The 57,671-nt window shown below is 35.6% G+C and carries 49 protein-coding genes, 1 riboswitch and 1 other annotated feature (2 of these 51 cut by a window edge); of the genes, 39 read left to right on the top strand and 10 right to left on the bottom strand.

Features of this window, described 5'->3' with window-relative positions:
* Window positions 1–1,325 carry the 3' portion of an MFS transporter gene (locus tag JNUCC51_RS24535; RefSeq protein WP_337990201.1) on the top strand. 19 nt of this gene lie to the left of the window's left edge, so the window shows 1,325 of its 1,344 coding nt (coding positions 20–1,344); its start codon lies off the left edge, out of view; its stop codon occupies window positions 1,323–1,325.
* Window positions 1,326–1,431: 106 nt separating this feature from the next.
* Here JNUCC51_RS24535 and JNUCC51_RS24530 read toward each other — a convergent pair whose 3' ends face one another.
* A complete protein-coding gene (locus JNUCC51_RS24530) occupies window positions 1,432–3,036 on the bottom strand; it encodes an ABC-F family ATP-binding cassette domain-containing protein (RefSeq protein WP_337990200.1) in 1,605 nt (534 codons plus the stop codon).
* Window positions 3,037–3,693: 657 nt separating this feature from the next.
* On the opposite strand from JNUCC51_RS24530, the gene JNUCC51_RS24525 reads away from it, so the two are divergent.
* The 7 genes from JNUCC51_RS24525 to recQ all read left to right on the top strand — a co-directional run bounded on the left by JNUCC51_RS24525 (window position 3,694) and on the right by recQ (window position 15,686).
* The gene (locus tag JNUCC51_RS24525) at window positions 3,694–4,590 is read left to right on the top strand and encodes a hypothetical protein (RefSeq protein WP_337990199.1); all 897 of its coding nucleotides are present in this window, start codon (window positions 3,694–3,696) and stop codon (window positions 4,588–4,590) included.
* Between the two features lie 278 nt (window positions 4,591–4,868).
* Window positions 4,869–5,089 (top strand) — a binding site (T-box leader).
* A 294-nt stretch (window positions 5,090–5,383) separates the two neighbouring features.
* Entirely contained in the window at window positions 5,384–7,057 is a 1,674-nt protein-coding gene (gene argS / locus JNUCC51_RS24520; protein WP_337990198.1) for an arginine--tRNA ligase, read from the top strand.
* 169 nt (window positions 7,058–7,226) lie between these two features.
* Window positions 7,227–8,372, top strand: a complete 1,146-nt coding sequence (locus JNUCC51_RS24515) for an MFS transporter (RefSeq protein WP_337990197.1) — start codon at window positions 7,227–7,229, stop codon at window positions 8,370–8,372.
* Window positions 8,373–8,630: 258 nt separating this feature from the next.
* Window positions 8,631–9,986 carry a transposase gene (locus tag JNUCC51_RS24510; protein WP_337990196.1) on the top strand — a complete coding sequence of 452 codons (1,356 nt, stop codon included), beginning with the start codon at window positions 8,631–8,633 and terminating at the stop codon, window positions 9,984–9,986.
* A gap of 611 nt (window positions 9,987–10,597) precedes the next feature.
* Window positions 10,598–12,484 carry an FAD-dependent oxidoreductase gene (locus JNUCC51_RS24505; protein ID WP_337990195.1) on the top strand — a complete coding sequence of 629 codons (1,887 nt, stop codon included), beginning with the start codon at window positions 10,598–10,600 and terminating at the stop codon, window positions 12,482–12,484.
* 320 nt (window positions 12,485–12,804) lie between these two features.
* Complete coding sequence (locus JNUCC51_RS24500; protein WP_337990194.1) at window positions 12,805–13,908, top strand: TcaA NTF2-like domain-containing protein; 1,104 nt, start codon at window positions 12,805–12,807, stop codon at window positions 13,906–13,908.
* Between the two features lie 8 nt (window positions 13,909–13,916).
* Window positions 13,917–15,686, top strand: a complete 1,770-nt coding sequence (recQ, locus tag JNUCC51_RS24495; RefSeq protein WP_337990193.1) for a DNA helicase RecQ — start codon at window positions 13,917–13,919, stop codon at window positions 15,684–15,686.
* Window positions 15,687–15,764: 78 nt separating this feature from the next.
* Here the strand turns inward: recQ and JNUCC51_RS24490 are convergent, their stop codons facing one another.
* Complete coding sequence (locus JNUCC51_RS24490) at window positions 15,765–16,112, bottom strand: VOC family protein (RefSeq protein WP_100541920.1); 348 nt, start codon at window positions 16,110–16,112, stop codon at window positions 15,765–15,767.
* 900 nt (window positions 16,113–17,012) lie between these two features.
* Window positions 17,013–17,534, bottom strand: coding sequence for a peptide-methionine (S)-S-oxide reductase MsrA (gene msrA, locus JNUCC51_RS24485; protein WP_337990192.1), 522 nt, complete (start codon window positions 17,532–17,534; stop codon window positions 17,013–17,015).
* Window positions 17,535–17,709: 175 nt separating this feature from the next.
* On the opposite strand from msrA, the gene JNUCC51_RS24480 reads away from it, so the two are divergent.
* The 8 genes from JNUCC51_RS24480 (at window position 17,710) to JNUCC51_RS24445 (ending at window position 24,269) form a co-directional block, all read left to right on the top strand.
* Window positions 17,710–18,660, top strand: coding sequence for an LCP family protein (locus tag JNUCC51_RS24480; RefSeq protein WP_337990191.1), 951 nt, complete (start codon window positions 17,710–17,712; stop codon window positions 18,658–18,660).
* Window positions 18,661–18,724: 64 nt separating this feature from the next.
* Window positions 18,725–19,924 carry an AI-2E family transporter gene (locus tag JNUCC51_RS24475; protein WP_337990190.1) on the top strand — a complete coding sequence of 400 codons (1,200 nt, stop codon included), beginning with the start codon at window positions 18,725–18,727 and terminating at the stop codon, window positions 19,922–19,924.
* Between the two features lie 184 nt (window positions 19,925–20,108).
* Window positions 20,109–20,636, top strand: coding sequence for a TetR/AcrR family transcriptional regulator (locus JNUCC51_RS24470; protein WP_337990189.1), 528 nt, complete (start codon window positions 20,109–20,111; stop codon window positions 20,634–20,636).
* Between the two features lie 73 nt (window positions 20,637–20,709).
* Window positions 20,710–21,903 carry an MFS transporter gene (locus tag JNUCC51_RS24465; protein ID WP_337990188.1) on the top strand — a complete coding sequence of 398 codons (1,194 nt, stop codon included), beginning with the start codon at window positions 20,710–20,712 and terminating at the stop codon, window positions 21,901–21,903.
* 190 nt (window positions 21,904–22,093) lie between these two features.
* Window positions 22,094–22,444 carry a YunG family protein gene (locus tag JNUCC51_RS24460; RefSeq protein ID WP_337990187.1) on the top strand — a complete coding sequence of 117 codons (351 nt, stop codon included), beginning with the start codon at window positions 22,094–22,096 and terminating at the stop codon, window positions 22,442–22,444.
* Window positions 22,445–22,703: 259 nt separating this feature from the next.
* The gene (locus JNUCC51_RS24455) at window positions 22,704–22,943 is read left to right on the top strand and encodes a DUF2798 domain-containing protein (protein WP_337990186.1); all 240 of its coding nucleotides are present in this window, start codon (window positions 22,704–22,706) and stop codon (window positions 22,941–22,943) included.
* 435 nt (window positions 22,944–23,378) lie between these two features.
* Entirely contained in the window at window positions 23,379–23,759 is a 381-nt protein-coding gene (locus tag JNUCC51_RS24450) for a hypothetical protein (protein WP_337990185.1), read from the top strand.
* Between the two features lie 39 nt (window positions 23,760–23,798).
* Window positions 23,799–24,269 (top strand): NUDIX hydrolase, encoded by a 471-nt coding sequence (locus JNUCC51_RS24445; RefSeq protein ID WP_337990184.1) that lies wholly within the window; start codon window positions 23,799–23,801, stop codon window positions 24,267–24,269.
* Between the two features lie 31 nt (window positions 24,270–24,300).
* Here the strand turns inward: JNUCC51_RS24445 and JNUCC51_RS24440 are convergent, their stop codons facing one another.
* Window positions 24,301–25,476 (bottom strand): aminotransferase class I/II-fold pyridoxal phosphate-dependent enzyme, encoded by a 1,176-nt coding sequence (locus JNUCC51_RS24440; protein ID WP_337990183.1) that lies wholly within the window; start codon window positions 25,474–25,476, stop codon window positions 24,301–24,303.
* Between the two features lie 314 nt (window positions 25,477–25,790).
* On the opposite strand from JNUCC51_RS24440, the gene JNUCC51_RS24435 reads away from it, so the two are divergent.
* Window positions 25,791–26,606: a hypothetical protein gene (locus JNUCC51_RS24435; protein WP_337990182.1), complete on the top strand. Its 816-nt coding sequence runs from the start codon at window positions 25,791–25,793 to the stop codon at window positions 26,604–26,606.
* Between the two features lie 46 nt (window positions 26,607–26,652).
* Here the strand turns inward: JNUCC51_RS24435 and JNUCC51_RS24430 are convergent, their stop codons facing one another.
* A complete protein-coding gene (locus JNUCC51_RS24430; RefSeq protein WP_337990181.1) occupies window positions 26,653–27,447 on the bottom strand; it encodes an enoyl-CoA hydratase/isomerase family protein in 795 nt (264 codons plus the stop codon).
* A 369-nt stretch (window positions 27,448–27,816) separates the two neighbouring features.
* On the opposite strand from JNUCC51_RS24430, the gene JNUCC51_RS24425 reads away from it, so the two are divergent.
* The 14 genes from JNUCC51_RS24425 (at window position 27,817) to bioF (ending at window position 43,264) form a co-directional block, all read left to right on the top strand.
* The gene (locus tag JNUCC51_RS24425; protein ID WP_337990180.1) at window positions 27,817–28,692 is read left to right on the top strand and encodes a tyrosine-type recombinase/integrase; all 876 of its coding nucleotides are present in this window, start codon (window positions 27,817–27,819) and stop codon (window positions 28,690–28,692) included.
* A 467-nt stretch (window positions 28,693–29,159) separates the two neighbouring features.
* Complete coding sequence (locus JNUCC51_RS24420) at window positions 29,160–30,059, top strand: hypothetical protein (RefSeq protein ID WP_337990179.1); 900 nt, start codon at window positions 29,160–29,162, stop codon at window positions 30,057–30,059.
* 1,464 nt (window positions 30,060–31,523) lie between these two features.
* Window positions 31,524–32,699, top strand: a complete 1,176-nt coding sequence (metK, locus tag JNUCC51_RS24415; protein ID WP_337990178.1) for a methionine adenosyltransferase — start codon at window positions 31,524–31,526, stop codon at window positions 32,697–32,699.
* The gene (locus tag JNUCC51_RS24410; RefSeq protein WP_337990177.1) at window positions 32,699–34,195 is read left to right on the top strand and encodes an aminotransferase class I/II-fold pyridoxal phosphate-dependent enzyme; all 1,497 of its coding nucleotides are present in this window, start codon (window positions 32,699–32,701) and stop codon (window positions 34,193–34,195) included. The genes metK and JNUCC51_RS24410 overlap by 1 nt, the downstream gene beginning before the upstream one ends.
* Entirely contained in the window at window positions 34,192–34,626 is a 435-nt protein-coding gene (gene speD, locus JNUCC51_RS24405) for an adenosylmethionine decarboxylase (RefSeq protein WP_082172725.1), read from the top strand. Before JNUCC51_RS24410 ends, speD begins: the two co-directional genes overlap by 4 nt.
* The gene (speE, locus tag JNUCC51_RS24400) at window positions 34,626–35,480 is read left to right on the top strand and encodes a polyamine aminopropyltransferase (protein WP_337990176.1); all 855 of its coding nucleotides are present in this window, start codon (window positions 34,626–34,628) and stop codon (window positions 35,478–35,480) included. Before speD ends, speE begins: the two co-directional genes overlap by 1 nt.
* Window positions 35,481–35,665: 185 nt before the next feature.
* A complete protein-coding gene (locus JNUCC51_RS24395; protein WP_337990175.1) occupies window positions 35,666–37,540 on the top strand; it encodes a leucine-rich repeat domain-containing protein in 1,875 nt (624 codons plus the stop codon).
* Window positions 37,541–37,706: 166 nt separating this feature from the next.
* Window positions 37,707–37,753, top strand: a riboswitch (PreQ1 riboswitch).
* 262 nt (window positions 37,754–38,015) lie between these two features.
* Complete coding sequence (queC, locus tag JNUCC51_RS24390; protein WP_337990174.1) at window positions 38,016–38,675, top strand: 7-cyano-7-deazaguanine synthase QueC; 660 nt, start codon at window positions 38,016–38,018, stop codon at window positions 38,673–38,675.
* A 1-nt stretch (window position 38,676) separates the two neighbouring features.
* A complete protein-coding gene (gene queD / locus JNUCC51_RS24385) occupies window positions 38,677–39,150 on the top strand; it encodes a 6-carboxytetrahydropterin synthase QueD (protein ID WP_337990173.1) in 474 nt (157 codons plus the stop codon).
* A complete protein-coding gene (queE, locus tag JNUCC51_RS24380; protein WP_337990172.1) occupies window positions 39,143–39,871 on the top strand; it encodes a 7-carboxy-7-deazaguanine synthase QueE in 729 nt (242 codons plus the stop codon). Before queD ends, queE begins: the two co-directional genes overlap by 8 nt.
* 131 nt (window positions 39,872–40,002) lie before the next feature.
* Window positions 40,003–40,551 (top strand): GNAT family N-acetyltransferase, encoded by a 549-nt coding sequence (locus JNUCC51_RS24375; RefSeq protein WP_337990171.1) that lies wholly within the window; start codon window positions 40,003–40,005, stop codon window positions 40,549–40,551.
* A 324-nt stretch (window positions 40,552–40,875) separates the two neighbouring features.
* The gene (locus tag JNUCC51_RS24370; RefSeq protein ID WP_337990170.1) at window positions 40,876–41,379 is read left to right on the top strand and encodes a hypothetical protein; all 504 of its coding nucleotides are present in this window, start codon (window positions 40,876–40,878) and stop codon (window positions 41,377–41,379) included.
* On the top strand, window positions 41,360–42,091 hold the full coding sequence (gene bioW / locus JNUCC51_RS24365; protein ID WP_337990169.1) for a 6-carboxyhexanoate--CoA ligase: 732 nt from the start codon (window positions 41,360–41,362) through the stop codon (window positions 42,089–42,091). Before JNUCC51_RS24370 ends, bioW begins: the two co-directional genes overlap by 20 nt.
* Before the next feature lie 3 nt (window positions 42,092–42,094).
* Window positions 42,095–43,264, top strand: coding sequence for an 8-amino-7-oxononanoate synthase (gene bioF, locus JNUCC51_RS24360; protein WP_337990168.1), 1,170 nt, complete (start codon window positions 42,095–42,097; stop codon window positions 43,262–43,264).
* Between the two features lie 200 nt (window positions 43,265–43,464).
* On the opposite strand, the gene JNUCC51_RS24355 is transcribed toward bioF, so the two are convergent.
* From JNUCC51_RS24355 to JNUCC51_RS24345, 3 genes are all read right to left on the bottom strand, one after another.
* A complete protein-coding gene (locus tag JNUCC51_RS24355; RefSeq protein WP_337990167.1) occupies window positions 43,465–44,319 on the bottom strand; it encodes a transglutaminase family protein in 855 nt (284 codons plus the stop codon).
* 61 nt (window positions 44,320–44,380) lie between these two features.
* Window positions 44,381–45,346: an alpha-E domain-containing protein gene (locus JNUCC51_RS24350; protein ID WP_337990166.1), complete on the bottom strand. Its 966-nt coding sequence runs from the start codon at window positions 45,344–45,346 to the stop codon at window positions 44,381–44,383.
* On the bottom strand, window positions 45,300–46,790 hold the full coding sequence (locus JNUCC51_RS24345) for a circularly permuted type 2 ATP-grasp protein (RefSeq protein WP_337990165.1): 1,491 nt from the start codon (window positions 46,788–46,790) through the stop codon (window positions 45,300–45,302). The genes JNUCC51_RS24350 and JNUCC51_RS24345 overlap by 47 nt, the downstream gene beginning before the upstream one ends.
* 177 nt (window positions 46,791–46,967) lie before the next feature.
* Here JNUCC51_RS24345 and JNUCC51_RS24340 point away from each other — a divergent pair, with 177 nt between their 5' ends.
* Both JNUCC51_RS24340 and JNUCC51_RS24335 read left to right on the top strand, forming a co-directional pair.
* Window positions 46,968–47,381, top strand: coding sequence for a hypothetical protein (locus JNUCC51_RS24340; protein ID WP_337990164.1), 414 nt, complete (start codon window positions 46,968–46,970; stop codon window positions 47,379–47,381).
* 363 nt (window positions 47,382–47,744) lie between these two features.
* A complete protein-coding gene (locus JNUCC51_RS24335; protein WP_337990163.1) occupies window positions 47,745–48,722 on the top strand; it encodes a tyrosine recombinase XerC in 978 nt (325 codons plus the stop codon).
* Window positions 48,723–48,785: 63 nt separating this feature from the next.
* Here the strand turns inward: JNUCC51_RS24335 and JNUCC51_RS24330 are convergent, their stop codons facing one another.
* A complete protein-coding gene (locus JNUCC51_RS24330; RefSeq protein WP_337990162.1) occupies window positions 48,786–49,652 on the bottom strand; it encodes a LysR family transcriptional regulator in 867 nt (288 codons plus the stop codon).
* 218 nt (window positions 49,653–49,870) lie between these two features.
* Between JNUCC51_RS24330 and JNUCC51_RS24325 the strand changes: the two genes are divergently transcribed.
* From JNUCC51_RS24325 to JNUCC51_RS24315, 3 genes are all read left to right on the top strand, one after another.
* Window positions 49,871–50,974, top strand: coding sequence for a Gfo/Idh/MocA family protein (locus tag JNUCC51_RS24325; protein ID WP_337990161.1), 1,104 nt, complete (start codon window positions 49,871–49,873; stop codon window positions 50,972–50,974).
* Between the two features lie 76 nt (window positions 50,975–51,050).
* Window positions 51,051–51,563: a DinB family protein gene (locus JNUCC51_RS24320; protein WP_337990160.1), complete on the top strand. Its 513-nt coding sequence runs from the start codon at window positions 51,051–51,053 to the stop codon at window positions 51,561–51,563.
* Between the two features lie 473 nt (window positions 51,564–52,036).
* Window positions 52,037–53,107 carry an IS30 family transposase gene (locus JNUCC51_RS24315; protein WP_337989642.1) on the top strand — a complete coding sequence of 357 codons (1,071 nt, stop codon included), beginning with the start codon at window positions 52,037–52,039 and terminating at the stop codon, window positions 53,105–53,107.
* A 259-nt stretch (window positions 53,108–53,366) separates the two neighbouring features.
* Here the strand turns inward: JNUCC51_RS24315 and JNUCC51_RS24310 are convergent, their stop codons facing one another.
* Complete coding sequence (locus JNUCC51_RS24310; RefSeq protein ID WP_337990159.1) at window positions 53,367–55,085, bottom strand: hypothetical protein; 1,719 nt, start codon at window positions 55,083–55,085, stop codon at window positions 53,367–53,369.
* A 751-nt stretch (window positions 55,086–55,836) separates the two neighbouring features.
* Between JNUCC51_RS24310 and JNUCC51_RS24305 the strand changes: the two genes are divergently transcribed.
* From JNUCC51_RS24305 to JNUCC51_RS24295, 3 genes are all read left to right on the top strand, one after another.
* Complete coding sequence (locus JNUCC51_RS24305) at window positions 55,837–55,986, top strand: transcriptional regulator (protein ID WP_337990158.1); 150 nt, start codon at window positions 55,837–55,839, stop codon at window positions 55,984–55,986.
* A gap of 260 nt (window positions 55,987–56,246) precedes the next feature.
* Window positions 56,247–56,417, top strand: coding sequence for a BRCT domain-containing protein (locus JNUCC51_RS24300; RefSeq protein ID WP_049665316.1), 171 nt, complete (start codon window positions 56,247–56,249; stop codon window positions 56,415–56,417).
* 386 nt (window positions 56,418–56,803) lie between these two features.
* A protein-coding gene (locus tag JNUCC51_RS24295; RefSeq protein WP_337990157.1) for a putative bifunctional diguanylate cyclase/phosphodiesterase crosses the window boundary here: on the top strand, window positions 56,804–57,671 show its 5' portion. It continues 836 nt past the right edge of the window; 868 of the gene's 1,704 nt are visible here — the first part of the coding sequence; it begins with the start codon at window positions 56,804–56,806; its stop codon lies off the right edge, out of view.

Here is a 57,671-nt window from a genome sequence, read left to right as displayed (position 1 = left end):
TATTAGCAAGTTTAGCAGGTTCAATCATTGAATGGTACGACTTTTATTTGTATGGTACTGCAACGGGATTAGTTTTTACAACACTTTTTTTCCCTGCGACTAACCCAGCAATTTCGATTTTAATTGCATTTGCTACGTTTGGAGCTGGCTATGCAGCTCGTCCAATTGGAAGTTTGATTTTTGGACATATGGGGGATCGAATCGGAAGAAAGGCCTCGCTAATGCTTACTTTAATAGGAATGGGCGGTAGTTCTTTTTTGATAGGTTTATTACCTACCTATGCACAAGTAGGGTTACTCGCACCAACGCTTTTAGTAATATTACGTCTGATTCAAGGGATTGCACTTGGTGGTGAATGGGGAGGTGCCGTGTTATTAGCTACTGAATCGGCTACAAAAGGTGTGCGTGGATTTTTTGGTTCTATTCCACAGCTTGGTGTACCGATCGGCTTAGTTTTAGGTACATTTAGTTTTACACTTATTTCTTCATTAACGACTGAAGCACAATTTATGGCCTGGGGTTGGCGTTTACCATTTCTTTTTAGCGCAGTTTTAATAGTATTAGCTATTTGGATTCGAAGTGGGATTGAAGAAACACCTGAATTTAAGCGTAAAAAAGACAATGGTGAATTAGCGAAATTACCAATTGTTCAAGTCTTTAAATATAATAAGAAAGATATTTTCCGCATTATTGGATTAAAAATAGGGGATGGATTCTTTAATGTGTTTTTAATGTCGTTTATATTGGTGTATGCAACTACGTATATAGGCTATACAAGGGATACCGCGTTATTTGCTCTTACGTTAAGCTGTGCAACAATGATTGTCACAATTCCACTTGTTGGATATTTTTCAGATTTTATAGGTCGAAAGAAAATTTATATTGGTGGACTTATAACTATGTTAATGCTAGCGATTCCATACTTCGTAATGATTCCAATCAATTCAACCTATTTCTTTATGTTGCAAATCATTTTACTTGGTGTCGTATGGGCAGCCATTTTCGCTACTCAAGGTACGTTTTTCTCAGAATTATTTCCTGCGAATGTTCGCTACACAGGATTATCCTTTGGCTATCAAGTCGCTGCGGCAATTGTTGGTTTTGGACCAATGCTGTGGACATCTTTAGCAACAGAGTATGGGGCATCACCATATTTATTTGGTGGATTAATGATTGCGGGGCTATTGTTATCACTGCTACTTGCAGTATTTTCACCAGATACACGGGTGATCACTCAATATGAAGAAGCTGTCGAGAAAGTACAAGAAAATGAAAGCATGTCAGATGCTCAAGTGGAAGTAGCTATGACAACTTCGACAAAATAATAGTTCACGTGATGTTGTTTTATACAAAGAAAGATAGTGAAGTTTGCTATTCGTTAATATGAAAACAGGGTTCTCCTTTTTGAATAGGAGAACCCTGTTTTGTTCATTAGTTTAAGCCTTGGCTATCTTTCCACTCAAGGAATTCATCATAAGTTAATAGTTTATCTAAAATTGTGCCGTCTTCACGGATTTCGATGACACGGTTCGCAATTGTTTGGATGAACTGATGGTCATGAGATGTGAAGAGCATAGCACCTTTGAAGCGCATAAGTCCTTCATTTAATGCTTGAATAGATTCAAGGTCAAGGTGGTTCGTTGGTTCATCTAGTAAAATAACGTTTGCTGTTGCAAGCATCATTTTAGATAACATACAACGTACTTTTTCTCCTCCTGATAATACTGAAGGGGATTTTTTCACTTCTTCACCAGAGAATAGCATACGACCTAAGAAGCCGCGTAAGAAGCTTTCTGTTTCATCATCAGGAGAATATTGGCGTAACCATTCCACTAATGATTTCTCTGAACCTTCGAAGTATTTATCGTGATCATTTTCAAAGTAACTTTGAGAAGTTGTTACTCCCCATTTGAACGTACCAGCATCTGCTTTTCTTTCATCCATTAAGATATCAAGAAGAGCCGTTTTGGCCATTGGATTACCAAGTAAAATGATTTTATCCTCTTTGTTCATTGAAAAGCGGATATCTTTAAATAGAGTTTCGCCTTCATTGCTTGCTGTAAGACCTTCCACTGTTAAAACATCATTACCGATCTCACGGCCAGTTTGGAAGTTGATGAATGGATATTTTCGGCTAGAAGGTTTAATGTCGTCAAGCTCGATTTTATCCAACATTTTCTTACGAGAAGTCGCTTGGCTTGATTTCGAAGCGTTCGCAGAGAAACGAGCAACGAATGCTTGTAGCTCTTTAATTTTTTCTTCTTTCTTCTTGTTTTGGTCTGCCATCATTTTTTGTGCTAATTGGCTAGACTCATACCAGAAGTCATAGTTACCAACATATAATTGGATTTTAGAGAAGTCTAAATCCGCGATATGCGTACACACTTTATTTAAGAAGTGACGGTCATGGGATACGACAATAACTGTATTTTCAAAGTTAATTAAGAACTCTTCTAACCATTGGATAGCTTTTAAGTCAAGGTGGTTGGTAGGCTCATCTAGTAATAGAACGTCTGGTTTACCAAATAGAGCTTGTGCTAATAATACTTTGACTTTGTCAGAACCTTCAAGGTCAGCCATTAGCATATAGTGAAGCTCGTCGCCAATTCCTAACCCGTTTAATAATGTCGCTGCTTCTGAGTCAGCTTCCCAACCATTTAGGTCAGCGAATTCACCTTCTAATTCAGCAGCACGCATGCCATCCTCATCAGAAAAGTCTTCTTTTGCGTAGATAGCGTCTTTTTCAGATTTTACTTCCCAAAGACGTTTGTTCCCCATAACAACTGTATCTAATACATTGTATTCATCGTATTCAAAGTGGTTTTGTTTAAGGACTGATAAACGTTCGTCCTTACCCATTGATACGTGTCCTTCTTGCGCTTCAATTTCACCAGAAAGAATTTTTAAAAATGTTGATTTACCAGCACCATTTGCTCCGATTAAACCGTAGCAATTCCCCGGTGTGAATTTTATATTTACGTCTTCAAATAGTTTACGATCGCCATAGCGAAGACCTACATTACTTACTTGAATCATGCAAGTTCCTCCTTTTTTCACAATGGCATTAGTATATCATGAAATATGTACCATAGTCTATAAACATTATTAAATCAACGTTTGTGTTATTTTAATTATTGTATAGACCTGAGTTCCTTGTAGAAAATTTCTGAATAAAGATACAGATTCTGATTACAGTAATTTGGTTAGTCGTGTCTGCTCCAACGGCATTAGTCTAGTTTGCAACAGCTGAATGAAGTGGAATAGGTACAACCATTAGTACATTACTGAGCAAAATTTATTTCTATTCTTCAAGAGGTTTACAATCGTTTTGGTACTTTGGAGAGCTTTACTTTCTTATTTAAATAGAGTAGTTTGGGGTAAAATTGATGCGAATATTCTTATTTGTTTCAAGGTTACTTTTTATGTTTAGACAAAACCGTGGAATATGTGTTGTGAGATCTCGTTAGCTAAATAAGCTGTAGGAAGAGTTCTAGGAGGTAACAATAAGGGGTACTTTAAATAGTAGGGTGAAATGGCAAAACTTTATATAGAAAGGCGGGAATTCTGAAAAAATTTACGTTTATTTTAATAATCATCGTAATTATTTGTATTGTCTTTAGTAAAAAAATATTTTCAATTGATCACAGTGTTTCTAAATCTAATCTTTACATCAATGTGTTTGACCCTAAGAGTTTGAAGTTTAACTTCTATCAATTTGACCAGATTCAGAATAAAAGTAAATTATTATTAAGTAAGGAAACGGCAGATTATACTGCTTTCGCTTATTCTGAGCTTAATAAAAAATTGTACTTTGCTGATGGCATATCAGATCATACAATACAATTATTTGAAAATGACTTAATTACGAATCAGATGAAACAATTAACCACTGTATTCAATAACGTTGATTATATCCAAATAGACAAAGAGCAAAAAATTATTTTGATGAGAGTGCTATTAAGAGATGAATTTAGAAATTTTCATATAGCTACGTATAATCTTCAATCAAAGAAAATACAAATATGGGACGAAGAAAACAAAGATAGAAGTGTTTTAGATTTTAATTATAACCCGAATAATAATCAATTAATTGTAGTTACTTTCTCCGAGAAAGAAGATCAGAAGAAACTTACCGAGGCTAATAAAAATCAAATGAAATTACAACCGATCAAACACAGTTTGGATATTTATAATATTCAAGGTCAAAAAATAAAACATATAGCCGATGTTGAGAGATTTATAAGTGGCGTATCATTGGCACCAGATGCGAACTCTGTAATAATCAGCTATGATGAAGCTGTAGACAGCCCTATTTCGCATGTTGTAGAAATAGATTTCCAATCAAAAAAAGTAAAGCCTCTACTAGATAGTAGTGGTATTTACTCAAAAATTCGTTCTGTTAAATATGATGAAAATAAAAACGGATTTTATTTTTTATCTAGTATGATTGATGAAAATAAACGTTATAGTATTTTAGAAATACCTAAAGAGAGCGTACTCTCATACTATGACTTCAAGAAAAATAAGGTGAGAACGGTCTGGCGGGCTGAAAAAAATGTTATTGCTAATTATTCAGCGGAACATTTTTAATGCAGAATTAATTTTTCGGATAATTTCGAAAAGACTGTTGACGTAAAATGGCGGCTCGTGTAAAATATTTTGAAATTACAGATCAATTATGCCTCGGCATAATTGCGTCCGGAATCGGCTTTGTGCTTAGGCCTGCTGGATGCAGGTCAGTTAGCCGTTATCGCACGGATGCGATGATTTTAGGCTAACATCCTTTATTAACTCCTTCCCGATTTCCGTGACATCCGCCGGAGGCTTTAACTTATTCCAGCGGATGTTTGGACGCCCGCTGAAATAAGTTAAATTCAGTGAAAAAGAGAGTAGTTTATGGAGCTACTGGAAAGCGAATTAGGGATGGTGTGAGCCTAATGCAGAAGCCATAAATGAAACGCACTTTGGAGAAGGTTCTCGAATTAGTAGTAGAGAACATCGGGGAGTCACCTCGTTAACAATGGAAAGTGGTCATATTTTTATGGCAACTAGAGTGGTACCACGGGATAACTATGCTCTCGTCTCTATATTTAGAGACGGGGGCTTTTTTTATCTTCATTCGGTAAAATCTCTTACCTCATTGGTGCGAGATGAAAAGGAGATGTGGTCCCTTTTCAGTGAATGACAAACACCTACCGTATGAAGATAAAGCCTCCGGCGGATGTCACGGATTTTTAAAGGAATGAATTGTGCTGGCACAATTCAAAATCCGGACGCATTGTTTATCTGTAGCGACAGCTACAAAATGTTTACTGCGCGAAAGCGAAGCGACAGCTACAATTACGCCAAGGCGAAGTTGATTTTACTTGAGAGGAGAACGAACATGAATACACAAATCGCGAAAAGCATCGCTGTGGCATTAAATAACGAGCTATCTGTCAATGACATTCAAAATTTACTAGAAAAACCGAAAAATTTAGACCTAGGGGACTTGGCATTTCCGTGCTTTACTTTAGCAAAGAAATTAAGAAAATCTCCTAACAGTATCGCATCCGACATAAAAAACAATTTAAGCTGTGACTTAATACAAGAGGTTCAAGTAGTAGGTGGATATGTCAATATATTTTACCATCAGCCAACGATTACGCATCAAGTGCTTAGCCAAATAGTAAAAGAAAAAAATTTATATGGGACTCAGCAGGAATCGAAGGGAAATGTAGTGTTGGATTTTTCTTCACCTAATATAGCGAAGCCTTTTTCCATGGGCCATTTACGTTCTACAGTGATAGGCAATGCTTTGGCCAACATTGCCAAGAAGAATGGCTATCAAGCAATCCGCATCAATCATTTAGGTGATTGGGGAACACAGTTTGGTAAGTTAATCGTTGCTTATCGAAAATGGGGAGATCAAAAAACGATTGAAGCCGCCCCAATAGAGGAATTGTTAAAAATTTATGTAAAGTTTCATGAAGAAGCGGAACTGGAGGATACACTCAACGAACAGGCTCGTACCGCGTTTAAAGCATTAGAAGATGGGGATGACGAGGCGTTAGCGCTTTGGCAATGGTTTAGAGATGCATCACTAGAAGAATTCAAGTCCATTTATCAACTACTTGGGATAAACTTTGATTCATTCGCTGGGGAAGCGTTCTACAATGACAAAATGCCTGCTGTTGTTAAGGAGCTGGAAGAAAAAGGGCTACTTGTACAATCTGATGGTGCCTATGTTGTTGAAATAGACAAAATGCCTCCATGCTTAATTACTAAAACAGATGGTGCTACGCTATATGCTACACGTGATTTAGCAGCCGCTTTTTATCGTAAAGAACAATATGATCCTGAAAAAATATTTTATGTTGTAGGGAATGAACAATCTCTTCACTTTAAACAACTATTTAAGGTCATTGAGAAGATGGGGTACGATTGGGCAAAGGATTTACAGCATGTGACTTTTGGTATGATTCTAAAAGAGGGTAAAAAATTGTCCACTCGAAAAGGAAAGATCGTTTTATTAGCAGATGTATTAAAAGAAGCGATTGCTACAGCGAAGCGAAATATCGAAGAGAAAAATCCTAATCTAATGGATAAAGAGAACGTCGCATATCAGGTTGGTGTAGGAGCGGTTATTTTTAATGATTTAAAAAATGATCGTCTTCATGATATTGAGTTTTCTATTGAGCACATGATGAATTTCGAAGGTGAGACAGGGCCATATATTCAATATACGTATGCACGTATCTCATCTCTTTTGGAGAAAGCAAATGAACATAGTTATGAAGTATCGTTCGAAGCATTGGGGGAGCATGCATGGCCAGTTATTTTATTGCTGGAGCAGTTTCCGAAGATAATTTCAACCGCTTTTGAGCAAGCAGACCCATCGCAAATTGCAAAATATGCCTTACAATTAGCACGTCAATTTAATAAATATTATGCGCAAAATAAAGTATTGGTCGAAGACAGCCAAAGAACATCAAGATTAGCCTTTTGTCATTGTGTAGCTGTTGTTTTAATAGAATCGCTAGCATTATTGGGAATAGCGGCGCCTAAAAAAATGTAAGGACTATTCATAAATGCCATGAAATTGACCGATACTAGAAAAAATGGTAAAAGGAAATAGTAAGAATTCGGAAGTCTGACAATAATGTTAGATGTCGGTTGAATTTTTAACCGTATTAATAGAGAGAAGGTTTTTAGAAAGTATGGAGAAAAAGCACTGGAGTGTTTCCATGGTACTTGTAGTTGTTAGTATTTTCTTCGTTGCGCTCAATTTGCGACCAGCAGTCACTGGAATAGGGCCACTATTTAATGTACTTTTGGAATCACTCCATATATCAAATACAAAAATGAGCTTTTTGACATCTATTCCGGTGTTTTGTATGGGACTCTTTGCACCATTCGCGGTACCATTACAAAGAAAACTCGGAACAAAAACAGCTATTACGTTCTTAATAGCTATCCTGGTTTTAGCAAATGGGCTACGTTTTTTAAAAGAAAGTTATGTATTACTTGTAGTCACAAGCTTTGCTGCAGGATTTGCTATTGCACTTATTGGACCCATATTAAATGCTTATATAAAGAAAAAATTCCCGAACCGTTTTACTACGGTGGTAGGTATTTATTCATTTGGAATAGGAACAGGGGCAACATTGAGTGCAGCACTAACATTACCATTTTATAGTCATTTTCATGAGAGCTGGACAATGGCGCTTGGTAGTTGGGCAATACTTGCTATTATTGCTCTTTGTATATGGGTACTAGCAATACAAAATCAAGAGCTGCCAGAGACAAGTGTATTAACAAAAGATGCAGCACGAAATCCTTGGAAAAATGTCCGTGCTTGGACAATCTTAATTTACTTTGGCATACAGACATCTTTGTTCTTCTCGATAATGTCCTGGTTAGCACCGATATTACAGGCGAAAGGCTTTTCCCTTGTCGCTGCAAGCTCTATGCTAACATTTTTGTCTATTGTACAAATGATTGGAAATATTTTGGTCCCTATACTAATGGAAAAATGGTCGAGTCGAATCAGTTGGCTCTTTTCCTTAAGTATTTTAGGTATGGTTGGCTTTGTGTTACTATGGCTAGGCTCAGGATCTTTATTATGGATTGCGGTATTAATAATAGGTATCGTTTTAAGCGGATTATTTCCAATTGGTTTATTGTTACCATTGGATGAGGCAAGAAATGACGAGGAGGCAAATAGCTGGTCATCTATGGTGCTTTCAGGTGGCTTTATGATAAGCTCCATTATCCCTATACTTATTGGCTATTGCTATGATGTGACTGGAAACCATACATTTACCTATATGATTTTTTTAATATTAATGATGGGTATTATAGCTACTACAATTATGCTTAAGAAAAAATAATGTCGAGACATGCGCTAGTGTACGTGCATGTCTTTTTTTAGATAGTGCTATTAGGCATGAAGAAAGCCGATTTCGCCTTGTTTTATATGGCCAGTATTAATTTTAGTAAAGAAACTTTTTAACTTTTTATATGAGTTAATTTCATAATTCTAATCCCTTTAGTATCAAGGGTTCTAAAACAATAAAAAACGGGCACCTCCCCAATTCGGTATAATGGTAGCGACTAAACTAAACCATACTGAATGAGGTGAATGCCCTATGACTATTGTAAAACAAATGAGCCTATTTGGCATCCAAGAATTATTGGAAATGGAAAGTTCACGTCGATTTGATGAAATTTTCGCCACTTTCGACGTGCAGCCCGTTTTTCAGCTGTTTTCCAAAAAGACGTTACGTGGTGCCCCACGTGAATTAAATTACGGCGCGATGATACAATCACTCATTATTCGTATTGTCGAACGGATTCCAACAATCAAGGATTTAATCAAGCGTTTAGTCAACGATCCTTTATTTCGATTCGATTGCGGTTTTCTCGTTTCAGACGTGGTTCCATCTGAAGCGTCTTATTCACGTATGATCGATGTCATCAGTCAATCAGATGTTCTCGACCACATGCAAGATACATTGATTCAAACTGCCTTTATAGAAGGCTTTCTTTATGATGAACACCTCGCGATTGATGCCACACATTTTGAGTCACGTGATGCGGCAAAGCCCTCGGAGAAAAAAGAGCCTGTACCACCAAAAAAACGTGGACGAAAATCAAAAGAAGAACGCGAGGCTTGGCTTACGGAACAAGCAGAAATCAAAGCCAACCAGTCAGCTTATGAAAAAGAGATCAAGGACCAACTCGATACATCACTAGAAACATTGTGGCAAGATGCGCCCATCGAACCGAATTGGGGCATTAAAAAGAACAGTGATGGCAAAAACACGTTTTGGTTTGGCTTTAAGGGACATCTCGCGGTGGCTACAAAGAGTCAATATATTGTTGGACGCCTTATGACATCTGCCAATTTGTCGGATAGTAAAGCAGCGATTCCTCTTTTAAAGAAAGGAAAAGACCTATTTCTAGAACATTTTACGACCGCTATTTTGGATGCAGGGTATGATTACGAGCCCATTTACAGTCAATTACATACGTATCAAATGCGTGCAGTTATACCATATAATGTCCGCAATGAAGGAGAGTACCTTGGCTTTGATGAACATTTCAGACCGACCTGTGTACGTGAACACAGCTACTGTTACGACAGCTTTGATGAAAAGTATCGAACACTAAAATTCACCAAACCAAAGGAATGTGTAACCTGTCCGTTACGTAATGATTCCCTCTGTCAGAAGGTTTTCAAAATCAAATGTGACACGGATATACGAAAATTCACGTATCCAGCACGTGACTCTGAACTTTGGAAACAACTGTATAAAGAGCGCACAGCCGTTGAACGTGTGAATGCCTATTTAAAACAATATTTTCAGTTAAACAACATCCGTCACAGAACAGGAAGAAAAGCCAAACTTCACTTCAACCTGGTGACGTTTATTTATAATGCCTGTAAATTAGCGGTGGATCGTTTGAATGCATTATTACAATCACAAACTCAAGCAGCATAATTTTTAAAAACGTAAATTTTCTTAATTGGAGCAGTCTAAGCTCTTGAAAAAAGTGATTTATGAAATTGATTCATGTAGTTAATTTTTCATTATAATAAAACAATCATAAAGACCTACAATAATTTTATAGGTTCTAGTTGCTTCATTGTTACTTTATCGACTAGAATGATTATGTGTCTTTTTTGTTTTAGGTTATACTTACATATCTATCGTTTCTTGTGCTCTAATGCATTTGGGTAGTTCTTAAAGTTGATATTCTGCAATTCCAACCCCAACGCTTCACCACTACGAATATCAGTATAGGTAACTGTCAGTAGAAGACTAATATTCATCATATTTTCATGCAACATCGTCCACAAATGATATCACTTGTTATTGGAAATGATCGTCAGGTAATGTTTGTATTTGAAGGATTCGATAAGACCTCCTGCATGAATAATTATTTTGAAAAATACCTAGACTGAAGCGACCCTCTAGGTTTGCTACGAACTCACGTTGAAATGTAAAACCGTAAATAACTTTCTACATATGTCATGACGACTCTTTCAAGAGATGAGCATGACTATAAAAGAAGAGACACGAATGGAAATTTTATCTATCGGAGGTATATTATGGGTAAGGGCTTAATAAGGTCAGCCATTTTAATAATAGTAGTTGTACTAGGGATAGTAAGTTATTATTTTATAACAGAAATTAGAAATGAAATGGTGCATAAAAAACTTGTAGAAAACTATGAAAAGCCAATTCCTGATAAAAATATAAATGAGGAATATGATGTTATTGTGATTGGTGGAGAACCAGAAGGAGTTGCTGCTGCAGTATCATCAGCTCGTAATGGTGCAAAAACACTGCTAGTAGAAAATCGTGAGGAATTAGGAGGGCTATTTACGTATGGAATGCTAAATTTCCTTGATATTCCTCGAAATGATGCTAAGCGACCAGTCAGTATGGGTCTTTTTAAAGAATGGCACGATCTTGTTAGAGGGAAAGATGCATTTGGAATTTTAGATGCTAAAGCTGCCTTTAAAAAGCTTGTTGATGACGAACCAAATTTAACGCTTTCTGTACAAACAGAAGTTATAAATGCCAATCTTGACAAAAATCAGCTGACATCAGTGAAATTAAAAAATAAATATGGTACGTATGTTGTGAAAGGCAAGGCATTTATTGATGCTACGCAGGATGCCGATTTTGCTGCAATGTCAAAAGTTCCTTTTTTCATGGGTGGAGAAGATATAGGCATCAAGGATAAAAGAATGGCTGTTACCTTGATGATTCATTTAAAAAATGTTGATTGGGATAAGGTGAAGGAAGAAGCAAACGCAAATACTTTCGGTGGGGCTCACCTAAATGATTCAGTCATGTGGGGATTTACAAAGCTTCATGATGATTATAAGCCAGTAGAAGAAGGTACGAGATTGCGAGGCTTGAATTTAGCAAAAGTAGATGATGAATATTATATTAACGCTTTACAAATTTTTGGAATCGATGGTTTGAATAAACTTTCCAAACAGGAAGCAATCGAAAAAGGAAAGAAAGAGACAAAACATATTTTACAATATTTACATGAGGAGTTTCCTGGCTTTGAAAATGCAGAAGTTGTGAGTTATCCGGAGGAACTATATGTCAGAGAAACAAGACATATAAGGGCAGAGTATCAATTACCGATGTCCGATGTTTGGAAGAATAGTGATCATTGGGATAGCATTGGCTTAGCTGCGTATCCAGTTGATGTACAAGCGCAAACACCTCATGATTATGGATATGTTATTTCTGCTCCAAATCAATATGCCATTCCTTTCCGTTCTTTAGTACCTAAAGAAATAGATGGCTTGCTTGTTGTGGGTCGTTCTGCTGGCTATTCATCGCTCGCAGCGGGAAGTGCACGTGTCGTTCCAACGGGTATGGTGACAGGAGAAGCAGCGGGAGCAGCGGCAGCCTTAGCGATTAAAGACGACGTAACCTTTAGAGCAATGAGTAAGAACAAAAAACTCATCAATACGTTAAGGGAAGATTTAAAAAAACAAGGGGCTTTAGTAGATCCATTTAATATGGATTATCCATATAAAGGTGAATGGTATGATAAATCTATTCAAACATTAATCAATTACGGACTCGTTGTTGGTGGTTATTCGAATGACTTGCATGTAGAAGATTCAGCAACAAAGATTAAGTTTGCGAAAATGCTTAAAGAGGGTATTCAACGTGTCAGTCCTGAGAAAATGAAAGAGCTAGGAGACAAGCTGGATATCGTTATCTATAAAGTAGCTAAAGAAGAAAATAGCAAAATTACGAGAGATGAAGTTGCAGAATTCTTGACTGAAGTATTAGTAGGCAAATCAAGTGCAAACAATTGGGATTTATTGATTGAAAAAGGGATTATCAGCGAAAAATTAGGAAAAAGAATTTCTGACAACAAAAAACTAAAATTAAAAGAGATGTATGCCATTATGGCTGATGTCATCCATTATGCAGAAAAGGAACATTCCCACTTATGAGGAATGTTCCTTTTCCTTATCATCATCTTGAATTTTAAATATTGACACTTTATGACAAGTTGCATTAATGAAAGAGAGAAGCTTGTCTTTTTTATAAATAATATTTTAAGCGCAGGATATAAGGCGTTTTTCATAGCAAATCTAAAAAAGAATAGATTTTTCTAGGTATTACGAATTGAATAAAAGGTAAGAGAAGTATTTTTATAATATGTAACCATTAATAATATTATTATGTAAACTTGAAACGTATAAAAACCTTGTTTATGATAGAGAGGAAAGTTTTTTAAAGAAAGATGTTTAAAGAAAGTTTTGGTGAATGTATGCGGAAAAAGATGCTCATTCTTGGAGCAACAGCTTTATTATTAACAGGCTGTGGAAATGAAACATTGGCAGAGGTGTTTCATACTAAAAAGACTGATGTAAATTCGGAAAAGAATGTGACGAAGCAGCAAGAAAAAATTGTACCGGAAGTAAAGGTAGTTGGGGAGAATGGAATCGGTGCAGGAGTCATTTTTAAAAAAGAAGACGCTAAGCTCTATATATTGACAAATGGTGGGCTCGTAGCGTCAAAGCCAGCTGCTCTCGTACAATTTAATAATGATAAACTGATGGAAGCCGAAGTGCACTATATATCTACAGCTTTTAATATAGCCATTTTGGAAGTTGAATATAACGCATCGGTTAATATGCCAACCATCTATAACGGTGAAATAAATCAGTTAGCTGTTTATGTCGATAGTTTACCGTATATAATTAAAAAATATAGTGACAACGTAGCAGCCTATTACATAGATGCAGAAGAAAAAACACTTATAGGGAGCCCAGTTCTAGAAGCAGAGAATGGTGAACTTGTGGGCCTCTATTTTAAACGCAAGCAAAACGGTGTATCTCAGCCATTTATATTGCCATATAAAGATATTGTAGAGTTATTGGATGAACGGATCTCAGGTAAAATGAAGCCAAGTGATCGACTAACACAATCCCAAAACTTATATCCATATATAGAACAGGGCGATAAAGAAGCGGTTCAGCAAGCTATTAACCAATATGGGAAAAACATTTTTGCTTATAATGCCGATGAAATAAAGCTGTACTTAGATACATTTCATAAGCATTTAAAAGGAGCTGTTGAGATTCAAGATGCTAGTGTCATGAAACCTTTCGTAGGTAATGACGATTTACAAGGCACATTGGATAACATGGTTGCATACTATGCCTCCAAGCAAGCGAAAATTAATTTTACCAATACTTCAATTAAAAACATCAGCATGAAAGGACAAAATATTGTTGTTCGTGCTAAATCAGAATATGTTCTAACAAATTCTGCTGGGCAAGAGGCACTTGCGAACTCTATGATGGTATATGAAATAAATAAAAATGAACAAGGCGAGTATAAACTTATTCGTCTAACAACTGAGGAGTGAAAAGTTGGATGGAGCAAGCAAGACAAATGCTACAACATCATTTTGGCTATGATTCATTTCGCAATGGACAAGCACCAATTATTGAACAAACATTACGAGGTCAATCAAGTCTTTGTGTGATGCCAACTGGCGGAGGGAAATCAATTTGCTATCAAATTCCGGCACTAATGCTAGATGGCCTTACAGTCGTCATATCTCCTTTAATTTCTCTTATGCAAGATCAGGTAGAAGCATTACGTGCTGCAAATATCCCAGCCGCGTATATTAATAGTACCTTAACCGTGCAAGAAGTGAATGAAACGATGCAGTTAGCGAGTGCAGGCTATTTAAAGCTTCTTTATATAGCGCCTGAGCGATTGGAAAGTGTAACATTTTTACAAGTATTATCGAATTTATCTGTACCTTTACTTGCTGTGGACGAGGCACACTGTATATCCCAGTGGGGTCATGATTTTAGACCAAGTTACCGAGCAATCCAAAAATTATTTACATTGTGGCCGCAAAAGCCAACTGTCTTAGCTCTTACAGCAACAGCTACACCAGCTGTATGTGATGATATTAGACAATTATTAGACATTGATGAGCAATCAACTGTGATTACCGGTTTTTCGCGCGATAATTTATCATTCTCTGTGTTAATCGGAGAAAACAAAGAGCGCTACATTAAAAACTATTTAATGAAAAATAAAAATGAAGCGGGCATTATTTATGCAGCTACCCGAAAGGCTGTAGACGCAATCTATGAGCTTTTAAGTCGCTCTGGTGAAGCTGTGGCAAAATACCATGCAGGTCTGTCAGAGGACTTGCGTATGTCAGAGCAGGAGCGCTTTTTAAAAGACGAAGCGCGCATTATGGTAGCTACCAATGCGTTTGGGATGGGTATTGATAAAAGTAATGTACGTTTTGTTATTCATTATCAAATGCCTCGCAATATGGAGAGCTATTATCAGGAAGCGGGACGTGCAGGACGGGATGGCTTGCCAAGTGAGTGTATATTACTTTATGCATCAGGTGATGTTCAAACACAGCGCTTTTTAATTGAACAAACGCAGGATGAAACACGAATTGCGCAAGAATTAGGAAAGCTACAAACGATGGTTGATTATTGTCATACTGAAGGCTGCTTACAAAACGCTATTTTAACGTATTTTGCTGAAGATGCAGGGGAGCCTTGTAGTCGTTGTAGTAACTGTAATGATGGACGGGAAGTCAAAGATGTGACGGTAGATGCACAAAAAGTATTAGCCTGTGTCGTAAGGATGGGGCAAAAATTTGGTAAGACAATGGTGGCTCAGGTGTTAATTGGCTCCAAAAACCAAAAGGTTATTGAATTTGGTTTTGCAAGGCTGTCTACCTATGGCATTTTAAAAGGCCAATATTCCTCAAAGGATGTGTCAAACTTTATTGAGTTTTTAATTGCTGAAGGCGTACTTGCCGTTAAACATGGCACGTTTCCAACAGTATATGTACCAGAGGAAGGAAAAGAAGTTCTACTTGGAAATCGACAGGTCATGCGAAAAGAAGCAGTTACTGTGCGTAAGCTTGTAGACAATGATCCGTTATTTGAGCACTTACGATTATTACGTAAAGAGATCGCAGACGAGGAAAAGGTACCACCATTTGTTGTGTTCTCTGATAAAACATTACGTGATTTATGTGACAAAAAACCGAATGAGCTTGAAGATTTACGACATGTTAGTGGGATTGGTGAAGTAAAATTCGAAAAATATGGAGAGCGTTTCTTCAATGCTCTTCAATCTTTTTTGAAAACAGTTTAAAGTGATAAAGGAAAAAGGGAAGTGCTTAATTCAAAAGAATAAAGCACTTCCTTTTTATTCGTAAAGTATTACAACTCGTTATTTCTCCCAAAGCTCGATCAATCGACCTTCAGGATCTTTAATCCAAATAAACTTTCCATATTCACTAATCTCTTGTTTTTTTTCAAGAGGTACACCAATATGTTCAAGATGCTTAATCATCTCGTTTAGGTCATGTACTTGGAAATTTAACATTACTTGTTGTTCTGTTGGAAAATAACTGTCATCTTCGGGAAAGAAAGAAAAGATCGTCTCATTTCCTAATTGAGGTTTAATCACGGCCCCATTCCAATTTTCCATTTCAATATTCAACACTTCACTGTACCATTTTTTTACTACATCAAGATTTTTAGTTCTCCAAAATATTCCTCCGAAACCTTTTATCATCGTAACTAACTCCTGTCTGTCTTGAAAATTTTGATTTTCGATTGAATGTTAAGTTCCTTCTTCAACTATATCGCTCCGTTAGTTGAAGTGCAATTTTAACATAAATATCCATAAAAAATCACCGCTAAGAAAAACTAAAGAGATGATTACAGTATCGAAGCAAAAATTAAAAAACCCGGGAATAAAATCCCGGGCATGATTCTCACTTACTTATAGTGCTCCATGACACACTGCCTCGCTTCCGCGTTGTTCTTAAATTTTAAGACAACTGTGCTTTAGCTTCATTCAGCTTTGATGGTCCTTCTGAGTTACCGGTCAGCCCCACTCATCGGGTTAACCCTCCTTGTCATTGGATTTGAAGTGAAATCTTTAATAGTATAGACCGTTCATTATTTTCTATGCACGTTTATAAAAAGGAAAAAAATCCAAAGGCTATACTTTCCAACATAAATACGTCCTTAATCACCTTAGGCTCCCATATGTCTTTTGTACGAAAGAAATGCGACAGCAACAACAGGGTGTCAGTTAGCCGTTATCGTATGAAGAAAAACTAAAGAGGTGATTACAGTAACAAAAAACAAAAATAAAAAAACCCGGGAAAATATCCCGGGCATGATTCTCACTTACTTATAGTGCTCCATGACACACTGCCTCGCTTCCGCATTCATCTTAAATTTTTAAGACACTGTGCTTTAGCTTTTTCAGCTTTGATGGTCCTTCTGAGTTACCGGTCAGCCCCACTCATCGGGTTAACCCTCCTTGTCATTGGATTTGGAAGTGAAATCTTTAATAGTATAGACGGCTTATTATTTTTTATACACATTTAAAAATTAATGAAAAAAACTATTTCGAAAACTGTAATACCTTTAGTAAATAGGTGATCGGCAATCAAAATGTAAGTTATTTCTCCCAATGCTCAGCGATGAACTGATCTCGACCGGAAAGTGCTCGGTCCTTCTGATAATGCTCTGACTCTTTTTTATAAAAGTCTTGGTGATAATCTTCTGCAGGGTAGAAGTACTTGGCATCGCGAATTGTTGTTACAATAGGTTTATCAAAGCGACCACTTTTTGCTAGCTTTTCCTTGGATGCTTCTGCAATGCGCTTTTGCTCATCTGAATAGGTAAAGATCGCTGTTGTGTATGATTCACCACGGTCGTGGAATTGCCCGTAAGCATCCGTTGGGTCGATTTGTATCCAGTAAATATCAAGGAGCTGCTCATAACTAAAAACGCTAGGGTCAAATTCAATTTCGACTACTTCTAAATGGCCAGAAGTACCTTTTTTGACATCCTCATAAGTAGGGTTGTCTAAATGGCCACCCATGTAGCCCGAAGTGACCTTATGTATACCATCCCATTCAACAAATGGTTTTACCATACACCAAAAACAACCGCCAGCAAAGGTAGCTTTCTCAATCATGTTCATCATCCTTTCTTTCGTGAAAATATTATAGCATTATTTTGTTCATTACTGGCAAATTAGGTGTAAAATAACCTATAAGTAATTGTTGATAGGATTCGTAACATCATATAAAATGAACCTTTCTTTATGTTGAATCGTTACATTACTATAAAAAATAGAGGAGTTAAAAGTTATGGAAGAGCAAGATTATTCAAGACGCTCGCAGCGCCCCAAAAAACGCCGCATGCGTAAAGGGAGAGCATTGTTCACATTGTTATTACTTTGTGTCATCGTTATTGCAGGTTATTCCGTTATGCAATATCGAAGTGGACTCAAATTGGCAAGTGATACAAAGGTTGATCAAGAGGATTTCGCCGGTGATACAGTAAAAGGCGATGTTGAGAACTATTTATTATTAGGGATAGATACTCGTGGTGAAGAAAAATCACGAACAGATACAATGATGGTATTATCTTGGAATAAAAAAACAAATGATGTTAAGCTCGCATCATTAATGCGAGATATTTATGCGGATATTCCTGGTTATAAATCATATAAGCTTAATACTGCATACTATTTAGGCGGTGTCCAATTATTAAAAGATACGATTGGTAATATGTTTGGCGTTCCAATTCATCATTATGCTATTATCGATTTTAAAAATTTTGAATCACTTGTAGATATTCTTGCGCCACATGGTGTTGAAATCGATGTAGATAAGGATATGTCCGAAAATATTGGAGTTTCTTTAAAACAAGGTGTGCAAAACTTAAACGGAAAAGAATTACTTGGCTTTGCTCGATTCCGTCATGATGCTGAAGGGGATTTTGGTCGAGTAGCACGTCAGCAAAAGGTTATCGAAGCGTTAAAGAATGAAGTTTTATCACCTCAAAATATGTTGAACTTACCAAAATTCGTTGGTGCAGCACAAGGGTATATTACAACGGACTATTCTTCAGCAGGAGAGATTCAACAAGTGCTGAAAATGGTGTCGAAAGGTAAAGTAAAATTAGAAAAAACAACTATTCCAATTGAAGGTAGTTATAGTTTCAGAAACATTAGTGGTGTTGGTGATTCAATTATTATTGATGTAGAGAAAAATAAAGAGTTTTTAAGTAATTTTTTAGGCATTTCCCTAGAGTGATTTTTCGCAAAATCCAACATTATCCTGTACTATATGGATAAAGGATTTTTAATGGGGTGAGTAGATGGAAAAAGAAAGACCAAAAGAGCGTTCAAATTTCTTTTCAACGAAGTTTATTCGCTTTTTAGGTGGAAAAAACTTATTTTTTACACTGATTGTTTTATTATTGATAGCTTGTGTTATTTTCATGTTCCAAAAAGTATCCTTTATATTTACCCCGCTTAAAGTTTTATTTGAGGTAGTTATTCTACCAGGGGTACTGGCCAGTATTGGGTATTATTTATTACGTCCAATAGTAGGGCTATTCGAAAGATGGCGTATCCCAAGAGTTTGGGGTATCTTTCTTCTATATATAATTCTGATTGGCATAATAACGTTATTAGTAGTACTTGTCTATCCGTTTTTACGAGACCAGTTTACTAATTTAGTACAGGAATTCCCTGGGTATTTTATGGCATTTACACAAAATATCGCTGATTTTTTTAATAATTCACGTATCAACGAGTACCTAGATAAAATTAATTTAAACTATGATTCAATGGTTAAGAATTTTACTACGGATACGGTGGAGACGGTAAAAGATACAGCTGCGAATATAGCGCAAGGCGTGGCATCTGGTATTACTGGCTTCGTTTCAACGTTAACAGGAATTGTTTTATCATTAGTAACAGTGCCATTTATTTTATTTTACTTACTAAAAGATGGCGAAAAACTACCGAGCTTTATTTTAAAAATATGCCCGCCACGTATCCGTAAAGAAGTACATGAAATTTTCCACGATATGGACAAGCAAATTAGTTCCTATATTCAAGGACAAATTTTAGTGTCAATGTGCATTGGTGCCATGGTGACTATTGGCTTTTTGATTATCGGTATGAAATATGCCTTATTGCTTGGTTTTCTTGCTATGATCACAAGTGTGGTTCCATACTTAGGGCCAGTTATCGCCATAACTCCAGCGGTCATTATCGCTCTTGTAACATCGCCATTCATGCTATTTAAGCTAGCCATTGTTTGGACAGTCGTACAACTCATTGAAGGGAAGTTCATTTCTCCTCAAATTATGGGTAAATCACTTAGTATCCATCCAATTACAATTATTTTCGTGTTATTAACGGCTGGTTCTTTATTCGGCGTTCCAGGTGTTATTTTAGGGATTCCGGGCTATGCCATTTTTAAAGTGCTTGTGACACATTTATTCAAGCTATTTAAACAGCGTTATAATCGTTACGAGGATGAGATCCATCAAAAATATGATGTGTAAGAAGAGACAGTTACTGCGAAAGTGCAGTAGCTGTTTTTTTTAGGCTATGTTAAAAACTAAACTAAATTGTAATATTTATACTGGACTATTCGTTCCGGAAATATTATACTATTTTTATTGAAAGGAGGAATTAACCATCGGACGTTCAAAAGAGTTTGATAAGGAGTGGGTACTCCATAAGGCAATGTTAGTTTTTTGGGAAAAAGGCTACGATGCAACAAGTATTCCGGATTTGTTAAAAGCAATGGAATTAAGCAGATCAAGTTTGTACGAAACCTTTACGGACAAACAAACACTTTATATTGAGGCAATACACCAATACAAAAAATTCAATCAAAATAAACGCAATCTCTTGGTAAATGCACCTTCCGCGAAAGTTGGAATACGCCAGTATTTTGATCAGCATATTTCTTCTGCATTTGATGATGATTTGCCCAAAGGATGTTTGATTACAAAAGCAAGCATTGGTTTGGATTCACCGGATGAACAACTAAGTATATTGATACGAGACAGCTTTGAGGAATTAGAACTGTCTTTCTATGAACTTTTAAGTAAAGGACAGCAGGTGGGAGAAATCGATCCCAAGAAAGATATTAAGGCTATATCACATTTACTGCTTAACCTAAATCACAGTATCAAAGTAGTATCCAAGGTGAAAAACAACAAAAAAATTATGTATGACATGATGAATACTGTAATTGAGATGCTATAGACAAATTTTTTTAATATTAACGGAACGATCATTCCAGTAAATACGACTTTAATAAAGTGAGGGAGAGTTTTCTATGAGTTCAATCGCAAAACAAAAAATGGAGAAACCTGTTTCATCGTGGATTATACTCATTCTGGCTATAGCTTGTGGAGTGATTGTTGCTAATCTCTATTATGCACAGCCCTTAGTAGGACCTATCAGTTCTACACTCGGATTATCTTCCGGGGCAGCGGGTCTCATCGTCACGCTGACTCAAATTGGTTACGGAATCGGATTGTTATTGATCGTTCCTTTGGGAGATATCCTGGAAAACCGAAAACTTGTTGTTACTTTATTGCTCTTTACTGCAGTCGTATTGGCGATTGCTGCAGTGGTCAAAAGTGCTACGTTATTTCTTGTAACTTCACTGTTTATCGGGATAGGCTCAGTAGCAGCTCAGGTACTAGTACCGTATGCAGCACATCTTTCACCCGATGCCACCCGCGGCCGAAATGTGGGTAATGTTATGAGTGGTTTGTTACTTGGTATTATGCTCGCTCGTCCGATATCAAGTATTGTGGCTGAGTTTATGGGCTGGCGTGCTATATTCGTTTTTTCCGCTGCAATAATTTTTGTTCTGGCTCTTGTATTAGTAAAGTTACTTCCTACAAGGCAGCCGATGACAACAACACAATATCCAAAACTGTTGGGATCTATGTTGCATTTACTCAAAACGACACCAGTCCTGCAACGAAGAGCAATTTATCACTTTTGTGTATTCGGAACTTTTAGTTTGTTCTGGACAACTGTTCCGTTGTTATTGACCAGTCCAATTTTCGGTTATTCCCAAAAAGAAGTTGCATTGTTCGCATTGGTAGGAGTATCTGGGGCGGTAGCTGCACCTGTGGCTGGCCGTCTAGCTGATAAAGGGTGGATTCGACCAGCTACAGGATTAGCTTTAGCTTTAGTTATCATTTCAGTAATTTTACCTATTATGATCCAAAGCGGCTCTACATTAGCATTAGTAATCTTGGTAGTTTCGGCCATTATTCTAGATATGGGAGTTTCCGCTAATCTGGTCCTTGGTCAACGCGCTATTTTCTCATTGGGAGCAGAGATTCGAAGCCGACTTAATGGTTTATACATGGCCATTTTCTTTGCTGGCGGTGCTATTGGTTCTGCCACTGGAGCATGGGCATACGCCGTGGCTGGCTGGAAAGCAGCATTATTAATTGGAATAGCTTTACCGACCATTGCAATGATTTATTTCGCGACCGAAAAAAAGTAATTGAACTACCTGTGTTGATAGTTGAAAAGAGCAATAAAATGGGTATGCTGCAAGCTATATTGCGGTAAATTCATGTTTAACTTGTTTAGGAGAAGGTAGACTTTGTTGTTGCTCATCAAGTTTATTTATGCGTTCTCGTTTCTTGAAGAGGTTGAAGCTACATAAATGCCACTAGATAGGAGATGGGGAAATGTTATTTTTCGAAGGGGAACACATAAAAAATATTTTATTTCAATCTTGGTCGTTAGAATCAAGTTCTAAGTGGACTATAAAGAATCCTGCAAAGGGGCAATGCGGTGTAACAGCACTAGTGATAAATGATTTGTATGGAGGAAAAATACTTAAGACAGAACTTGAAGATGGATGGCATTTTTATAATGAAATCAATGGAAAACGTTATGATTTTACAGAAAGCCAATTTTCTAGTTCTATTGAATATATGGATGTTCCTTCTAATAGAGAAGAAGCTTTTGCTGATACAAATGACAAACAATATAATTATTTAAAGAAAAGAGTAAACGAAAAAATAACAAATAAATAGTAATTACCTTCCTTCGAATATTTGTATTCGGAGGTTTTTTGTAAGGTAACTCTTCGTATCCCGATTCTTTTTTTAATATATCCATGCCTTTTACTATCATCATGACTCACATATATAATAGGAGGATTTACAGAAAAACAATTATAGAATTAATAAATGATTCCGAGTAAATCAACCTGGACAATCTAGATTATAAACTGTAAGATTAGATGTTGATCAAATTTGATAGCATAGAATATATAGAAAAAGGTGTTAATTTTTGAAAATCAATAAAAAATTCGAACCATTAATTTTTAGTATCTTTATGATATTAGGTATATCCAGTATTATTTCTTTCGTTATGACTTCAATGAATGTTGGATATACAGTTTTATTCCTTAAATCATGGTTGAAAGCATGGGGAATTGCTTTTGTGGTTGCATTTATAGCTTCTAACTTACTACCTTTTATAGTTAAAAAGATAATGAAAATGTTCACATTTATCGAGAATGAAGCTTAAGAATAAGATGAAATACTACCTCACTATTAAATAAGTCATCATAATATTAATTCAAATCCATAGACAAAATTTTTTTGAAAAAGATCAAACTTCGGACTCTGTCAAACCAGTCCTCCTAATCATTAAGAAAAACAACATTTAAAGGTTTAAATCGCTCCCATATATCCATTTCTTAATGCTACTTTCATTGATCAGCACAAACTGTTGATCCATGAAAGCCTGCCTTATTATTCTTATCCAATCATTATATTAGCCTCAAATACAATATTTTTGATTCACTATTTTAATCATGTATTTATCTAGTAATTTCTTTATTTTGCATGACATTTGAAAGAAAAATATGCTAGCAGTATCCATTCAATTTAAATCTGGAGTAAAATAGGGTGGTGGAGGTATTTATGGATATTTGTAGAATAATTCAACTGGAGGTGTTATATGAAAAAGGTGTTATTAACAATCGGAATAATTGTTTTCCTTGTTGGAGCATTCGTATTTTACAACAAACTCTATCTTCCTCCACTCCCAATAGAAAATATAAGTAAAAAAACAGTTATTGAAAAAATTAATGATTCTGAGACTCAAATGGTTAAATTGTCGAACGAAAACGGTCAAGAATGGTATGTAATAAAGGAAAGAGATACATCTGTAGCTGATGAGATGATCAAAGAAATGCTTGATCAAATCGGTTGGACTTTCAAAGAAAAGGATGGAAATGGACTCTTTTTTGAAAGACATGGTGAAAATTTGATTGTAGCGACACAAAAGTGGACTGAAGACTATGTGTTAGTGAAAATACCAGTCAATTTTAACGAATAAGAGCTTTTTATAAATGAAACTTATATAAAGGAGGGTATTATGGGATATATAAAGGATTTGCGTAAGGTAGTTGGAACTCGCCCCTTAATTATGTGTGGCGCCTGTCTATTGGTCATTAATAATCGTCAACAGGTGTTATTACAGCTTCGTATTGATAATGATTGTTGGGGACTAATTGGGGGTTCGATGGAGCTTGGTGAAACATTAGAACAGGTTGCTCATCGAGAATTATTTGAGGAAACAGGATTGAAGGCAAAAAATCTGAAAATGATCAATACTTATTCTGGACAAGATTTTTATTATCAATATCCACACGGTGATGAAGTTTATAATGTTGTTACTGCATTTGAATGTAAAGAATATAGTGGCCACCTTGTTCATGATCAAAATGAGGCAACGATGCTACAATTTTTCTCTTTAGATGATTTACCTAAAAATATTAGTCCTCCTGATAGACCGATACTTGAAGATTACATAAAAAGCTATAGCAAAAACCCTTCCAACCATTAAAGTTAGAAGGGTTTTCATGTTATTTATATGATTATTTTTGTGATGTAACTTGCACTTGTGCTAAACGATCAACAGCTTCCTGTAACAATTCTTTTGGTTGTACTAGTGCTAAACGTAAATAGCCTTGTCCAGCTGATCCAAATACTGTACCAGGGACTGTTACGATACCAGCTTGTTCAATTATTTTAAAGGCTAGCTCTGTGCAGTCAATATCGAATGGATACTTTGCCCAAACGAACATGCCACCGTCAGAAGGGGCTGCATCCCATCCTAAGTCACGTAAGCCGTTCATTAATGTTTTATGGCGTTCTGAGAATGTTGCACGTAGTCCAGCTGTAATTTCTTCTGCGTTATCAAGCGCTACGACCGCAGCATCTTGAATTGGCTCGAAAATACCGAAATCTAAATTTGATTTTAATTGTTTTAAAATCGAAATCATCTCAGCATTACCTGCGATATAAGCGATACGTGTACCAGCAAGGCTAAAGCTTTTCGATAAAGAATTAATCTCCATCCCAACTTCTTTTGCGCCAGGAGTTGATAGGAAGCTAATTGGGCCATCACCAGTAAAGTAGAACTCAGAGTAGGCAGCATCATGTAGAACGATGATGTTATATTTTTTCGCAAAGGCAATGACTTTTTCAAAATAGGCGATTGAAGGCATTGCAGGCACAGGATTACCTGGTAAGTTTAAAATTAGTAGTTTAGCTTTTTGCGCAATCTCTTCAGGAACAGCGTCTAAGTCTGGTAAATAATCGTTGTCAGCTGTTTGAGGCATATAGTAAGGAGTTGCCCCTGCTAGATGAATCCCTGCATCATAGGCAACGTAAGCTGGGTTTGTGGATAATACGATATCTCCTGGGTCACAAAAGGCGATTGGTAAATGCACTAATCCCTCTTGAGAGCCAATTGTTTGAATAATTTCTGAAGCGGGATCTAAATCTACATTGCTACGGCGTTTATAATAACGACTAACAGCTTCATAAAAACGTTGTGTACCTGTTAATGTATACCCGTAGGATTCTGCTAAACCCGCTCTATACGATAAATGCTCACGAATTTTTGCGTCAGGGGGTAGGTCTGGACTACCTAAGCTTAAGTCAATCATTTTCATGCCTTTAGCTTCCTGTAGCTTGGCATGATTTTTTAAATCTCCAAAAATTGCTGGTGTAAATAAAGACATTTTTTTAGATGGTACGATTTTCAAACTAGTACACTCCTTATAGTTATATAACAGAATAGTAGTTCACATTTTATCATACTAAAGCACATAAAGGGAAAGTTATTCTGAAAAAAGAATATATTTCTAAATTAAAGAAGATGTGTGCATAGTCTAGCGGAATCGGAAAGGAGTACGTTGTGCTTGCACAAAGCCGATTTCGGACGCATTGTTTATCTGTAGCGAAAGCAAAGCGACAGCTACGATTATGCCAAGGCATAATCGATAATAATGGGAATAATAATATTGACGGAAAAATTGTTACGTTTCTGCTATCATGAAATGGAAAGGAGCTGTTTGTCATGAATGTTTATTCTTTAAGTGGTCCAAGTGGAACAGGGAAAAGTACAAGCGCACTTGTTTTCGCACATAAAATCGGCGTAGAGGCTCTTATTGATGATGGTCTTCTAATTGTAAATGGTGTGAAAGTAGCGGGAATCTCCGCAAAATTTGAGAAAAATACGATTACAGCCGTTCGACGAGCTATTTTTACAGATGATACACACTGCGAGGAAGTAAAAAAAGCACTTGATACATATAAGGTACAGTCGATTTTATTGATCGGGACGTCCGATAAAATGACAAAAACGATTGCCCGACAGCTAGAGCTTGGTCCTATCGATAAATATTACTATGTTGAGGATGTACGTTCCCAAAAAGAAATTGCCAAAGCTCGTTTTATTCGGCAGACACAAGGGAAGCACGTCATGCCAATACCGTATCGACAAGTCGAACAAAACTTTTTTAAACGACTCGTTCAAAGAGGGATAGAGATTTTCACTTCGAAGCGTGAAAAAATAGGGGAAACGACGATTGTTCGTCCTGATTTTCAACAGGAGTATATCGATATTGGGAAGCATGTTTATGTGCAGTTACTAACATATTGTTGCGCCAAACAAGATATTGTACATAAAGTTGAACACGTACAATTCGTATTAGGTGATCTAGCGCAAGCAACGATTACATTACAGCTAAAGCTACCCACTAATTATTCCTTACCAGAACGATTGTATGCATTACAAAAAATGATACAGGATGAATTTCATCAGCATTTTGGTTATGAATTGGATGCGATTCATCTCCATATTAAGTCAGTAGAATTAAAGCGAAAATCTTAAAAAACAGGTACTCCATTCGCATGAGAGCGAGCAGAGTACCTGTTTATTATTTTGATTGACGCATAAATAGCGGCTGACGTTTTTCTACAAAGGCACGGCAGCCTTCTGCAAAATCATTTCCGACAAACGGTGTAGACCCTTGCCATAGTGTTGGTACACTGTCCACGCATTCTTGTACAGATTTCTTAACGGCAAGTAAAGATTCAGGTGACATTCCTGCCACAAGCTTGCCCATACGAATCATGTATTTATTTAAATCTTTTTCAGTTACTAAGTAGTTAAGCATACCAATCTTGAATGCTTCTTCAGCTTTAAACATACGACCGGTAAATACTAAATCCTTTGTTGTTGAAGGGCCAACTAGTTGAACTAAGCGCTGTGCAAATTTGTTATTTAAAGTGATACCTAATTTACCGACAGGGATACCGAGCTTTGCTTTTTCAGAGCCGATGCGAATATCACAAGCTAATGCAAGCTCTAAACCAGCTCCCATTGCAGGACCGTTAATAACACCAATCGTAGGAATTGGTAAACGCTCGATTGTGGAAATAGTTTTTTCCATATGTACAAATGCTTCTTCAGCTTTTTCAAGGGAAATTGCGTTGAATTCTTTAATATCAGAGCCGGCCGTAAAGTTTTCACCAGAGCCGCGTAAAATTAATACTTTATTTTTCGGATTATCTAATACTTGTAGGGCAATTTTAGCTAATTGATCCCACATATTTGCTGTTAGTGCGTTTTTAGCCTGTGGTCGATGGATCGTAATGATCGCTAGCCCCGCTGTTTCTTGATAAATAATTTTTGCGTCTTCTGCTTCAAGTCGAGTTGTTTTTACTTGCATACTTGAAAAGCCCCCTACATTTTATAGTTGATAAACTTATTATATAACACAAACGGTTATAAACACTAAATTATACGAATTTTCATGTAAATTAGGCCTGTTATACAAAAATAGAGGCATTTTAAAGAATTTGTACTACAACAGGGTGAGTGGAATTACTATTGTAAGAAAGCAAAGAATGTGAGACACTGCTATAGGAATATTTGTTTCTTCATTGTAAAAGGAACTATTAAGAATAGAAGCGGGTTAGTGAAACTTTAAGACAGATTATCCGACATTACAATTTATATTAATTTATTGTAAACGTACGCACCCAAAATATAGTAAACTAAAATAAACACACGCACAGTTATATAAGGAGGGAACAAGATGGTCACATTAGTGGAGGCATGGAACAGCTATTTATTACTATTAAATTCTTTAAAGAAAAGTGCTGCTACCAAAAAGCAGTACAATATAGATGGACAGCAATTATTAGCGTTTGCTCATGAGAACAACTACATGAATGTGGATCATCATTTGAAAGAATTATTATTTACATATAGTAATTATTTAAAAGAAGCCTACACAAATGTCAACACATTTAATCATAAAATTGCTACAATACGAGGCTTTGTAGACTTTGTCTTTTTAAGAGAGTGGGTGGAGCCATTTGACTATGAGGGCATTTTACAGCCAAAAAAGAGGCAAAAAGAGGCTTTAACATTACTAACAAAGAAACAATTAATGCAAATTGCGAATGTCTGGCCAACTTATTTTCAATACGCTAAAACAATGGAGCATGCTTGGCTAGCAAGACGTAATGGCTGCATTGTCCAACTACTTATGGAAACAGGATGTAAGCCAGCGGAGCTTGTACGTATAAAATGGTCTCATATAAACTTCGACTCATCGGCTGTTTTCATTTCTAACAATAATGGTCGTAGAGAAATAAAGCTTTCTCCAATATTAATGAACATGCTCATGCATTTTAAAGAAGCGACAGAGGAATTTCATGAAGAAAAGTTGGGAGAATGGGTTTGGGTGAGCGAGGCTAGTCAAACAAAAGCCATCTCAACGAAAACAATTGAGCGAATTTTCCAAACGATCTCAAAGGATATCGGCACAAATGTAAGAGCCACCGATTTGCGCTACACCGTCATGCAAAAGGCATTTCAAAGTGAAAAAACAATCGAAAATATTCAGGAAAAAATGGGCTATGTACGAAAATGGGTGCTTACTGAAAGACATGGGCGTTTTGAATAAAGATGGATTGTTTATTATATTTTATCATTATAAAATACGCCTCTTGAAAATATTTGAAAAGGTATGTGAACTGATTGTTTTGCATGCCTTTATAAATGAGGTAGGTTCCGAAAAATGGTTATAGATAAAACAGTAAAAAAGTAGAGGAGTTCTTTTATGAATGCTCCTCTACTTTTTTGTAAAGGCTGTTTTCGAAAGATTGTTGCTATTCAATTACGGAGCAATTTAGTTGAACAATAGTCATTAGTTTTTTTCAATAATCGGGCCATATTGCGGAGCAGCGCTTAAATATCTATATAGAAGAGATTGTGTAATGCACTTTTTCAAAGAGTTATAAAGCTCATGTACACTAAACTTTTTCCATGGGAAACATAGGTTAAAAACCTCATGGAAATAAAACCAATATTTTGTATACTAGGATAGATTTATTTTTAATATAGTTGGGATTTTCACTGGAGGTAGCTAAAATGTTTTTCAAAAGAAAACCGAAATTAAATGAGAAGACAATCAAGGAACTCTTACAGAAACTAGAAACAACATATACTGATAAGGAAATCGAAAAATTGTCGAAAATGTTTCATCCCGACCATCGTGATATTTCCTTTTTAAATCACTTTTCTCTCATGATGAACTTTCAAATTTACAATATTACATCTGAAATTCTCAACTTCGAAGTATTGGATATGAATGAGGAGGAGGCAAGTTTTACATATACGCGGAAACATATGTTTACATGTATAAATAAAGAGGATGAAAACGGGACAAACCCGAACAATATATCCAGCTACTATGTCCAGCTTAAGGTAGAAAGTAAAACAATTTGGATCATGAAGTATGCAAGATACAGTGAGCTTTTTTTGGATCTTGAAGGAAAAATTCTACCGGATGAAAAGGCGGTTGTGCCACCGGGGGCCGTGTACTTGGACAATATGAAGCGCTTTATTGATATTATTCATCTTGAGCATTTTAAGCCAGCTACCTATCTTACATATACCGATAGTGAGTTCATCGGCTACTATCCCGAAAAGGAGCGCTATACCTATCGGACATCGGAAAAGCTTACCTTCGATTACTTTCAAAAGATGGATGCTGGCTCGATAGAAGAACATACAAATGCGTATATTGAGGGAAATACCCTGGAATATAGTGATATCCTGATGAAGGAGGAGAATTTCTCTATCATTGAATCAAAATTCAAGGGCAGCACCGGAATACAGCATGAACTGGTTTTGAGCATGCTTGCCCCGGATGGGTTCTTTATGGTCCGTTTCTTGAAAAGTCGCAACGCTCCCATTGAGGAGGAATTGCGCCATCGTCTAATAGAACAGATGAAGATCGCTACGACAAATCTTGACGTTTCCGTTTGACTGGCTGTCATTTTTGAGAGCGTGAAAATTATAAAGTCATCCAAAGTTACCTTTATTGTCAAAATATTCGAGAATGATATTTGAACTCGGTTTTGAATTATTTTTTTCACCTTACAACTGGACCCTATATATTATGAAAGTGAAAAACATTGTGAAGGTTTTCACTTAAACTAACGGGTGCTTCTTATTATATAGTTCAGCCAGAACTTTCTGGTTGAACTTTTTTTATTTAGATTTAATCTATCAGTAGCCAGGGTAGAACGTACGGGTGCGAGGGACATTGATCCCGTCAACTAAACTGTTCACCCCCTACTTGTAGAAATAAGTTTGAGGCTGGTTGGGACTTATATCTCGAATAACAAGCGAAGCTATAATACTACTTCTTCAATGGGTATATGTGTTATTTAAGAGAAAAGAAGCTTTCCTTGATTTGCATTAATTTATTAAATCGACTATTTTACGGAAACCCTTCCGCGATACACTTGAAGGGTTATTTGGTATGCCCAAAAACAGTATAACATAAAGGAAAGTACCATTTTACAAATAGATATTGACAACCTATTAGCTGGTTTAGTTGTAGAAGATAGCCAAACTAGAAGCAACAATCTTTGGAACAGCCTTTGTAAAAAACTTCATTTATTATCTTAGGCTTTCACTTTAGAATACAACTTTAATTGATACTACATGTTTTAAATCAGGTGTTAAAATTTACGAAATATAAGATTATGTACCAAAATTTCTTTTGATTTAGGTGAAGGTTCTTGCCAACTGATAGCGATCATCCGTAGTGGAAATCAACCTAGCAGTTTAATAAATATGGTTAAAATTAGTTAATCAACACACATGGTTTGAGATCAAAAATCGCCATGATTTTCTAAAAAACTGACCGAAAATAATATTCCGAATTATAGAAATTTAAATGATTTCTATAAATAAAAGACTCTAATAATTCCTAATCCTTCTTTGCTAATCTAAATTTTTTTATGTTTACAATATGTTATTTTGACGCATCTATTAACAAAATTAGTAGTAGTTCATTCTATTATAAATATAAAATAACCCAGTGTGCATTAATATTCACTTTTATTCATAAAAATAGATTATATATATAATGTTAGACTTTGTATTTTGTGTACAAAAGGGAAAATGAATTAATTTACTTAGTGAGTAATCTCAAAAAAATATTAAAAAATAAATTGACACTCAAATGTTTATGACTTAATATGAGTCTCAGCATAATAATATAGCTCTTATTAATAACCGTTGAGACGAGGGGTCGAAGATACGGTGGCCAAACAATTTAGTTCATTATTAATTAAATCCAGTGGGCCGAACCTGAGCACAAAATTAACTTTTGTGAACAATAAGAGGAACAGCAGCTGATAGTATTCGAAGCTTTCCTTAAAATTGGGTGAGCTTTTTTTTATGCCCTAAAAATCTATAATTTGTTAGGAGCAGATAAAATTGTCAGAAAAAGTATTATTCACATCGGAGTCTGTATCGGAAGGACATCCAGATAAAATTGCAGACCAAATCTCAGATGCAGTATTAGACGCAGCATTATCGCAAGATCCGCTATCACGTGTGGCATGTGAAGTATTCACAACTACAAATACAGTAATTGTTGGCGGAGAGATCACAACAAAAGCAGAACTAGATATCGAAAAAATTGCCCGTGATACCCTAATCGGCATTGGATATACAGATGATAAGTTCGGTATTGATGGTCATAACTGCAATGTACAAGTTTTAGTACACACGCAATCTCCTGATATCGCAATGGGGGTTGATTCTTCAAGTGATACAAAAGAAGTTGGTGCAGGTGACCAAGGTATTATGTTCGGTTTTGCAACAAATGAAACTGAGAACTATATGCCGTTAGCTATTGAAATGGCGCATATGCTTGTAAAACTTGCAACTGAGCAACGTAAAAATGGTCAATTCAAATGGGCTCGCCCAGATATGAAATCACAAGTAACAATTGATTATACAGATAGTAAGCAACCTAAAATTGATACTGTTTTAATGTCAATACAACATGATGATGATTTTGACCAAGTAGAATTTATTGATCACGTTACAGAAAAAGTAATTAAAGCTGTTGCGAAGCAATTTGATATGAATGAAGACTTCCGCATTTTAATTAATCCTACTGGGCGTTTCGTAGTAGGCGGACCACACGGAGATGCTGGTTTAACAGGACGTAAGATTATTGTTGATACTTATGGCGGCGCAGCACGTCATGGTGGTGGCGCATTCTCTGGTAAAGACTGTACAAAAGTTGACCGTTCAGCGGCTTACGCAGCGCGATACGTTGCAAAAAATATTGTTGCAGCAGGCTTAGCCGATAAATGTGAAATCCAATTATCATATGCAATTGGTGTAAGTGAACCAATTAGTATCGCTTTAGAAACATTTGGTACAGAAAAAGTAGCGAAAGAAGAAATCTTAAAAGCGATTCGTCAATTATTCGACTTAACTCCAAATGGCATTATTAACATGCTAAATTTACGTAAACCACAATATCAACAAGTAGCAGCTTATGGTCACTTTGGACGTAGTGATGTAAACGTAACTTGGGAAAAAACAGACAAAGTTTCAGAATTAGAGCAACTCTTAACAGTTGCTATGGGACAATAATGCAATGCGTGAAAAATCGAGTGGCTACAGAGGAATTTTTAGCCACTCAAGATCGCATGCCATTATTTGAAGCTTTAGTCAATTATACTAAACAAGATGTTACGCCGTTTGATGTACCAGGACATAAAATGGGGCTACAAGAAAACCCATTAAAATGGACGCTTGGAGAAATGGCATTAAGAATGGACGTAAATTCGATGAAGGAACTTGATTTATTAAGTCACCCAGAATCGGTTATTAAAGAAGCTCAACAATTAGCTGCACAAGCATTTAATGTAGACTACGCTTACTTTTTAGTAAATGGAACTACTGTAGGTATTTTAGCGATGATTTTAGCGACATGTAAACAAGGCGATACATTGATCGTACCTCGTAATTGTCATAAATCAGTTATGAATGGCATTATATTAAGCGGAGCAAAACCAATATTTATTCAACCTGAAGTTGATCAACATTTTGGTATTGCACACGGAATCTCAGTTGAAAATGTAAAATCGGCACTTGCAGAAAATCCACAAGCGAAAGCTTTACTTGTGACATATCCAACATATTTTGGTTCGATGAATCAACTGCAAGATATTTGTAAGCTCGCACATGAACAAAATGTAACAGTTATTGTTGATAGTGCACACGGGGCGCATTTAACATTTTTACCTGATGCTAACGATGCGATTAGTGCTGGTGCAGATGCAGTAACGATCAGTATGCATAAAACTGGGGGTTCATTAACGCAAAGTTCGCTTCTTTTACTACAAGAAAAACGAATCGATTCGAAGCATTTGCAAAAAGTATTAAATATGCTTCAAACGACGAGTGCAAATTATTTATTAATGAGTTCTTTAGATGTAGCACGAAGAGAATTAGCGATTTATGGACAGCAACGTTATAGCCAATTAAAGTCCATTGTTGATGCGGCAATTGAAGAAATTGAAAATAATTCACGCTATGAAGTACTACAAGCAGAATACGTACAAGAAAATTTCAATCAATCCTATGATTGGACGAAACTTGTTATTCGTGTGAACGATATCGGTTTAACTGGTTTCGAAGTTTACACAATATTGAAACAACAATATGGAATTCAATTAGAGCTTGCAGAAGGATATGTCATAATGGCAGTCATTAGTTATGTAGATACGAAAGAAACAATCGGTAAGTTAGTACATGCGTTAAAAGATATAGAACTTTATCACGCTAAAAAAGAGGCGATTCAGTCGGCTCATGTGACAGCGAATCAAATTAATAGATTAGCAATGACACCGCAACAGGCGTGTAATGCAGAAACAGAAACAATCTTAATTTATGATGCGGTAGGTCGAATTAGTGCAGATACATTAATGATTTATCCACCGGGAATACCACTAGTAATCCCCGGAGAAGTTATTTCAGAGGAATTAGTAGAATTATATAACTTCTATTTTCATAATTTTGGCAATGTTCTGAACGAAACTAAAGAAGAAAATTATATAACAGTCGTAAGGGAGACAAATAAATGAGCATTGAATTATCAACATTAGGTAGACACGTATTAATTGAATTTTATGGTTGCCCAAGTGAAATTATTGAGCAAAATGCGTTAATCGAGCAGTTTATGAATGAAGCTGCTGACTATTCTGGGGCAACAATTGTAGAATCTTGCTTCCATCATTTCAACCCATATGGTGTATCAGGTGCAGTAATTATTGCTGAATCACATTTAACGATTCATACTTGGCCAGAATACGGATTCGCTTCTGTAGATGTTTACACTTGTGGTGACTCGGTAAGTCCTTGGAAGGCAGCAGAATATTTAGAACAAAAACTGCAAGCAAAAAAGACAGAATCATTTGAAGTACCTCGTGGAATGGCAGATAAAATTCGTCAATTTGCAGAACAAGAAATTGATACAATTCTAGTGAAACAAGAAGTATTAGAGGACGTGATTTAATGAAATGGTATACAGAACAATGGAGCGATCAATGTAAATTTTCAATCGGATACAACGAAGAAATTCATAGTGAACAATCTCCGTTCCAAAAAATCGATTTTTATAAAGGTGAAGATTTCGGTACTTTCTTCACTTTAGACGGATTGATGATGGTCAATGAAAAAGATGAGTTCGTTTATCACGATATGATTACGCACCCAGCATTCGCTACCAACCCAGATATAAAAAAAGTATTAATTATCGGTGGTGGTGATGGTGGTACTGCTCGTGAAGTACTACGTTACAAATCAGTAGAAAAAGTAGTTATGGTTGAAATTGACGAGTTAGTATTCCGATTATGCCAAAAATATCTTCCAATTACAGCTGCTGGAGTCGAAGAAGATCCACGTATGGAAATGATTTTCGACGATGGCTTAGCTTATGTGCAAAACGCAGCTGATAAATCATTCGATTTAATATTAGTAGATTCTACTGATCCAATTTCAGTCGGTGAAGGTTTATTTACAACTGCTTTCTATAAAGAATGTTACCGTGTTTTAAATGATAAAGGCATTCTAATTAACCAACACGAATCACCATACTTCACGGAGTATGCAGAAAACATGCGTAAAGCACATAAAAAAATTAAAGGTATTTTCCCAATCGCAAGCGTATATCAATTCCATATGCCAACATACCCATCTGGACACTGGCTATTCGGATTTGCTTCAAAAGCATTACATCCTATTAAAGATATTCAAGTAGATGCTTGGGACAAATTTGGTCTAAAAACGAAATATTACAATACAGATTTACACGTTGGTGCATTCGCACTTCCTACATTTGTGAAAGAAGCACTTGATCGTGATGAATAGAAACTAGCTTTGCAATACAAGTATTCCGTCAGAATAGAAGTGAACAAACAAAAAAAAGTCGCCATATGGCGACTTTTTTTTGTAGGTCTAAAGGTGGGAGATAATTAGTATTTAATAGAAATATTGACAATTATTTTTTGGACGACTAAGCTTAATAAAAGATAGAGCTGGGAAGGGGTTAGCCAGTGGAATTCATTAAATTAAATTGTCCGAATTGTAATGGGAAAATTGATTATAAAGAGGGCCAATCATTCAAATGTCCTTATTGTGAAACTGAAATAATGTTGAAAGAGAATAAAGTGTATTATGTTGATCAGACGATTAATAATTATTATGGTCCAACTTCTGCGAATAAAGATACAGGGCCAAAAAAGAATTTAAAAGCGCTTATATTGATACCGATTGTCATCCTTTGTACATTCCTTGGCTATTTTATTTTGAGTGGAAATCAAACAGACTTCGGTACCAGTAAGGAAATCCCTGTGCGGAAAATGCCTGAAAGCGAAGTTCTTTTATTCTTTTTAAAAGATATTTTTGATAAAGGTGAAGCAATGCCGACTAAGGAAGAGATAGCAAGTATTCGTTATTTGAAGACTTACTACTCTGAAGATCAATGGCATTTTGATTACAGTCTAGACGATCCGTTTACAAATAAGGAAGCCGAAATTTCTAACTATATCATTATGGATAAGTTATTAAATACACAAAAAATCGAACAAAAAGATTTTGAAGCCTTTACTGGTCTGACAGTATTGAATTTGATGGGTGATTATGAAATATCACAAAGTGAAAAAGTAAGCTTCCAACATCTGAGTGGATTGAAAAGCTATACAGGTAGCTTTAATGAATCATTTAGTAAAATTGCCGAATATTTTAGCGATAAGTCTAATGTTGTTGAGCTCTCTGTCCAAATACGAAGTAATGATGAACTCGCTTTATTATTAGAGTTTCCCAATCTTCAATCCCTTGAAATTTCGTATCACACCGAGACAGTTACCGACTTCTCTCGTCTGAATCAGCTACCATTAAAATCATTGTCTTTAAGTTTTGCCAATGATTTGAAGTGGTTGTCTTCATTAAGTAATTTAGAATCGTTAGCAATAGATATTAGTGAAGCGACAGATTTTAGCTCGTTCTATTCACTAAATCAATTACAAGAATTGAAGCTTACATCGGTAAAAAATTTAAAAACGCTTGATTTTATACAAAACATGCCTAACCTGCAATCTCTTGATCTGGAAAATATGGATATTACGAATTTAGAACGCCTTAGAAATAAGTCTTCATTGACAAAGCTGCGTTTATCTTCTCTTTATAAATTAGAATTACTTGATATTGTGAACAGCCTAACTTCACTGACCGATTTATCGATAACTGGTTATAGTGGAAAAGTATCAACCATTGTAGCACCTCATTTAAAAAAAGCGGAGATAACAGGTTCTTTCATTCCTCAGTTAGAGGCGCCAGCTTTAAAATATTTGACTGTTTATATAAGTAGCATGAAGTCGTATTTGAATGGAGCACAGTTACTGAAATACCCACAGCTTGAACAACTTACAACGATGGAGTATGGCGATTTTACAGGAGTTCGTTCTTTGAATAATCTGCCAAATCTGCAAACAATAAATTTAAACCAAACAACTTTTTATGAAGAGACGAGTGAATTATTCAATTTACAGCATGTAAAAACGTTAAATTGTAATGAGTGTAGGTTTCAAATTAATAGTCAAAATCCGTTTAACAACAACATTCTGGAACATTTGACTTTGAATGATGTATCCTATCAAATAGGTAATGGTGACTGGGTGTATGAAGTTGATAAGATTATGCCTTACTTTGCTGGATTTTCAGCTCTTCGTTCATTCACTATACAAGATAGTTCACTACAATCGTTAAGTTTTATGGAAAATTGGCAACAAATAGAGGTGCTTCATTTGGAGAATAACGCCATTTCAAATGTAGAGCCTTTAGTGAATTTACCTAATTTAAAAAAGCTGTATATTTTAGGAAATCAGGTACAAAATAAATCAGTTCTAGACAAAGGAATTATGATTTATTGAGGTAATGTGCAATAAAAAGAGCTCACTCGTTATACTGTTCGCTAAAGCTCAGCAATACAGTGGGTTTTTCCAGAGAAGTTTTTATGGTGAGATTTTACAAAAAAATCAGTTTGACGTTTTAAACTATTTTTTGTATTATAATGAAGAAAAGAATGCCCGGACTAGAACGGGAGAGGTTCATAGCTAATACCCTCTATAAAAAACTATGGAAACATGACAATATGCCATGTCCATATCGGACGTGGCTTTTTTTTATGTTTTTACTTATGTTTTAATAGATTGATTGGTGAGCCTCTCTTGTAAAGTGTTGGGAAACATTTTACAAGGAGGTTTTTTATGTTTGGCCGAACCCATGAAGAAGGTTGAAGGATTTAATATTATTGGGTAACCAATGTAAAAAATATTCGTAAAAAACTAAGAAAAAGCAGTACTTTTTCTTTTAGTGCTGTTTTTTGATACAAGGGAGATTTTACACATGAAGCAGGAAAAAGCAATTGTTGTATTTAGTGGAGGTCAGGACAGTACAACTTGTTTGTTCTGGGCAAAAGAACGTTTTGAAGAGGTTGAGGCAGTAACTTTTGATTATGGTCAAAGGCATCGTCTTGAAATTGAATGTGCGAAAGTGATTGCAGAGGAGCTTGGTATCAAGCATCACATTCTTGATATGTCACTCTTGAATCAGCTTGCTCCGAATGCATTGACACGACAAGACATAAAGGTAGAAGACGGTGAAAATGGTGAGCTTCCATCGACTTTTGTACCTGGCAGAAATCTTCTCTTTCTTTCATTTGCAGGCGTTTTAGCCAGCCAAGTAGGAGCTAAGCATATTGTAACTGGCGTTTGTGAAACGGATTTTAGCGGATATCCGGATTGCCGAGATGTTTTTATTAAATCTTTGAATGTAACGTTAAATTTATCGATGGATGATTCATTTGTGATTGATACACCTTTGATGTGGCTGAATAAGGCACAGACATGGGAGCTTGCTGATCAATTTGGGGCGCTTGAATTTGTTCGGGAAAGAACGTTGACTTGCTATAACGGTGTAATAGCAGATGGCTGTGGTGAATGCCCGGCATGCCAACTGCGAAAAAAAGGGCTTGATGAGTATCTGAGTTATAGGAAGGAGTCTTAACATGTCAGATTTTAGAATCGTCGAAAAGCTCCAAAAAATAGATGAAGATATCCAAAGAAATCAATTGCACTATCATGCAAAGCGTGTTCTCGTAAGCAAAGAATTTACCTTCGATGCAGCACATCATCTACATGATTATGAGGGAAAATGTAAAAACTTGCATGGTCATACGTATCGCGTAGTTTTAGCACTGAGTGGATATACAGATGCACGCGGTTTGATGATTGATTTTGGCGATATAAAAGCAATATGGAAAGAAAAAATAGAGATTCATTTGGATCACCGTTATTTAAATGAAACACTTCCACCAATGAATACGACGGCAGAGAATATTGTTGTTTGGATTTACGAAAAGTTGGCTGCAGCCTTGCTTGATGAACAAAGATATAACGGTGCACGTGTAGAGTTTATCAGGTTGTATGAAACTCCCACAAGCTATGCAGAAGCGAGACGGGAGTGGATGGAAGTTGAGTAAGATACCTGTTATCGAGATTTTTGGACCGACGATTCAAGGTGAGGGAATGGTAGTTGGCCAAAAGACAATGTTTGTGAGAACTGCCGGCTGTGATTATTCATGTTCTTGGTGTGATTCATCGTTTACGTGGGATGGCAGTGGAAAGCATCTTATTGTCCAAATGACAGCTGAAGAGATTTGGTCTGAGTTGAAACTTCTTGGGGGCAGTGGCTTTTCATTTGTCACGATTTCAGGCGGCAATCCTGCACTCATCCGCAATTTGGAAGAGCTCATTGCAATTTTAAAAGAAAATGACATAAAGGTCGGAGTGGAAACACAGGGAAGTAGGTGGCAAAATTGGATGTATGAGATTGATGAGTTGACAATTTCACCAAAGCCACCTAGCTCTGGAATGACGACAGACTATTCGGTGCTCTCTGATATCTTCGAAAAACTTAAAAATCATAACAGTAATAAACATATATCACTCAAAATAGTCGTTTTTAATCAAGAGGATTACGAGTATGCTAAACAAATTCACCACCGGTATCCAATTATTCCTTTTTATCTACAAGTCGGTAATGAAGATCTGACGACGACGGACAACTCACGATTAATTATAGATTTATTAGATAAGTATCATGCACTGATTGATAGAGTGATTAAGGATGAAGAATTAAGAGATGTCAAAGTACTACCACAGTTGCATGCCCTTGTATGGGGGAATAAAAGAGGTGTATAGTGCCATGACAAAAATGGGTTTAAGACATATGCTATTTGAATTAAAAAATACTATTTTAATAGAAAGGAAATGATTACCTTATGTCGAATAATCTATATAAGAATAGAAAGTATTCTAGATGAGGTGTTCGATTGAATAAAATAAGAACTGAAACAGAAAGATTAGTTATTCGATTTCTTGAAGAAGGTGATTATTCTTCTTGGCTAACCCAATATGAAAATCGTTTACCTTCTCAACATAAATACGATCAAGGTAAATTAGATATGAGCATCTGTACGAAAGAATGGTTTCGTGATTTAGTTACTAAACAACATCAAATGGCTGAAGATGACAAGGTCTATGTTTTTGGAGTGTTTAGAAAAGTAGATAATACTCATATTGGTTTTATAGACTTTTCTACGATTATGAGGGAAGAATTTCAATGGGCCAGGTTTGGATATACAATTCATAACCAGTTTTGGAGAAAAGGTTATGGGAAAGAGGCTGTAAAAGCTGCTTTAGATCTAGCGTTTAAAAAATTAAATTATCATCGAATAGAAGCTCACATTAACCTTGATAATATAGCATCTATAAAGTTAGCAGAAAGTGTTGGAATGGTGTATGAATGCACGAGGAAAGGATTCATATTCGAAGACGACAAATGGACGGATCATCTAGTTTACTATATAAACGCAAAGTAAGTATATAAGTAGACAAGAAGGATGCTGTTTTTTGTACACATTCTCTTAAGAAGATTTAAAAGCAATAAATCTTAATATAACCCCTGATTCTTCTGCTTAGCGTAGAAGAAAATCAGGGGTTTTAATTTTAGACACTGCCTGTTTTTGTTTAAGAATTTATAAAATCTCATTTTCACAAATAATAAAAAATCCTACCATTTTATCTACTATTCAATCTCTATTTGTGTTAACTTAATATAAATACGAGTTAACACAAATTGTGAATAGGAGGAAATAACATAAAGCTATTACAGGTTAATTTAAAAAGTAAGATGGAGGAATAAAATGATCCGAAAGTTTTCTTCATACGATCTTGCGCAGATTTCTTTGCTAGCTTGTCTTATTATAGTTACAGGCATGTTTAAAATCCCAACAGGTTTTCCTGGGTCTGAATTTCAATTATCAGCACCCATTGCAGTTGCGATTGCAGCGGTATTTGGATTTAAGCGATATTTTCTAGCGGGGATCATTGCAAGTTTAATCTTATTTTTACTAGGTATACACTCAATCTTAAATGTGGAGATCTCATTAATTTTTCGATTGACTGTAGGTCTACTCATTGTTTTATTTGGGACTTCAATTCCGGTACTTGTTTTGGCAGGCCCAATTGGAACAACGATTGCTAGATTTGGTTTGGCTTTTACGTTAGGGACTCCATTTTTTCCGTTATTAGTTTTGGCTATACCAGGCATGGTAATCACAGCTGTTAGTGTTTATCCCCTAACGAAAATGTTACATACAATTAATAGGAAAGTAGCAGGTAATAATCATGTTAAAAACGTGTTATAGCATAAGAATGCGAGCGGCTGAAAGGAGTCCTGAAATAGGAGAAAAGCATATTTCTGGTGGTGAACGGATAGGTAGTAAATCTCAGATAGAGTCCATTGTAAAACAGTTATTGAACAAAGCAAGTAATCATCCACGTGGAGATGCTGACTTTATTCAAATTACCGTTGAAAAAATTGCGCGTGATCAAATACAGTATATACCACCGTTAGAAATTACGACAGTTGAGGCGACTTCAATCGAAATGGCCCATAGTGAAGCAAGAAAAATACTAACCTCCTTAGGTGTTTCGAAACATGCACTAAATGTTGCTTTTCATCAACTTGGTAGTAATCAAAACCTCCGTGGAGCAATCATCCTAAATAGTAAAACCGGCTTACGGCTTGACGGTCGGGGGGAAAAGGGTGTGCGTGTATCACGAATCGATTGGCAAGACACTAACAAGGAGCTTAATGAGCGTGTCCGTGAAGCGTTGGCTCTGGCATCGAAAGTGGCAAATTCTCCGTTTACAATTGCAGAATTATGTTGGTCTGATGACCCAGATTACGTGACTGGATATGTAAGTAATCGTGACATTGGATATGTTAGAATTACACCTTTAAAACGGGAAGGCTGTGAGAGCGGAGGGCGTATTTATTTTGTGTCAGATGAAGTTGAACTAAAGTCTTTTATAGAGTATTTAGAAAGTGTACCGGTACTCATTAGGAGGGATTAAAAAATGGATCATTGGTTTCAACGGGAACTACAATTAATAGAAGAGAAAGGTCTGACAAGGAAGTTACGTTCGTTTTCAAATGGAAATGAGAGCGAGATCATCATGAATGGTAAGAAATACTTACTTTTTTCATCTAATAACTATTTAGGTCTTGCAACAGATTTCCGGTTGAGAATGAAAGCATCTGAAGGTATTAGTAAATACGGTACAGGAACTGGTGGTTCGAGATTAACAACTGGAAATTTCGTCATTCATGAACAGCTTGAATCTGAAATTGCGGATTTTAAAAAAACGGAAGCTGCCATTGTTTTCAGTAGTGGTTATTTAGCGAACATTGGCGTGATTTCGAGTGTAATGAAGGCAGGGGATATAATATTTTCCGATGCCTGGAATCATGCGAGTATTATAGATGGATGTCGACTTAGTCAAGCAAAAACAATTGTTTATGAACATGCGGATATGGTGGATTTAGAGCATAAATTAAGGCAATCACGTGGAGATGGAAAGATGTTAATTGTGACGGATGGCGTCTTTAGTATGGATGGTGATATTGCTCCACTTCCCGAAATAGTTGCGCTAGCAAAGAAATATAATGCTTACATAATGATTGATGATGCACATGCGACAGGTGTCTTAGGAAGTGATGGTCGTGGTACTGCTGATTATTTTGGATTGAAAGATGAGATTGATTTTACAGTAGGCACGTTGAGTAAAGCGATTGGTGCAGAGGGTGGCTTTGTGGCGACATCGTCAATTGCAAAGAACTATTTATTGAATAACGCTAGATCATTTATTTTCCAAACAGGTTTATCTCCAAGTGCGATTGAAGCAGCGCGAGAAGGAATTTCTATTATTCAAAATGAGCCCGAACGAAGGGAACAATTGTTGAATAATGCTAAGTATTTACGATTGAATTTGGAGGAATCCGATTTTGTAGTTACGGAAGGGGAAACACCAATTATATCTCTTCTTATTGGTGATGCCCATGAAGCTATGCAATTTTCTGAGAAACTTTTGGATGAAGGTGTCTTTATTCCAGCGATTCGACCACCAACTGTGCCAAAAGGGTCAAGTCGGTTGCGGATTACAGTGATGGCTACACATACAATCGAGCAGCTCAATACAGTCATAAATAAAATTAAGAAAATAGGAAAAGAAATGGGTATTGTATAATCCTTATAAGAATGATACCGAGATAAAATCTATACTGAGAGTAATTCTTTTGATATATTGAAATTTAAATGGCTAAATTGTCGTTATACAATTGCAAAATTAAAGATTAAAATCCGAAAACAATAGATCTTAATAAACCCCGAATTCTTCTGCTTAACGTAGAAAAATCCGGGGTTTAATTTATACGATTGCGTTTTTGATTACAAATGATTCAATGCTTTAACACTCACTTTAACTGATAAATCATGTTTTCCACCTGAATAAACACCTTCAACAGGGCTTATATCGGAATAATCACGACCAATGCATAAAATAATGTGATTTTCTAATACTTCAACATTATTAGTTGGATCTAGACCAATCCAACCGATCCCTGGTATCATGACTTCTACCCAAGCATGGGTTGCAATATCACCGACCAATGCAGAGTTTTCATCAACATATAAATAGCCGCTCACATAACGGGCTGGAATTCCTTTAGCTCTTAGCACCGCAAGCATGACATGTGTGAAATCTTGACAAACACCTCGCTTAAGGGTGAAGGCTTCAGTTGCAGTTGTCGTAACATCGGTTGCACCTGGAACGTATTCAAAAGTCGAGTATATATATTGCATTAAATTTAATGAAAACAGTACAGGATTTTCAGCATGACCAATTGCATGATAAACTTCCTCTAACTGATTTTCTGTCATATACGTAAAGTGTGTAGACTTTAAATAGGGCAAATAATGCTCATAAAATAGTTGCGAGTGAAAAATAGTCTGCATCTCTGGTGAATATTGAATGCGATGAATAAATGGTGCACGTTGAATGCTGACAATAGATGTCGTCTGAATTTCTAGCTCTTGGTGCTGCTCAGGTATATAAAAAGTGCCAACCGTATTGCCCCATATATCTGTATGCTCACGTGTTAAAGATGAAGGTGAAATGGCAATTCGATAGGATAATAAGCGCTGACGCTCATCGCCCCTTGGCTTTAAGCGGATTGTATTTAGACTTTGATCGACTTCAGACTCATATTGAAAAATATTAGTATGTTGAATTTCAAATTTCATTGTGTCCGCTTCCTTTGGATTACTGACTTGCTTGTTGAAAGGGAGCTGTGGTTGATTCCTTTCAAGGTTGTACGCTGGGTTCATATAAATGATAAATTGTTGCAAATGTATTGCCAAAATCAATACATTGACACAATCTTTCCTCCATTAATAAAATAGTTTCCTCTAAAGTAATATTCCATAAATCTACATTCATCACAGCAAATAATAAGCTTTTTAATGCGGTATGAAGCTCTAAAAACCTTGCTGAAAGAGGATCGTTTTCTAAACAAATAAATGCTTCTTCTAATTTTTCTAAGCAAAACATTACTGAACGAGGGGAATGCTTATCCTGTAATAAATATTGTATAACGCAAAGTAAATTAGTTTGGCGATGCTTTCTCAAATAAGACTCCGTCGCCCCAGATAAATCGAGTAAAAACGATCCGTCCGCCTCTATTAAAGAGATGGCTATTTCCTTATGTTGCTCTAGTATAATTAAAGCCATACGAATCGTCTTTTCTATACGTTCTAACCATTTCCCACCTTGCATGAAATAAAAGGGTAAATCTCGATCCATCGAGCCTTCGATAAGTCCTGTAAGTGTTAAAGAAGTCTTTCGAACATTTTGTAAAAAAGAGTTAAGAACGATTAGAGGAATTGGTCTTTCACGCTCCATCATTTCTTGCTGTAACGATAAATAAAAGGCATTTAGCAATTCCCAAAGCTCAATCGGGATGCTATCTCGAGTTACACGGGCGTTTTCTCGAACCGCACGTAAAGTTGCATGAAGGGCGTTACAGTTATTATTAGAAAAGAGTAGATAGTCGATTAGTGGATTAACTCGAATCGACTCATAAAAGGACAAATATTCTTCCTTCGAGGCACAAATATTCAACACCGCTTCCCAATGATCGATGTATTCATTTTCTTTGCCAGATTGCTCCAACATATTCAACAGCTGTACTTGTAATATATGTGCATTTGTTTGTGATCGTTCACTATATCGTGCCATCCAGTACAATGCATCGGCTACTCGACTTAGCATACTGCAATTCCTCCTTTAATATCCATGTATCTTTAGCTCCTCCGCCCTGGGAAGAATTCACAACTAGGGATCCTTCTTTTAATGCTACACGCGATAAACCTCCAGGAAGCACATAAATATCCTCGCCCTTCATCACATAAACACGTAAATCGACATGACAAGGATAAAATCTTCCATCCTGGAAAGCTGGTGCTCTAGACAGGCTAATCGTTGGTTGTGCAATATATTGATACGGATTTTCTAAAATCTTTTCTTTAAAAATAGTGATTTCTTCATCAGTCGCATGCGGACCAATTAGCATATCGTAGCCACCAGAGGCACTAACATTTTTTATGACAAGCTCTCTCATATGCTTAAGAACCCATTCTCGCTGTACATAATCAGCTAGATGATAGGTCTCCACATTACGTAAAATAGGTTCCTCTTTCAAATAGTAGCGGACCATATCTGGGACATAGGCATACATCGCTTTATCATCAGCAACACCATTACCAACAGCATTTAAAATAGCAATATTTCCAGCCTTATAAGCAGCCATAATATGGGGAACCCCAAGTAAAGAATCTTCACGAAAAACAGCAGGGTCCAAGAAATCATCATCAATTCGGCGATAAATAATATCAATTTGCTCTAGGCCGTAGATTGTCTTCATGTACACTTTTTTATCTTGGACAACTAAATCACGCCCTTCAACAAGATGAATATTAAGCTGCTGTGCTAAGAAAACATGATCGTAATATGCCGAATTATACATGCCTGCAGTTAACAGGACCGCTTTAGGTTCTCTATCTGGTTTCATACAAGGTGGCCGATGAGCAAGAAGTGCTTTCTTCATAAAGGCCATTTGTTTGTCGAGTGACTGGATAGTATGTTTAGAGAAAAATTCAGGATACACTTCCTTCATCACAGATCGATTTTGAAAAACATAGGATATCCCTGAAGGATTGCGTAAATTATCTTCTAACACGTAGTAAACGCCATTTTCATCACGGATCAAATCTATGCCTGCTAAAAAAATATGATTATCAATAGGTACTTTTACACCAAGCATTTCTTTATAATAATACGGATTGTTTTCAACGAGCTGTTTTGGAATTAGCCCATCCTCAAAAATAGACTGTTCATGGTAGACATCTTGTAAAAAACAATTTAAGGCTTTAACACGCTGCTTCATACCTGCTTCAATTACTTCCCACTGTTCATCTGGAATAATAATAGGTATAAAATCAAAGGGCATTGTTCGCTCTGTTCCACCATGTGCTCCATATACGGTAAATGTAATGCCTTGTTTAAGGAAAGTTGATTGTGCTTGCTGATATTTTTCATCTAATTGTTCCTTAGTGAAAGCATTAAGCTTATGGTGGAAAGACCGATAATGAGGCTTCGGTTGATCACCTTCGAACATCTCATCAAAAAACATACCAGATTCATAGAACTTCATCATATGGATCGCCCTCCGAATTTAAGTAGTAGAGAAAACGTGTTACACTTAATAAGAATCAATTTCGCCTTGGCGTAATTGTAGTAAATGGTTACCAATTAAAAAGGAACCACATCTGCATTCATCTCATCACTTTTAGAGGAATGAAGATAGATACATATAAAAAAAGGAGCTAATAAAATGACAATCATTAATTTAATGCAAGCTTATGAACTAGACAAGCTTTCAAAATTAGATTTTACTGATGAGGAGATTGTACGCACATTGCAAACAGGGGATGTATCAGTTTGGCAGGAAAAAGTACCAAACTATGAATTTTCCGAAACAATGGCACTTTACCTAGAAGGGGAGCAATTATTCTTAAACGCTCTGCACGGTAACTACAGTATCAAATATGTAACTTTGCCAGGCATTCAACGCTTATTGTATATTCGTTTCCAATTAGAAGAAGGTAAGGATTATCAATTATTAGAAACAGGAATCCAACATTTAACTTGTGATGAGGAAACTATTACTAAGCTTCAACATATGCTATCAACAAACTGGTCTCTAGCAAAACAAGTAGATGGGACTTATAGTATTTTTGTTAAGTAACGGTTTTCGCTTTGGCATATTTACACCGAAATCGACAAAAATCCAAATAATCCCATGCGCGTTGTGAGAAGAATCGACATGTATAGTTACCCATCTTTTCATTTTTCGAATCGTCTCAGAGCATTTAGTTCACTAGATTTAAATATTCATTTTTTCTTCACTTTATGCCTAAAAAATGAAACTTTCATAAAAACTTTTAAAAAAGGTGATTTTCTTTCTAAAAGAGAATCATCTTTTTTCTCGCTCATAAACAGAACATTCGTTCTAATTCGTAAAAAATAGCATTTTTTTCACCATAAAGTTCCCAAATTTATATTTGGGAACGTTTTTTCGTGGTAAAATAGAAGAAATAGAGGTGATTTTATGGAAAAGACTAAACTTCCTAAAATAATGAGGGATTTCCTCGTCTATTTAACGACGATTAAAGGAAAGTCTCATCGTACAAGAAAAGAATATGAATATGATTTGACATTATTCTTCCGTTTCTACATAGCAATTCAGAATGATCATGATATATCAGATTTAACGAAAATAGATATTTCTACTATTTCAATAGACGAAATTCGTGAAATGACACTAGAAGATCTTTATTTATTTATGGAATATTGCGAGGTGCAGCGAGGGAATTCAGCATCTGCGAGAGCACGTAAAGTAGCAACGCTGAAATCATTTTTTAAATACCTGAAAGGGAAACGACGTCTTCTTGAGGAAAATCCGGCAGATGAATTAGAAACACCAAAAATTGGACGAAAAAGACCTATCTATATGAACATCGAAGAAGCGACGCAATTTATCGATGGCATCCAGCCAAATCGTGCTTCACCAAGGAATTATTGTATGATGATGTTTTTCTTAAATTTAGGGATTCGTGTTACAGAGCTTTGTCAGCTAAATAAGTCATCTATACAAGGTCGCTACTTAACTGTTGTTGGTAAAGGGAATAAGGAGCGGACCGTTTATTTGAACGATAGCTGTATACAGGCACTTTCAGACTATGACAATAGCGGAAAGACAGTATATAAAGGTGAAGGAGAAGAACCTCTTTTCGTCTCGCAAAAGGGAACGCGCTTTACTCGTCAAACCGTTGCAAAAATCGTTAAACAAATTAATCAGCAATCAGGACTTCAAAAAGAGCGACTGACACCACATAAGTTACGTCATACATCCGCAACAATGATGTATAAATCAGGAGCAGATATTCGAAGTCTTCAGCATATACTCGGGCATTCAAGTGTTGCGACCACACAAATTTATACACATATTGAAGATGAAGAGCTGCAACATGTACTCGAAAACAATCCGTTCAATATTGTTCGTAGTAGAGAGCATTTCATTGAATAAAATAGCCAACAAAAAAAAGCCGATTATCCTTAATTTGTAGGAATCGGCTTTTTGGCACTAATATCATTTGTTAATTTCCATTTCATCAATAGAGTTTGTTAGCTCAATAAACTGTCTTTCAATTGGCGTAAATTCGTGGTTTAAACGAGTAATTAAATATAAATCAACGAAACTAAATGGTGATGGTACATCTAAGTATTGTTCAATATTGTATCTTCTTGCAATACGTTTAGAAACTAAAGAAATTCCCATACCTATCATGGCAAATTGTAATAAACTTTCTGGATCTCCCACTTCAATAATTTCACCTTGAGTAATATTAAAACTACTATACATATTCTGTAATATTGAAAGGTACAAACAGTTATCAGATAGCACAAGCAAGTTTTTTTTACTTATATAATCCCCGAATATTGTACTCCGATTAATACCTTGACCTATGACAACCATTTCTTCTATAGCTACTTTTTTATACTTAATATTGTTATTCTTTAATGATCCAATCGTATAGGCTAGATCAATTTTCCCTAGCAAAATTTGACTTTCTATATACTCTGTTGAACCTGTTTTTAATGTTACTGATAAATCAGGATATGTTTGATAAAGCTTATTTAAAGCTGGTGATATTTGAGTTCCTCCCATTGAAATCATCGTTCCAACTCGAAGTTTTTCATCATGTTGTTTCATCACATTTTCCGTTTCTTCCCAAACAAATAAAATTTTCTTAAATTGATGATATAATTTTTCTCCATCTTTCGTTAATGTTACACCTTTAGAATTTCTAATAAATAATTCTTGATTATAATAGTTTTCAATTTTTTTAATTTTCGCCGTCATATTCGATTGTAGGTGATTTAATTTACTGGCAGCAGCGGAAATACTTTTCAATTCTGCGACTGACACAAATGCTTTCATATTTTCAATATCCATTTCTGTTCACATCCATCAAAAAAAGTGATAGCAACATCACAAATTAACATTTAATATGATGTCTATTTTTCATTATACTTTGTATAAAGATTTAGTGAAACTTTCACAACAGGGGTACTAATCTTCACTAGTCAGGCTTTTACAGGCAACTCGATTTCATCATAGATACATTACTGCCGTAAGATAAAAGTAATCATAATGTTTTGGAGGAATATTTAATGGAAAATAGAATTATACATGTAGGGATTATAGGTGGATCTTTGAATAATCAATGGGCAAGTCAAACACATATTCCAGCACTAAAAAACAATCCTTATTACAAAATAACAGCAATCGGAACTTCGAATATTGACACAGCCAAAGAAAGTGCTAAAATTCTTAATGCTCCTCATTCTTTTACAGAATATAAAGAATTAGCACAAACGAAAGATGTCGACTTAGTTGTTGTGAGCATCAAGGTTCCTCATCATTATGATGCAGTGATGGCTGTATTAGAAGAAAATAAACATATTTATTGTGAATGGCCACTAGCTATTAATACGAAGCAAGCAGAAAAATTGGCTCAATTGGCAGACGAAAGAAATATTCATCATGCAATTGGACTTCAGGGAAGGCAATCTCCAGAAGTTAATTATTTAAAACAAGCAATTTGGCAGGGGGATATCGGTAATATCATTTCCTGTACTATGCAAGTAGCAACACAAGGAAAAGGGGCAGTAACAGATGAAAAAAGCCGTTATCTTTTACACGAAGACAATGGAGCAACCCTTCTTTCAATTAACGGCGGGCATTCCCTAGATGTACTCTGCTATATTTTAGGTGATTTTAAAGAGCTATCCGCTACAATGAATGTCCACTATAGCGAAGCGTTTGTACAAGAAACAGGCAAGAAAACAGTAAAAAATACAGCTGATCAAATATTGATACAAGGGACGCTCATTAATGGTACTTCAGCATCTGTACATATCCAAGGCGGAGTATATCCTGCTTTTCAATTAGAAATTAGGGGAGAAAAGGGAGCATATCGATTAACACAGAAAAATTCCTATGGTCATGTCCAATTTGGTAACCTTATCATTGAAAAAATGATACACCCTAATAATTTGTTTAATTCAAAAGATGTTTTATATGAAGAAATAAAAATTCCATCAGAACTAAATAATGGCCCTATAAGCTATGTAGATCAGGCTTATACGATGTTGGCAAAAGATATAGTTGGATGCACAAAGCAAATTCCGGATTTTAATGATGCTGTCAAACTGCATCAATTATTAGATGCCGTTCGAAAATCTGCAAAAACCGGTAAACGAATACTAATATAAACAAATATAGAATACTTCACATTGTATAAAACATATACAGAAAAGGGATTAAAAAACTTAGTGGAGGAGATATTATATGAATCAATTAATTAACGATCAACTATGTGAAACAAGAAATAACTTAGTAGAGGAGATCAAATTATTAAGTGATACTCAATTAAACGCTAAGCCTGATGCAAACAGTTGGAGTATAGCACAGGTTTGCCATCACTTAACTTTAACAGAGGCATCTTTTATAAGATTGATTGCGTGGGCATTAAAACAAGAAGATAGTAAGCAAGCGGAACGTAAAAATATTCATCTTATCGCAGATAGAACAAAGAAAGTCCCAGCACCAGAATTTGTTGTTCCAGCTGAAGACTTTTTTACAGTTCAGCAAATTATTGAGTTACTTGACGAATCGAGAGGTAAATTTACAGCATTCCTTGATAAAATTGAAGATCCATCCATATTAGCAGAAAAATCCTATAAACATCCTTTTCTTGGCGATTTACCCCTCAATCAATGGGTAGAATTAGTTTCTATTCATGAACAACGACATATTGAACAAATAAAAGAAATCAAAGCATTTATCAAAGTTGAGCACTAAAAAACTAAGCTAGAAACGGAATACCAAGAAAGGGAAAAACACGATATTACATTAAAAAAATATTAAAAGAGATTCAAAAATCAATCGTATTAGAAATAATCTGGAATATCTTATTTTTTATTCCCAGGATGATAATCCGATTATTGAAGAATATATGGTGATAAAAAAGGTGAAGACAAAGAGCAACACCTATAAATTTTAAAAAAGGTGTCCCGAAAGGTTAAAACTGGTAAAAGTTAATCGAGAAATTGGTATATTGATTCTAGAAATATGTAAAAATCTTTCCGATAACTGAAAGTCCTCTTATTGCAAAGAACTTTGAAGGAAATTATTTTTAATTATATTAAAGAATTATATTTAAAGGGCGAATAGTAGAATCAAGTTGAACACTTTAGAAAAATAAAAACATCGTACGCGAAATCGTGTATTATTGAGGTTCCTACACCAATCAATAAGAAGGGATTTCGAATACGATGCTAGAACAGGATAACATAAAAACACGCATTAAGAAACCACGCCTTACACAGTTCCAACGTGGAGAACTTCAAGGCTACTTGAACGCTGGAATTACAAATAAGAGCGAGCTTGCGCGAAAACTCAAGGTTTCGCGTGGGACAATCTACAATGAACTCGCTCGTGGCACGACCACTCAAGTAAAGAAAATTAACGGAAAACATATCTACACGACGCAATATCTTGCGGAAACAGGTCAAGCTACAACTGATCGAAACGTGGCTCGTTCTCGTAAACCGTTGAAGTTTGAACGTGTGAAGGCATTCTTATCGTTCGTTGACGGACTGTTACTTGATCGCACAAAGACCATGTCTCCAGATGCGATTGTTGGTCTCGCGAAGCTCAAAGGGTTGTTTTCTCCGGAGGAAATGGTCTCAACAAAGACGCTTTATCACTATATCGCGCTTGGTCTTCTAAAAACTCGAAACAGTGACCTTCTCTTAAAGGTACGTCGAAATACCAAGAGTACTAAGAAAACGCACCGCCCGAATAAGACGGTTCTCGGTAAAAGTATTGAAGAACGTCCTGATAGCGTTGAATCTCGTGAAGAATTCGGTCATTTTGAAATTGACTCCGTCGTAGGGCGCAAGGATAAAGAAGATGATGTGCTATTAACCTTGATTGAACGTAAAACCCGTCGTGAATTCATTGTAAAAATGGACGGGAAAGACGCTGATTCAGTTAACTACGCACTCTCTTCAGTCCTCAAAGAATTTGGTGAATATGCATCTACTGTCTTCAAATCAATCACGGCAGATAATGGTTCTGAATTCGCGGGGTTGTCAGAAATGTTTGGTGATAGGATAGATATCTATTTCACTCATCCTTATTCTTCATGGGAGCGTGGAACGAATGAGAACCACAACGGAATCATCCGTCGTTTCATTCCTAAAGGACATGCGATTGAGGATTATAGCCGGACGCAGATTCATATGGTTGAGGAAGCTATGAACAACCTACCAAGAAAAATGTTTGACTACAAGACACCAAATGAACTGTTTGAGGAGGAACTCCAGAAACTTGTCGCTTAAAGATTGCGGGGACACCCCGCACCCCTTGAGCCTCCCTCGAAACAGAAAAGTCTCCTGTTCATCAGTCAGCAGCAAATCCTAACCTGTATTGGCTAAATCCGCAAGGGAAAGCGCCTTGCAGATCTAGCCAACACAGGTTGAACGACCTATGCCGACCGACGAACAGAAGACAAAGGAACCTCTGGGGTGTTTTTGAAAAAAGTGTTCAACTTGTAATTGTAATTTAGGATTATATTTAAAGGCTTGATTCACTTGAAATTTATTTTTCAAATTTTTCTTTAAAGTCCTGGATAGAAATAACATTAACAAGACTTTCATCTTTTTGAATATAAGGATATATTGTGGGATTAACTGTTAAAATCCCAACAATTACTTCTTTAAATTCTGATTTTAAAATTTTCTCAAAAACATTCTTTCTTTCCAATATAAACTGTCTAAGCTTGTTCATTTTGGCTTTTTGCCTATTAATATTTGCTACAACTTTTCTAACATCCGTAAAATTATTCTGAATACCATAATTTTTCAGATCCATAATCACAAGTGAGTTTTCTTCAAAATATAATAAGTCTATTTCATGGGGCATCTTCTTTATTGATTCTATATCTTTTTTTAAATCTTTCATTTGTGCTAAATCTACATTTATCTGTGCATTGATATTCTTCTCGTGAAGATATAGTTTCATTTTGGGAAGATCATACTCATCATAAGTTTTCTTAATCAACTCATTCCATGTATCAGTAACCATATCTGAGAAAATATCTCTATTCAATATTCTAGAGGATAAATAAAGAAGAGATTCTAGCCATGTATAAGTTGGAACGAGGATTTTAGTTTCCAATCTAATTATTGGAGATCTGAAAAGTCTACTATTTGCACTACCCATATGATTACTTTTTTTCATCTTTTTATCGTTACTATTATCCTTTTGTTCATAAAAATCTTCTTTGTTTAGTGTGAAAGTATTCATTAAATTATTCACACCTTGGTAAGAAAGTTTTTGATTTAACATTATATCGAGAGGCAATAATTCTTTATCTGCTATAGTTAAATAATTATCATATATTCGAAATGCTCGTTTTCCCTCTTCTTGAGCAGCATATTTAAAAATATTATTAGGCTGAAAACCTAGAGAATTGTAAAAAATATCAAATATGTGTGTTGTAAGATCATTTTCTATCCGAACCTTCTTATCCTTTGTTATATCAATATATGAAGAGAACGATTCTAGTATTTTTCTCGGAAGTATAATTCCTCTATCTTTATCTAGTTTAAAATCTTTACGATCATTTCCTAATATCGGAATGATTTCTTTTATCTGATAGAGTGTGTTCTTTGCATTAAATAGTGTTAGTATTTTAAAAAGGTCGACTTGTTTCTTTGTTATTTCATTGCTAAATTTAACCTTTTTTAACAAAATGGAATCTACAGCACATTCTAGTGCTCCTTTCATTTCTCCCGTAAGACCTCTAATATCATCAATATTAGATATATCAATAATTTTTAGTAAGAATTCAACATCTGCAAAATTCTCATTCGGATTGATACTTTCACTATCTTCAGCGTACAACGAAAATGTTAATTTACTTAAAACACTTGCAAATGTAAGGATTTTTATCAAAAGTTCTTCAGCTGTATAGTTGATGGTGTACTTGCTGATGTACTTATCAAGTTCTTTTTCAATAAAATCTAGCAAATCTCTAAAATTGGCATTGCTAAATGAACTGAAATCTAAAGACATAATATCCAAAAAATTATATTCAATTATTGATCCTATCAAATTTGAGGAAGAATGTTGCAAAGAATTAATATTAGAAAACTCTTTCAACTCTTTTTGAAGTTCCTCTTGACCGTTTAAATCACGTAATCGACCAATAATCACTTTTTGAAATGTTCTTAGTATTTCATCATTAAACTCGACATTTGTTACTGCACCTTCAGTGAATATGTCTATCACAATGTTCTCTCTTAAATTGAACATTTAAAACTCCTCCCCGACTGTTAATTTTTACCATATATTTATTAACTGTATTGACTTGGACCTTTACTCCTTTTTGCTCAAGCGAATTTAGCATGAGCAGAAAGCAGAAACAACAATATTTATAGAACAGTAGAAGAACAGGGCTACAAAAGATAACCCTGTTCTGTTTCTATTACTTATTTTATTACTTATTTTGGATTTTTAAAAGGGCATCAATAAAAATGACCTGTTGTTGTAGATATCACACATAAGGAGAAAGTCGAAGAATCTTTTCGCCCCCGCGAGATTGAAGCAGAGATAGCTTCTCCGATAGGCGAAAGTCAAACTTATTTTGCTTATGAAGGTGATGTTCCGTTCAAAATATCCTTATCAAATACTGGTACAGAAAGCTTTTTATACAAAATTCGAAATGTAGATAAAGAAACAAAAGTAGTAAATGGTGTTTTAAAAAGTAACGAAAGTTTTGAAAAGGTTTTTGAAGGATTCCCTAAAGGAGCTTATGTTTTATCTTATGTTGTAGAAGAGGAAGAACCTCCTTCAGATATAAAACTAAAGGTAAAAGTAGAGTTACTTTACTAAAGTATTAATTGACGAAAGCCATTGTTTTGATCATTCTTTTTCAAAACAATGGCTTTTGTTATGTTTTTAATCAAACTTTATTAAAATACTTGACGAAATAAACCAACTGTTATATATTAAATAAAAATAATGACAACTGTTATAAAACAGTTTGATTCAAGGAGGAATTCTAATGTCAAAGTATCGTGATGGTTATGAATTTTATTGTGAAATGTGTGAGCACTATGGTCTTGAGCCAATTTCATTCCGCTATTATTTGCTTCAATTATCACAGCAACAACTTTCAGCTTATAATATGCAAGCAAAACAATTAGGAATTTAGATGTTTTGTAATAAAAGGATGTGGTTATTACGGAAGCCGACGTGAATATTTTATGAAAAGCCCAGCCATACTAATTTAAATGGACTGGGCTTTCGTATATCTGAAAGAAATATCAGAAAATTCATTGACATAGCAAACTACCTGTTATATATTATTAATTAAAATATTATTCTGTTATATAACAAGACGTGTCAATCAATTACCGCAAGAGCAATTAGAATATTATAAAGAAGCTTTACAAATGAAAGGAAGTTATTAGGATGACAGATTATCGGGAAGGCTATGATTTTTATCGACAAGTGTGTGAGAAACACGGTTTAGAGCCAATAAATTTTCATTATTATATTTTAAACTTATCCCAGGAGCAACGTGATGCCTACAATGAACGTGCCAAAACATTGGGAGGTCAAATAGAATATGAAGTGTCTTAGCTCCTAAAACGCCTTACTGCCTGCATATGACAGTAAGGCATTTCTTGTGATTAACATAAATGAAGAAGTTTTTCAAGTGTCGTAAAAATACAGAAAATTCATATTTTATGAAGACGAATAGGCTAAACATAACATATAAATAGCGCTAAGGTAATTAAAGTATTCAAAAAATAGCGTATAAAGTAAGATAAAAGACCTTATTATTGGGGTTTTTTTTATTAAAAACCTTCAAATATAGGTTTGAATGTTTAGATATTTAGGTTGAATTAACTGCTTTTTTAAGACTATAATATAATTACATAAAAAAGGGCGATATCCCATAACTTTATACCTCGCATCTATATAAAACAAAAGTACCAAACCCTTCTAATGAACGGAGAATGAAAATGATGAATATCACGCCTAGTAGTATTAGTCAAGTTAACTATAGTTTAAAAGAATTGCAAGATATTTTTTCAGCAATGAATAGTTCAATCATTGTAGCAATTACGGATCGAACTGGGAAAATTACGTTTGTTAATGATCATTTTTGCAAAATATCTAAATATACTCGTGAAGAATTATTAGGGCAGGATCACCGTTTACTCAATTCAGGTTTCCATCCAAGATCTTTCTTTAGAGAGATGTGGAATACTATAGGCAATGGTGAAATGTGGAATGGCGAGGTGTGTAATCGCGCGAAGGATGGCAGTCTTTACTGGGTGAAGACAACGATTTTCCCTTTTCTTGATGACAATGATAAACCGTATCAATATATTGCTATAAGGGTCGACATTACCGCACAAAAAGATATTAAAAAGATAACCCATATTGCTTATCACGATGAATTAACAGGGCTACCAAATCGTCGTAAGTTAGAACAACGTTTAGAAAACGAATTCCATCAATCTCGACGTACAGGAGAAAAATTTGCGTTATTTTTCATTGATGTAAATCGTTTTAAAAACATTAACGATGGACTTGGTCATATAATCGGAGATATGTTCTTAGTGGAAATGGCTAATCGTTTACGCAACGTTGATTATACATCCAATTCTATATACCGCCACAACAGTGACGAATTTGTTATTATACTAAACGATGTTGACAGTATTGAAGAGAAGGCTGAGGAAATAATTAGCGTTTTTAATGAGAGTTTTATTGTAGATACGTATGAATTTTACGCAAGTATAAGTATTGGAATTAGTATTTTCCCAGATCATTCAAACTCTGTCGAGGAATTATTGAAAAATGCAGATATCGCTATGTATGCTG

The organism is Lysinibacillus sp. JNUCC 51 (assembly GCF_015999525.1).
Taxonomy (GTDB): Bacteria; Bacillota; Bacilli; order Bacillales_A; family Planococcaceae; genus Lysinibacillus; species Lysinibacillus xylanilyticus.
Note: the sequence above shows the minus strand (reverse complement) of the source record. Positions and strands in the feature narration are given on the sequence as shown.

Excerpts from the sequence above, each read along its gene's own strand:
- JNUCC51_RS24530 (WP_337990200.1), bottom strand. The coding sequence starts at position 3,036 with ATGATTCAAGTAAGTAATGTAGGTCTTCGCTATGGCGATCGTAAACTA.
- argS (WP_337990198.1), top strand. The coding sequence starts at position 5,384 with ATGAATACACAAATCGCGAAAAGCATCGCTGTGGCATTAAATAACGAG.
- JNUCC51_RS24515 (WP_337990197.1), top strand. The coding sequence starts at position 7,227 with ATGGTACTTGTAGTTGTTAGTATTTTCTTCGTTGCGCTCAATTTGCGA.
- JNUCC51_RS24510 (WP_337990196.1), top strand. The coding sequence starts at position 8,631 with ATGACTATTGTAAAACAAATGAGCCTATTTGGCATCCAAGAATTATTG.
- JNUCC51_RS24505 (WP_337990195.1), top strand. The coding sequence starts at position 10,598 with ATGGGTAAGGGCTTAATAAGGTCAGCCATTTTAATAATAGTAGTTGTA.
- JNUCC51_RS24500 (WP_337990194.1), top strand. The coding sequence starts at position 12,805 with ATGCGGAAAAAGATGCTCATTCTTGGAGCAACAGCTTTATTATTAACA.
- recQ (WP_337990193.1), top strand. The coding sequence starts at position 13,917 with ATGGAGCAAGCAAGACAAATGCTACAACATCATTTTGGCTATGATTCA.
- JNUCC51_RS24490 (WP_100541920.1), bottom strand. The coding sequence starts at position 16,112 with ATGATAAAAGGTTTCGGAGGAATATTTTGGAGAACTAAAAATCTTGAT.
- msrA (WP_337990192.1), bottom strand. The coding sequence starts at position 17,534 with ATGATTGAGAAAGCTACCTTTGCTGGCGGTTGTTTTTGGTGTATGGTA.
- JNUCC51_RS24480 (WP_337990191.1), top strand. The coding sequence starts at position 17,710 with ATGGAAGAGCAAGATTATTCAAGACGCTCGCAGCGCCCCAAAAAACGC.
- JNUCC51_RS24475 (WP_337990190.1), top strand. The coding sequence starts at position 18,725 with ATGGAAAAAGAAAGACCAAAAGAGCGTTCAAATTTCTTTTCAACGAAG.
- JNUCC51_RS24470 (WP_337990189.1), top strand. The coding sequence starts at position 20,109 with ATGTTAGTTTTTTGGGAAAAAGGCTACGATGCAACAAGTATTCCGGAT.
- JNUCC51_RS24465 (WP_337990188.1), top strand. The coding sequence starts at position 20,710 with ATGAGTTCAATCGCAAAACAAAAAATGGAGAAACCTGTTTCATCGTGG.
- JNUCC51_RS24460 (WP_337990187.1), top strand. The coding sequence starts at position 22,094 with ATGTTATTTTTCGAAGGGGAACACATAAAAAATATTTTATTTCAATCT.
- JNUCC51_RS24450 (WP_337990185.1), top strand. The coding sequence starts at position 23,379 with ATGAAAAAGGTGTTATTAACAATCGGAATAATTGTTTTCCTTGTTGGA.
- JNUCC51_RS24445 (WP_337990184.1), top strand. The coding sequence starts at position 23,799 with ATGGGATATATAAAGGATTTGCGTAAGGTAGTTGGAACTCGCCCCTTA.
- JNUCC51_RS24435 (WP_337990182.1), top strand. The coding sequence starts at position 25,791 with ATGAATGTTTATTCTTTAAGTGGTCCAAGTGGAACAGGGAAAAGTACA.
- JNUCC51_RS24430 (WP_337990181.1), bottom strand. The coding sequence starts at position 27,447 with ATGCAAGTAAAAACAACTCGACTTGAAGCAGAAGACGCAAAAATTATT.
- JNUCC51_RS24425 (WP_337990180.1), top strand. The coding sequence starts at position 27,817 with ATGGTCACATTAGTGGAGGCATGGAACAGCTATTTATTACTATTAAAT.
- JNUCC51_RS24420 (WP_337990179.1), top strand. The coding sequence starts at position 29,160 with ATGTTTTTCAAAAGAAAACCGAAATTAAATGAGAAGACAATCAAGGAA.
- JNUCC51_RS24410 (WP_337990177.1), top strand. The coding sequence starts at position 32,699 with ATGCAATGCGTGAAAAATCGAGTGGCTACAGAGGAATTTTTAGCCACT.
- speD (WP_082172725.1), top strand. The coding sequence starts at position 34,192 with ATGAGCATTGAATTATCAACATTAGGTAGACACGTATTAATTGAATTT.
- speE (WP_337990176.1), top strand. The coding sequence starts at position 34,626 with ATGAAATGGTATACAGAACAATGGAGCGATCAATGTAAATTTTCAATC.
- queC (WP_337990174.1), top strand. The coding sequence starts at position 38,016 with ATGAAGCAGGAAAAAGCAATTGTTGTATTTAGTGGAGGTCAGGACAGT.
- queD (WP_337990173.1), top strand. The coding sequence starts at position 38,677 with ATGTCAGATTTTAGAATCGTCGAAAAGCTCCAAAAAATAGATGAAGAT.
- JNUCC51_RS24370 (WP_337990170.1), top strand. The coding sequence starts at position 40,876 with ATGATCCGAAAGTTTTCTTCATACGATCTTGCGCAGATTTCTTTGCTA.
- bioW (WP_337990169.1), top strand. The coding sequence starts at position 41,360 with ATGTTAAAAACGTGTTATAGCATAAGAATGCGAGCGGCTGAAAGGAGT.
- bioF (WP_337990168.1), top strand. The coding sequence starts at position 42,095 with ATGGATCATTGGTTTCAACGGGAACTACAATTAATAGAAGAGAAAGGT.
- JNUCC51_RS24355 (WP_337990167.1), bottom strand. The coding sequence starts at position 44,319 with ATGAAATTTGAAATTCAACATACTAATATTTTTCAATATGAGTCTGAA.
- JNUCC51_RS24350 (WP_337990166.1), bottom strand. The coding sequence starts at position 45,346 with ATGCTAAGTCGAGTAGCCGATGCATTGTACTGGATGGCACGATATAGT.
- JNUCC51_RS24345 (WP_337990165.1), bottom strand. The coding sequence starts at position 46,790 with ATGATGAAGTTCTATGAATCTGGTATGTTTTTTGATGAGATGTTCGAA.
- JNUCC51_RS24340 (WP_337990164.1), top strand. The coding sequence starts at position 46,968 with ATGACAATCATTAATTTAATGCAAGCTTATGAACTAGACAAGCTTTCA.
- JNUCC51_RS24335 (WP_337990163.1), top strand. The coding sequence starts at position 47,745 with ATGGAAAAGACTAAACTTCCTAAAATAATGAGGGATTTCCTCGTCTAT.
- JNUCC51_RS24330 (WP_337990162.1), bottom strand. The coding sequence starts at position 49,652 with ATGGATATTGAAAATATGAAAGCATTTGTGTCAGTCGCAGAATTGAAA.
- JNUCC51_RS24325 (WP_337990161.1), top strand. The coding sequence starts at position 49,871 with ATGGAAAATAGAATTATACATGTAGGGATTATAGGTGGATCTTTGAAT.
- JNUCC51_RS24320 (WP_337990160.1), top strand. The coding sequence starts at position 51,051 with ATGAATCAATTAATTAACGATCAACTATGTGAAACAAGAAATAACTTA.
- JNUCC51_RS24315 (WP_337989642.1), top strand. The coding sequence starts at position 52,037 with ATGCTAGAACAGGATAACATAAAAACACGCATTAAGAAACCACGCCTT.
- JNUCC51_RS24310 (WP_337990159.1), bottom strand. The coding sequence starts at position 55,085 with ATGTTCAATTTAAGAGAGAACATTGTGATAGACATATTCACTGAAGGT.
- JNUCC51_RS24305 (WP_337990158.1), top strand. The coding sequence starts at position 55,837 with ATGTCAAAGTATCGTGATGGTTATGAATTTTATTGTGAAATGTGTGAG.
- JNUCC51_RS24300 (WP_049665316.1), top strand. The coding sequence starts at position 56,247 with ATGACAGATTATCGGGAAGGCTATGATTTTTATCGACAAGTGTGTGAG.